The sequence below is a fragment of the Mesorhizobium sp. B4-1-4 genome, assembly GCF_006439395.2.
Lineage (GTDB): Bacteria > Pseudomonadota > Alphaproteobacteria > Rhizobiales > Rhizobiaceae > Mesorhizobium.
The window spans coordinates 2997154-3054824 of the sequence record NZ_CP083950.1 but is presented as its reverse complement, the minus strand read 5'-3'; the positions used below and the strand labels follow the sequence as shown (position 1 = coordinate 3054824).

The window sequence follows — 57671 nt, the reverse complement described above, 5'->3', positions numbered from 1 at the left end:
GAGGGCGTGGGGTTGGACGGATGTGAGCGGTCGGCGCAGGAAACTTGCGTCGAGACCGAGGTCGAACGTCACGGCGATGTCGATGCGCGACTGCAGCATGTCGCGGGCGAGCGTCTCGAAATCGGCGATACGATAGCGAATCTCCGCTCCTGGAAGCTTGCTGCGCACGGCATCGAGCAGGCGGCCGATGTGAAGCGGCGCCAGATCCTCGAATAGGCCCAAGGTCAGGCGGCCGACAGTCGCATGCCGGGTGCGGGCAGGATCGTCCAACTGGCGGGCTTGCGAGAGGATGTCCTCGACCTTGGCGAGATAATCCCGACCAAAATCGGTCAACTCGACCGGGGCCCCCCTGCGTCGGATAAAAAGCTTGCGCCCAAGACGCCGCTCGACCTGGGTGATGGCGACCGAAAGTGAGGGTTGCGAAACGTTGAGCTGCGCGGCCGCACCGGAGAGGCTGCCGAAACGGCCCACGGCCGAGACATATTCGAACTGGCGAAGGGTAAGATATAGCATGGGCCTAAGAGCATATTGCAATACTTATTATTTGCAACTATGAATGGGTGCGTGTTTGCTCGAACCATCAAATCGGGAGAAAGCAATGACACATCCACTCGTCGCACAGGAACAGATCGAGGCCTATCAGCGCGACGGCGTCGTGCTCGTGCGCGGGCTGTTCAAGGACCACGTCGAAGTGCTGCGTGCAGGCGTCGCCCGCAACATGGCGGAGCCCAGCCAATACGGCGCCGAAAACCTCAAGCCTGGCGAAGCAGGCCGCTTCTTCGACGATTACTGCAATTGGGACCGCATTCCCGAATTCGAGAAGGTGATCCGTCACTCGGCGGCCGGCGAGGTGGCCGCGGAACTGATGAGGTCGGATTCGGTCCAGCTTTTCCACGATCATGTCCTTGTCAAGGAGCCCGGCACATCAAAGCCAACGCCCTGGCACCAGGATGGGCCCTACTACTTCGTCGAGGGGATGCAGACGGTCAGCTTCTGGTCGCCGCTGGATCCGGTGCGCGAGGCCTCGCTGCGCTGCGTCGCTGGCTCGCATCGTTGGCCCAAACCGGTATTGCCGACGCGCTGGCTCTCGGAAGAGAATTTCTACGCCGATAGCGACACCTATATCCCAGTCCCCGATCCCGATGCCGAGGGCATGGACATCCGCGAATGGGAAATGGAGCCGGGCGATGCCGTCGCCTTCAACTATATGACCCTTCATGGCGCCCGCGGCAACGAAGCGGCAACACGCCGGAGGGCCTTCTCCCTGCGGCTCGTGGGCGACGACGCCCGCTATGTCCAGCGACCCGGGCGTACCTCGCCTCCCTATCCCGGCCATGGCATGTCGGCAGGCGAGAAGCTGCGCGAGGATTGGTTCCCGACGATCTTCCGCCGCGAAGCCGTGCGCGACGTCGGCTGATCAGCCATGGAAGATGGTCGACCGAGCGTCGTCAAACCCCACGGCGTCACAATCGCCTGCCTGACCCCTCAAGCAGCGTGAGCCCTCTGACCACCGCCCACCGAAATGACGTGAACCGCATCGCGAACATATTCGCCGCTGGAGTGCTTCACGGTCTCATGCCCGGCGAAGCTCTCACCAATGGCCATGAACGCGTTCGCCATCGCTCTCGAGCGGGCATTGGGGCGTAATCTGCGTTTCGATCGCGCGCTCCGCACCGCGGAGCGAAAGGCCGGTCACGAGGCGGCGTGCATCGCCGGTCGGAGCGCCCGGCGTTTCGTCACCCGGCCGTTGCACCATCGCCATGACTGGCGTTTTCTGAGTATTCGGCTGACCTTTTCGGCCTCGTCCGGGTGGCGGATCGTCTGGATGCGAAGCGGTTCGCCAAAGCTTTGCGCCTGCTTGTCGGCCGTTGGAGTCAGCCTCGTCGTCGTCTGAAATCAGACATCGTTCGCGACCGACGCTTGAGATCTGGTTGCGGCCAAGACCCGACGATCAAGGTACGTGGTAGTCGACGCCAATATCGATAAAACCCAGTATGTGATCGTCGGTGACGAAGTCGCCTATCAGGTCGACGCCGAAGGACCGCTTTGTAAGTACCTTGGTCTTGCCGATGAGTTCGCGCAGGATCTGGGGTGGGTTAATGTCGGATACCCAGCTTTATCACCACTACCGCGCTTGGCACCGTCGAGGTTACGGCTCTCACCTGTCGCAGCCAACCCAACGAGCCGCCGGCACCGGCTCTTGCACGATAAGGATTTCCCTAGGTGATAGCCGCGTGCAGGCGTAGCATGCCGTCGATTTGGGGGTATGCGATGACGGATGTCTCGATACGCCGGGCGGACTTCATGATGGTCCTAGCCTATGCTTCGGACCTTGCCACCGGGCATTCGCGTGACTTCGCGCTCAAATCCTGCGTGCTCGCAATGCGGATTGCCGAGCTTGCTGGCGTTTCAGAACAGGTTCGGCGCAACGCCTATCACCAGTCCATGCTGCGTTATGTCGGCTGCAACGCCGATACCGATCTGCTCTCGGCCACCTTCGGCGACGAAATCGCGCTTCGCCAGGACCTTGTCGGTCTCGACATGGGCAACCGTGCGGAACTGGGCAAGGTCTTCGTGCAGGCCTTCAAGCGGTTCTACTACGATCTCGAGCCTGACGCGCACGCAAAGGCGATCGAGGCTGCGATGGGGCAAGCGATCGCGGTGGCCCGCCCGGTGCTCACCGCACATTGCGAGGTCGCGCAGCGGATCGGCGAGCGGCTCGGACTGTCCGACGAGATCCGGCGCAATCTTGGGCAGATCTACGAACGCTGGGACGGCAAGGGCCTGCCGCGCGGGCTGAGCGGCGAGGATGTTCTGCCAGCCGTGCGCCTGATCACATTGGCACAGGACGCTATTGCGCTCAGCGACGCCGCCGGTATCGAAGCAATGGCCGAAACCATCGCCAGCCGCGCCGACGGTCCGTACGAAGCGGAGCTGGCCCGGCTCGTCTCGACCAATGCAGCGATGTTGATGCAGGGTATCGGCGCGACTGTCGACCGCGACACAATCCTGGCGCTGGAGCCCGATCCGCCGGTGACGCTGGACGAGGCGGCCTGCGACCAGGCGTTCCTCGCCATAGCCGACATGATCGATATGCGCATGCCATTTACGCACGGCCATTCGCGGATGGTGTCGGAACTGGCCGCGGGTGCGGGGACACAGGTCGGGCTGCCCGCCGCTGACGTCCGCGCGCTGCGCTGGTCGGACTGCATCCATGACCTCGGCGAACTCGTGGTGCCGGTCGCGACCTGGATGCGCAACGGTCCGCTGTCGGTGCGCGAGCGCGACGCTGCGCAGCTGCACGCCTACTACGGCGAGCGGGCGCTGACCTCCTTAGGCCGCGACAGCGATGCGATTGCCACGCTCGTGCTGCGCCATCACGAACGGCTCGACGGCTCTGGCTATCACCGCAAGGTTGGCGGCGCCGACCTGTCGCCGGCGGCGAGGATCCTGGCGGCTGCCGAGGCGTTCCAGACATCGCGGGAGGAACGTCCTCACCGCAGGGCGCTGTCCAGCGAGGCGGCGGCGACGCAATTGCGCGCTGCCGTCCGCGAGGGCTGTATCTGCTCCGATGCCGCCGAGGCCGTGTTGTCCTTCGCAGGGCAGCCGTCGCGCCGGGCGGCGCCGCGGCCGCTGGCCGGCATGACGCCGCGCGAGATCGAGGTGCTGCGCCTGATCGCCGCCGGACTTACCGCGAAGGAGGCGGCGCGGAAGCTGGAAATCTCGCCCAAGACCGCGGACCACCATATCCAGAGCGTCTATTCCAAGATCAGCGTGACCACCCGTGCCGCCGCCGCGCTCTATGCGGTCGAGCATGGCCTTATCCGACCGGGCGAAACGCAGGCATAGGGAATCCACCCCATGTGCGCCTGCTCCGGGGCGCGCATCGTGCTCCTGTCGACGGACCAATGGTGGCCCCGACCGACAGGAGGAAATCAGATGCTTCTCGCAACGACCAAGGTGGCGGACGTCGACCACTTCATCCGTATCTTTTCGACCAAGGGCGCCGACAAGCGCCGGCTGCACGGCTCGAACGGTGCAACCGTGTTCCGCGACCCCAGCGAGCCAGACCGCGTCTGGGCGATTTTCGATTGGGACGCCGAGGGCTGGAAGAACTTCGTATCGGATCCGGAGGTGCCGGCGATCCTGCAGGAGGCCGGCCATGTCGGCAAGCCGCAGGCGGCACTGCTGCTCGGCCACTACGAGGCCTGACGTCCCGCGCCGCGCGCCGCCTGCCGCCCGGCAGCGGTGCGCCCGACCAACCCCAACAATCGGAGAAATCAGATGGACCCGAAACCCATCAAGATCGGCCTTATCGCCGAACTCACCGGCCCGTTGTCCTTCATGGGCATCGCCAACGCGAACCTCACGACCATGCTCGTCGACGACATCAACGCCAAGGGCGGCCTCCTCGGCCGGCCGGTGGAGCTCGTCATCGAGGACGGCGAGACCACCGAAAACGTCGCCAAGGCAAGGGCCGCGAAACTGATCGACGTCGATAAGGTCGACGTGGTCGTCGGCGGCATCTACAGCTCGACCCGCCAGGCCATCAAGAGCGAGGCGGTCACGCGGGGCAAGACACTCTACATCTACACCGAGCAGTACGAAGGACAGGAAAACGATCCCTTGATCTTCTGCACCGGTCCCGTGCCCGCGCAGCAGGTCGAACCGCTGATCCCATGGCTCATGAAGAGCACCGGGGCAAAGCGGTTCTATTTGCCGTCGGCCGACTACATCTGGCCGCATTTGTTGAACAAAGCCGCGAGCCGGGTGGTGCGCGCCAACGGCGGCGAGATCGTCGGCGAGGAGTACTTCCCTCTCGATGCCACCGATTTCCGGCGGACCGTGCAGCAGATCATGGCGAGTCGCGCCGACGTGGTGTTCAACACCATCGTTCCGCCGGGCCTGACGCCGTTCTTCGACGAACTGCACAAGGCCGGTTTCGGCAAGCGCGGCGGCAAGATCGTCTGCACATACTTCGACGAGAACTTCTTCAATCTCGTGCCTTCCGAGCAGATCGAGGGCCTCTACAGCTGCCTCGACTACTATCAGGAACTCGATGATCCGTTTGGCCGTGCACTCTTGCTTCGCTACGAGGACCGGTTCCCGGGCAGCGCGATGTTGACCGCAGGCAGCGGCTGCACCGGCCACTACCGGGCGATCAGGATGTGGGAAGCGGCGGTTGAGGAAGCCGGCACGGTTGAGCGCGATGCGGTCATCCGGGCACTCGATCATGCCCGCATCAGCGAGGGCCCGGGCGGCCCGGCCGAAATGATTCCCGGCCAGCACCATGTTCGCATGAACATGTACATCGCGCAGGCGTATGGCGGTCGCTTCCGGGTTGTGAAGAATCTGGGCCCGATCGATCCGAACGAGCGCGTGCTCACCGGCGAACTCCACCTCGACAACGTGGGGTGACTTGGCCACGTCAATCCCGTTCTTCCAAGTGGCGAGGGCGGCCAGTTGCGTGCCTTCGCCACCCAACGGGACTCACAGTGACCGTCCCAATCACACCCATAAAGCAGTTCATTGGTCGCAATGGTCAGTTTTACTAGCCACAATTCGGAACAGGTGTTGATGATGCCTAATCATCTCGGAAGAGTTTTCAAATATTGGAACTGAACTGTCGACGGTTGTCGCCGATATGGGCAATGGCGATCGCCGGAGGGAAATTGAGTCGAGTGCCAGGAGCTGAAGCGCCCCGATGCGAACGCGTAGCAGAACGAGAGGCGCAGCGTCGTTGTAGAGGAATTTCGAACGTGTTGCGTTCCTGAGAACTCCACGATGTGCGCACGGGTGGGGCGTTCCGGCTCTCGTTTCGTAACGCCCGTGGCTTTCGTGACAAATCGGCCGCTGCGGAATTAACGTTAGGGGCTCTCTATCGTCCAGGCGCCTCTCCGACCGTGTCGCAATCGACAACCGGTCCTGAGTGGACCTGATAAGCCGCGGGGTGCACGCTGGCAGACAGACCAGCAATCTCATTTACGAGCTTGTTTCGGATCGCGTTTGCAAAGTCGGCTGTCTTCGCTACGGTGACAACGAAAGTCCCGGAACCGCCGATGACGCAGCTCTCATAGTACAACTCGACATAGCGCGGACCAAAGCTGTCGAGTGTGTCGTCTGCCTGCAGCGAGATCACCAGCCCATTGATGGTCACGCCATCGGCTATGAGTGTGTCGTGCACCGGTTGAAGCGGAAGGCCGGCATTGTTGGGTCCATCGCCGGAGACGTCGATGACTTGGCGATCGCCTGCAGGCCCACCCGCCAGCAGCTTGCCCGCCAACAGGAGCGCCCCTGAGATTGAGGTGCCGCGCCCCCTGATGATTGGTTGGGCTCGCAGCGCCTCTGCGAAGGCGGCCGCATCTTCGGGCTGCTCCAGAATAGCCCATGGTATCCACACGCTCTGGTGGTCTGGGCCTGCCCACTCGACATAGGTTATACCGATTCTGCCGCGCCGGCCGGATTTGATGGACTGCCAAACTTTGGCATCCTGGAGCGCTTCGACATATCCTTCCCGCTGCAGCCGTTGTTCCGCCTCGCTCATTGAAGATGATACATCGACGCTAAGAACCAGTTCGAGATCCACCGAGGAAACCGGCTCAGCTGTGGCTGACATCGACATTGTCACCCCTACCGCGACAGCGAACAATCGGCCTCGTGCCTGTCCTTTTTGCGCAGCGTAGCGTGGAACGAAAGACACCATCTCACTGCGTCCATCCGATGGGAGATCGGAAAGATGCTGCCGGCGACTTTGTCTGCCATCACCCGTATGGGTGAATATCGGGACTACGCTGCTCCTAGCGAATGTGGGCCGGAATCCAGCACCAACGCGTCGAGATTCCTGCCTGCCGGGAGGTGGGAGATGCCTGAGCGGGCCGCGCAAGTCTGGTACGACGCCGTGGCACCGGCACGCGCGGCGCCGAGGATGTCCGCCTCTACGCCCGGTCAGAGTTACCGACCAGATGGCCAAGTGAGCCTTATCGTCGCCTTTCACCACGTCCCGCAATCGGCGATGAGTGACTTGCTGTACTGAATTTCAACCATCTGTGATATCGTCGCGGGTGAGTGGTAACTCATCCAAATGAAGGTGGGTTTCGAATGGCTCCCGACGCAACCGCACTTGCCCTAGAGGCCTGCTACGACGCCGCTTTCGAATTTGAGCGGTGGCCGGGAGGGCTGCAAAAACTTGCGGATGCGCTGGGCGCGACGAGCTGCGCTCTCCGCACCTGCGAAAAAGCGCACCCTTTTGCGGCCGATCAGCGTGGTAAAGCCGGCTGCGTGCCGGACTCCACGGAACATGCTGAATTTTCGGCTCTTTGGCATGAGCGGATCGGAGACGCTCCCAGTCCCCATCTTGAGAGGCCGCAGCTGCTCGCGAAACCCCCGATCAGTTTCACTATAGAGGACGAAATCACAACTCCGGAGGAACGAAGGGGGCTGTCTTATTATGAAGAGATCGCCCGTCCCGGACACCGAGAATGGTGGGCCTTGGTCGGCTTGGTGGTCAAGAACCGCAGATGGGGGGTGTCGCTGTACCGCGATGCTCAGAGAGGACCGTTCTACCCGAGCGAAGCTGATCATTTCCTGAGAGTGGCGCCGGACCTGAGCCGGATCATAAGCGCAGCAGAGAAGCTCGGCGAGCTATCTGTCGGTCCAAGCCTAGCAACTCTTGATCGGCTCAATTTTGGCGCGGTGCTGCTGGACTGTCGTGGATGCGTGAGGCGGTTTAACGAACGCGCAGCAGCCCTGTTCGGCTCCGACCTGGTTGTCCGACACGGCCGCATCCGCGCGACTGATCAGCCGAGTGACGCCCGTCTTCAAGGCTTCATCAGAGCCGCCGTTTCGGGTCTATCGGCTCGGTCCGAACCCGTTGTCATTGCGCGCCAGGGGTCCCCCCGGATGATAGCGGAGGTGATGCCCATGACTGCATTAGGGCATGATCTGTTCAATGGCGGCGACATCCTACTGTATTTCACAAATCTTATGACCGAACCGGTTCTAAATGAGCAATTGCTGAGCGTGACTTTCAAGCTGACAAGAGCGGAAGCGCGTCTGGCCTCGCAATTGGCATCGGGGGAAGGCATTCGCACGGCGAGCGCAAAATTGGGCATCAGCCGCGAGACTGCCCGAACGCAGCTGCGGGCTGTTTTTGCGAAAACGGGGACGTGCCGCCAGGCCGAACTGGCGGCACTGTTGTCCCGCTTGCGTATACCTTCCCGGCATTAGACGGCCGCTCGTTGCCGTTCAATCGGTCACAAGGTTAGCAACAGGAGATCGTTGGCCCGCAAGTGGCATGATCGGCAGTCCGGGACTGATCACGTATCGGGCAACGGCAGTTCTACCTGAGTCCACCAAAAGCGGTCTGACTGCTTACGGCCCCGTTCCCGTCAGAAACGGCCCATCCTCAACGCGCCTCCAGGTCGGCCCTTGAGATAAGCTTCGCCGTTTCCTGTAAGCAGACGTCGCCGGCCACCACGCTGAAGGTCGTGGTTGCGCCACGAGGGGCTAACATCCAACCGACCCTGCGCGACTTGCAGCCCCCGGAAGACGAACCCACCCGGCACCTACCGACCGGGCTACGAGGCTTTTCGCCATTTTTCCCCTGCAATCCAGCCTACCAGTTGATCGGCAGGCATCGGCCGGGCGAAAGCGAACCCCTGCAGAATGTCGCAGCCCAATTCTCGCAGAATCCGGGCTTGCTCGATCGTCTCGACGCCCTCGGCGACGACTTTGATCCCAAGCGACCGTCCTATGTCGATAATGGACGCAACCACACGTCGCTGTTCGGGCCTGTGTACGATGGGTTCGATGAGCTGACGATCGATCTTGAGGTGACGCGGCTTGAGCTTCAGCAGGCTGACGATGGATGTATGGCCGGTGCCAAAATCGTCTATGTCGATGCCTATACCCATCTCCCTGATTGCATCGATATTCCATGCGACCCCATCGTCAAACTCGTCGAGGAAAATTGACTCGAGCAACTCGAAAGAAATTGCGCCCGGCCTAATGTTGAGTTCCCGAAGGCTTGGAATTAGGCGATCATCGCTCAGGCGTCGGAACGACACATTGACCGATACGGTGGGCACTGCAATGCCTTGGGATTGCCATTGGTCGAGGTCGAGCATTGCTTGCTGCAGGATGCTGCGATCAATCGCAGCCAAGACATTGAGATCCTCGGCGATCCTCAGGAAGCGGATCGGACTGAGGATGCCCTCCCTGGGGTGATGCCAACGCACAAGCGCTTCCACCCCGATGATGTCGAGGGATGTTGCGTTGAGGAGCGGCTGATAATATGGGTGGAATTCACCCCGCTCGATACCGCTGAGAATTTCATCAGCCATATGCTTGGTCGATTCAATTTCACTTTGCAGTGCCTTTGAAAAGAATTCATGGCGGTTGCGGCCGCGACCCTTAGCCCGATAGAGCGCGATGTCGGCGTTTATCAGCACGCGAAGCGCGTCGATGTCCGCGCCCATCTCAAGGGCAATTCCTATGCTTGCGCCTAAGCGGCAGAAATGCCCCTCGTATGGCACCGGCTGTCGGATATCGGTGATGATCTGATCGGCTAGACCGGCGAGGCGATGGGCGTCTGCATCATTGAAACAGGCTATGACGAATTCGTCGCCACCGACACGCGCGACGAAATGCTGCCCTCCGACCTTGGCATTTAGAAGCCGGGCAACGTGAACCAGCACGGCATCGCCGGCCGCGTGTCCCAGCGTATCGTTAATCTGCTTGAAGCGATCCAGATCGATGTGGAGCAATGCCAAACCATCGTCTGGCAGTCGCGATCGGTTGCGGTACTGGTTCAAGATTTGGTCTAGATAGCGCCGGTTGGGGAGTCCGGTCAGCGCATCATGGAGGGCCTGGGTTTCGATCCGGGCCTTGGCGGCTTCCAGTTCGACGTTGCGAGCCTCGGCAAGAGCCTTTGCCGTTTTGAGCTTTTGTTCCAAGGCGACTTCGTCGGTGATGTCCCAATTTGCGCCGATGATTTTTGGCGTTGAGCCCTCGTCCTGAAAGTAAGTTGCGCGCGACACAAGGGTACGGATTTCACCGTCGGCCCTTACGATGCGGAATTTCGCGTTGAAGGTACCCTTCTCCTCGATGGCGCGTGACATCGCCTCAAGGATCTTCGCAGCATCTTCGGGATGTAGGGCATTCTCCCAGTCGGCGGCGCGAAAGGATTTCCGCTCTCGCGGAATGCCAAAAATGTCTCGCGTCCTGTCGTCCCAAAACAGCTCACCAGTTGCCAGGTCGCCCTCGAATACCCCTATTTGCGAGGCGCCCAGCGCCACTTGCAGGCGACGCTCGCTTTCCGATAGGGCTGCCTCAGCGCGTTTTCGGCGGTCGATATTCACCGCCTGCACAGAGAGGTAACGAACCTTTTCCTCGTCGCCATGCATCAGGGTCACGGAAGTCAGCGCCCAAATGGTTTCGCCGTCCTTGCGGATGTACCGTCGCTCTGCCTGATAACCCTGGATCTTTCCGGCAATCAAATCTTCGGTCTGCGTGCGCGCTGTCGCCAGGTCGTCGGAATGAACGATTGTCGTGAAGTGGATTCCGACACATTCGTCGGGCCCGTACCCAAGCACGTGGCTTCCGGCTCGATTGGCGTAAACAATCTTCCCATCAGTATTGAAAAGGAAGGTCGGGATCGTTGCGTTTTCTACGAAATTGCGCACCGCCTCGCCCCCGCCGAAACGGAAGGGCGTCAAACCTGAGCCATTCGAGTTAGTCTCTGTTGTTTCATTCACGGCAAAATCATATCTTATAACTCTTAAGAATGACTCACTTCTGACAGTCAATATTTGCCGTTATACCGTTTGGCGGTGATAGTTTGGGTAAGACTCGCTTAAAAAGGTACTAAGCCTGCCTGCAGCAGCCCTGCCGACCTTTGGCATCCAGCGCGCGCTCGCATTGCTGCCACGCCCCGAAACACAAACCCCATAGCTCACCGCTTGCGGCCCGCCGGGTCCTGAACCTTACCACCTGATCAACCGCGAGGAGGAGTGGGAGATGCTGCCGCTGTGTCTGTCGGAAGGAGTTGGCGCCAATCCTTGGTCGCCGCTCGCGCGTGAGCACCTATTCGGCGCTTCTCAGCGAGGTGACGCGGACATGGTTCGGGCGATCGTCGACCCCGTACCTTAATGGCTGCTTAGGGCCTATGGGGTGCCAGAAGCCGACATTCTCTTGCCGGCCCCAAACCAGCCGCGCTCATGCGCTCACCGAACCCCTTGCAGGAAAGGGAAACCCCGCTTGCATTGAAACTAGTCTTCCTCCTGATCCGTGGGTTCGCCAGAGCATACGAGATGATACGAAGGATATGGGTTGGCTAACCATCCGTTAACACTGATTATCTTTTATAATCCCGCACCCTTCGCGTTCAGTTCGAATGCCTAGCGGGTCGACGAGAGGCAGTGCACCGCGCAGCTCCGCCGTTGGAGACGTCCGTTGTCTTATCGTGGCCGGCTGAAGGGCAGGACAGTTGCGACCATTGTCCACCGGGACGCTCGACCGCCCACAAGGCCAACGAAACTTCCTAGTTGGTCTTCAAGCGTCCAACCCGGTTTTCGGCAATCCAGCGCGCCGCGAGCACCAGCGCACCCATGCTGAAATCCTTGCCGTGCTTGGCGACCATTTCTTCCGACAGTTTTGCCAGCTGTTCGAAAAACGCGTCCTTGCTCTTCTCCTCGGCGCTCAGTTCAGCCTGCATCGCATCCTCCTGTCTTGCGCGGATCCGCGTCCGCTATTTGAACATCTGTGCCGGAAAGGTGACGATCGCAGCGGTACCGTCGACCGCGCCAACCGCCAAATGCCGACCGTCACCCGACCAGGCGAGCGCGCTGATCGCACTGCCCAATGGCCTGACGAGAAGCTCGTCGCGTCCGCCGATCTGGGCGACAGCGATGCGGCCATTGGCGTAGCCGGCTGCAATCAGCTTCTTCTCAGGGTGCGCCGCCACCGCTTCCACCAGAACCAGCCCGGCGCGGCCTGTTTCAAGAGCCCCGGAGGTTTCGCCGTCAATGGGCGGAGCGGTCATTGACCAGCCGGCGATCCGGAACGCGCCCGACGCGAACAGCGCATTGCCCGGCCGGCTCCAGCACATCGTGCGGACCGGCGATGGAAACCCCGCGACAATGCCGGAGCGGCCATCGGCCAGGTTGACAAGGGCAAAGCCACCCGTTTCGAGCCCGCAGGCCAGCCATGTGCCGTCGCCGCTCCAGCGGATGGATACCGGTCGGGCTGGGAGAGACGATTCGCGGATCAGGACGGCGTCTCCCTCGACCGCCCAGATCGACAATCCGTCATCGAGACCGCAGGCGAGGCGCCGTCCGCCAGGCGAGAAGGCAAGTGCACCTGCGGACGATGTCGTCGCGTTCTTTAGCGGCACGGCATTGTCTTGGCCGCGCGACAGGAACATATCGTGCCCATTGCTGGTAGCCGTCATATCAGTCCTGGCGCTATGGTCGAGGGCGACAATCGGTCCGTCCACCCTGATCGGCAGGGCGGCGACGTCGCCGCCGGCGCTGAGATGTTGCACTTCGCCACTGGCCGCGCCGGCCAGGAAACCGGAATGCCCATAGGCAATGATCGGCACATCGCCATCGCCAAACGCGGCCGACGCGATCAACGGCACCGGCGGCTTTTCGCGCGGCCGGATTGTCGTCTGCCCGAGGTCGCCGCTCACTCGCATCCGCGATTCCGGCGGCTCCTGATCGGTAACCGCGGCGATGGCTACGGTTCCGTCCACGGAACTGAAGGCGACTGCTGAGCCATCGGCGCTGAAGCAAAGATCGGCGATAGCCGACGGACGTCGCCAGCTGCGCGCTAGAAGATCGAACAAGGTCAGGTTCTGCATCGTCCGCTGATTCACAGTGTCACTCCCATCACTCCTTGTTCGCCATCGCGGCAAGCCGGCGATCGACATCGTCGACATCGCCTTCGGCGGCCACGATGCGCTCCTCGCAAGCCGCACATGCCTGCATGATCGCCGCCGCGCTCTGCTCAGCCTCATGCAAATCCCGCACCAGTTGCTCGCTGGCGCCGCTTCTGCCGATCTCCAACTCGAGGCGCAGCACCTCCATTTCGATGCCGGCGCGTTTCTGGTTGAGCCGCAGTGCTTCCGCTGTGAGGATTGAAACGCCGGCGACAAGATCGAGCCGGCGAGGGAGCAGCGCGTCACGCGCAGCGGTTTCGGATCCGCTCATTTCTCCCTCCCAGCCATCGGCCCGAGCGGCTTTTCGAAGGCCGACAGCAATCTGGGCAGCGTGCCGGCCTGCGACTGGAACTGCTTTTCGGCCGTCTCGATGTGGCTCTTGAGCTGGTCCCAGATGTCGACGCGGATCATCGATGTCGTGTCGCCGGTCAAGCGCTCGATCTCCTCGACACGGAACTGGCGCGTCAGTGAAACGCCGGAAAACACGAAGTCGCGCAACAGGATCGCGTGGCTCTCGATGAACAGATGGATCATCGGATGCGTTTCCGTGGTCACGCCGCCGGCTGCGAGCTCGCCCCTGATGAAGTCCTGGAAATGGCTCTGCAGGCGGTGCTGGCTCTCGCCCATGAAGCGCATGACGAAGACGAGGTCGCGCGGCATCAGCCTGACAAGATCGCCGGTGACGCCGTCGGCCTGACTGGACATCGGCCCCGATGGCCCCTGGCTGTCTTTACCGTTCGCCATGATCTTTCTCCAGCGCCAGGACATCACCGGCCGCCGTCTCCAAGTAGTATAGAAAAATGACAAGTTAAATAGCTTGAGGTGAACTTTGATATTTGCTGCGATTGCTAACTGCATATCTCGCATATGCGAAATAACGCTAAATATTACATGCGTAAGTTACATCTGTAAAATAAGGTTACAGTTTTGCACCTTGCCCATGTGCGCAAAGAGCGGAAATTTTGTTGTGAGTGCCAGCTATGGGCACTGTCGCCAAACTGGCACGATGTTTGCTTTGTCTCTTGCACAAGAAGCCCATCGCGCTTTGACGCCGGGCCAAAAGAACGAAGGACCGGAGGAAGCAGGACATCGGCTTCGATACGCCATCGCAGATGCGATCGGCGTCTCGCAGCTCACGCCAGACGCCTCGAACACCTTTGCCCGATCCACTTGAACGGCCCGACCTTGTCGAGCGCGTTGCCGCGCAACCCTTGTCATGCCGTTCGCACTCTCACTGGCGGTGCTTTTGTGCCGCTTCATGCCGGGGTCAAGGGACCCGCGGCTCAAACCTGGTGGAGGCTTATGAGATGACGTCTCTGACGCTCAACAAGATTACCTCGCAGCGCGGAATCTCCGTGGGCGAGGCGACCAAGAAGATTGCCGACCTCGGCTGGAATCCTTCCTACGTGCAGGAGGCGATGACGTTTCCGACCGACTACAAGATCAACAAGACGCCGCGCGACCCGATGAAACAGGTTTTGCGGTCCTATTTCCCGATGCAGGAAGAAAAGGACAATCGCGTCTATGGCGCGCTCGACGCGGCTTTGCGCGGCGACATGTTCCGCAACGTCGAACCGCGCTGGGTCGAGTGGATGAAGCTCTTCCTGGCCATCATTCCCTTCCCCGAAATCTCCGCCGCCCGCTCGATGGCGATGGTTGCCCGCATCGCGCCCGGTGAGGAACTCAGAACCGGCTTCACCATGCAGATGATCGACGAATTCCGTCACTCGACGATCCAGATGAATTTGAAGAAATGGTACATGGAGAATTACATCGACCCGGCCGGCTTCGACATCACCGAGGAAGCCTTCGGAAAGTGCTACGCCACCACCATCGGCCGGCAGTTCGCCGAAGGCTTCATCACCGGCGACACGATGACCGCCGCCTGCATGTACCTGACCGTGGTGGCCGAGACCGCCTTCACCAACACACTGTTCGTCGCCATGCCTTCGGAGGCCGCCCGCAACGGCGACTATGCGCTGCCGACCGTCTTCCTGTCGGTGCAGTCGGACGAGAGCCGGCACATCGGCAATGGCCATTCGCTGCTGATGGCGGCGCTCAAGGAGCCGGAGAACCATCTGCTGCTTGAACGCGACCTGCGCTACGCCTTCTGGCAGAACCACGCGATCGTCGATGCGGCAATCGGCACTTTCATCGAATACGGCACCACCAACCGCGACAAGAACAAGGAGTCCTACGCGGAAATGTGGCACCGCTGGATCTATGAGGACTACTATCGCACCTACATGCTGCCGCTCGAGAAATACGGCATCAAGGTCCATCACGACGACGTCCAGGCGGCTTGGGAGCGCATCACCAAGAAGAACTACGTCCACAAGGTCGGGCAGTTCTTCGCGGTCGGCTGGCCGGTCAATTTCTGGCGCATCGAGGCCCAGACCGACAAGGACTTCGAGTGGTTCGAGCACAAGTATCCGGGCTGGTACGCCGAATTCGGCGATTTCTGGAAATGGTACGCCAAGCTCAGCCACAAGGGCGAGAAGGTGCTGCTGTTCAACAGCGATGTCGGCTACGTCTATCCGCACCGCTGCTGGTCTTGCCTCGTCCCCTGCCTGATCCGCGAGGACATGGTGGTCGGCGAGATCAACGGCGAACTCTACACATTCGCTCACGAGCTCGACCGCTGGACCACGATGGTCGCCTTCAACGACGAGTATGAGGGCCGTCCGACGCCCGCGATGGGCCGTTTCAGCGGCAAGCGCGAGTGGGAGACGCTCTATGACGGCTGGGACCTGGCTGATGCCATCAAGGACCTGAACTTCGTCCGCTCCGACGGCAAGACGCTGGTTCCGCAACCGCATCTGCGCTTCGACGACAAGGAGATGTGGACGCTTGACGATGTACGCGGCAACACGCTCGGATCGCCGCTCAACGCGCTGCGTGCCATGTCGCCCGCGGACCGTGAGAAGCATCTGGCCGAATACCGGGCCGGCTTCACCATCAATCCTTGCAACTGATCAGGTCAGGGGGCGGGTTCGTCCCGCCCCTTGCTTTCACTGGAGGTCCGTATGTCGGAAACCCACACGGTCAGGCTCAGCCCAGTCGGTGTCGAGTTCGATGTCGAGAATGGCGAAACGGTGCTCAACGCCGCGTTTCGTCAGGGCATCGCGCTGCCGCACGGCTGCAAGGAGGGGCAGTGCTCGGCCTGCAAAAGCGTGCTGCTCGAAGGCGAAGTCGACATGCTGAAATACTCGACCTTCGCGCTGAACGACATGGAGAAGGAAAACGGGCACGTCCTGTTGTGCCGTTGCATCGCCTACTCCGACCTGGAAGTCGAGCTTCTCAACTACGACGAGGAGATTCTGGCGAAGGCGATCGCCGTTAAAACATACAAGGGCCGGATTGCTCGCATCGAGCAGCTGACCCACGACATTCGCGGCATCGAGATCGAACTCGGCTCGCCGATGAAGTTTTGGGCGGGGCAATATGTCGACATCACGGTTACCACGCAAAAAGGGGAGACGATTACGCGCTCGTTCTCCATGGCAAATACGCCGGACCAAACCCAAAAACTCTCCTTCATCATCAAAAAATACCCCGAAGGAAAGTTCTCGGGAGAACTCGATTCCGGAGGCATCAGGGCCGGAGCCGAAGTCACCGTCGTCGGACCCTACGGAACCTGCTTCCGCCGCGACGAACGGCAAGGACCGCTAATCCTGGTCGGCGCCGGTTCGGGCATGTCGCCGATCTGGTCGATCCTCAACGACCACCTGAAGAGCGGCGAGAAACGTCCGGTCTATTTCTTCTACGGCGCCCGCACCCGCAACGACCTGTTCTATCTCGACAGGATCGCCGAGTTGGTCGGCAATCATTCCGACGTCACCTTCATTCCCGTGCTGTCGCACGCCAATGACGACGCCGAATGGCAAGGCGAGCGTGGCTTCGTGCACCAGAGTGTCGATGCCAAGCTCAAGCAATTGGCGGTCGACGGGCAGGGCGATGTCCATGCCTGTGGCCCGCCGCCGATGATCGATGCGCTGCAGCCGGTGCTGTTCATGAACGGCTTCGAGACCGAGCGGATCTTCTTCGACAAATTCACCACATCGGCAGGTGCAACGCCGGCCCATTGAGGGCGGTCGTGCCAAGCCAACCACAACTGCAACAAGGGAGAGAGACTATGCCTGCAACCTCGAGTTCAGTCGGTTCCGGTGCCGCTGGTGCCGCGATCTTCGCCGACTCCGATAGCCGGAAATACCGGTACTTCGAGCCGAAAGGCCAGCGTGCCACACACTACGAAGACATGACGGTCGACGTTCAGCCCGATCCGGAACGCTACCTGATCCAGGATTGGATCATCTCCTTCGCCGACGGCAAGGGCGCCTATGTCAAGCAGAACACCGCCGCCCAGAGCTCCAACTGGCATGCCTTCCGCGCCCCCGACCAGGAGTGGGAGCGCACGCACTATCAGCGCCAGTCGAAGATCGAGACGATGGTGCAAAGCGTCATCAACAATGCCCGCAAGTCGGGTGCGCCGAAGACCTTCGACAAGGCCTGGGTCAAGATCCTGCAGACGCAGCTCGGCGCCTGGAAGCATGCCGAATTCGGGCTCGGCACCTCGCTGATGCAGGCGCAGCGTTACGGCTACACCCAGATGATCAACAACGCGACGCTGACCAACTCGTCATACAAGCTGCGGCTTGCCCAGGACATCACGCTCTATCTTGCCGAGATCGGCATGGACCTGCCGGGCTGGGACGACGAACTCGGCAAGAAGGCCTGGCTCGAGGACAAGAACTGGCAGGGCACGCGCGAAGCGGTCGAGACCATCATGGGCGCGACCGATTATCTCGAGCAGTATTTCGCCATCAACATCGTCTTCGAGCCGCTGGTCGGCGAGATGTTCCGCTCTGGTTTCCTGATGCAGATCGCCGCCGCCAACCACGACTTCATCACGCCTGCGGTGATCTCGGCGGCCGAGGCGGACTACGAGCGCAACCTCGCCAACACGATCGACCTGATCCACATGCTCGCCAACGACGAGAAATACGGCGCGGCGAACAAGAAGCTCTTCCAAGGCTGGGTCAAGAAGCACGGCGCACTCGCCGACAAGGCAGCCACCGGCCTGCAGCCGATCTGGTCGATGCCGCATTCCAAGCCCGTCGCTTTCGTCGATGTCCGTGCCAAATCCGAGGAACGGATTGGCCAGATCCTCGGCGAACTCGGCCTCAAGCGCTGAAACAGGAGAAAATCGTCATGTCACTATCTGCACGCGACGCAACGCATTCCAACATCTTCAAGGCGATGAAGGATATCACCTTCGAGCAGACGATTTCGCATCAGTGCGGCGTCACCATGAACGACTCGGTCGAAGCGAGGGCGATCGCCGAATTCATGGGCCAGAAGCCGGGGGTGACCATCACCTACCAGCCGGCACTGATCCGCATCGACGGCGACGGCAAGCTGATCTTCAAGATGGACGCGATCGGCGAATATCTCGGCCGCGACATGTCGGCCGAGACCTTCGAGGTCAACACCTCCACCCATTACGGCCGCATGGTTCGTGTCGACGACAACACCGTGATCCTGTTCGGCAACATGGACGAGATGTTCGAATATATCGAATAGCCGCCGAAAAAATCTGGCGCGCCGCTGGTGCGGTGCGCCGAACCGTTCAACGCGATTTGCTGCGGAGGCAACAATGTACAGAACACCGGAAGGCAAGGACATTTTCGTGGTCGACGGCCACACCCATTTCTGGGACGGCAGCCCGGAGAACCAGAAGAACATCCACGGCAAGCAGTTCATCGAGTGCTTCTATGCCTACCACACGGGCTTGAGCCCCAAGGAACAGCTGTGGGAGAAGAGCAAGTTCGAGAAATACAGCGCCGACGATCTCTATCGCGACCTGTTCATCGACGGTCCCGACGATATGGCGATCGTCCAGTCGACCTATCTCAAGGATTTCTACAAGAACGGCTTCAACACGATCGAGCGCAATGCCGAGGTGGCCAAGCGCTACCCCGAGCGTTTCATCGTCAACGGCGCCTTCGACCCGCGCGATGGCGAGAAGGCGCTGGAGTACATCCACTTCCTTAAGGAGACCTATAACGTCAAGGGCGTGAAGATGTACACGGCCGAGTGGAACGGCGCCTCCAAAGGCTGGAAGCTCACCGATCCCGATGCCTACAAATGCTTCGAACTCTGCGACAAGCTCGGCATCCGCAACATTCACGTCCACAAGGGACCGACGATCATTCCACTTTCGAAGGACGCCTTCGACGTGCATGACGTTGACCACGCGGCGACGGATTTCCAGGGCCTCAACTGGATCGTCGAGCATTGTGGCCTGCCGCGTCTCGACGATTTCTGCTGGATCGCCACGCAGGAAACCAACGTCTATGGCGGCTTGGCGGTGGCACTGCCCTTCATCCACGCACGCCCGCGCTATTTCGGCGAGGTCATCGCCGAGCTTCTGTTCTGGCTCGGGCCGGAGAAGATCCTGTTCGGCTCCGACTATGCGATCTGGACGCCGCGCTGGCTGGTCGAGAAATTCTGGGCCTACCAGATCCCGCAGGATATCGCCGCCGAACGGGGTGTGCAACTGACCGACGAGATCAAGGAGAAGATCCTCGGCCTCAACGCCGCGCGTCTCTACGACATCGACGTCGAAGCCAAGAAGAAGGCGCTCGCCAGTTCGCCCTTCAGCATCGCGGCGGAGTAAGGGCCATGGCAACCGCCAGCATTTCCGGCGACTGCCAGAAGGAACTCTGGCGGCGCCTGGGTGAGGTCAACGACCCGGAACTCGACGAACCCATCACCGAGATGGGTTTCGTCGAGCGAGCGGAGGTGAAGGGCGATGGCAGCGTGGAGATAGATTTTCGGCTGCCGACCTACTGGTGCTCGCCCAACTTCGCGTTCCTGATGCTGGACGGTGTGCGCAAGGCACTCGACCAGCTTTCCTGGTCACCGGGCTATCGCGTCAAGCTGCACGATCACATGTTCGCCGAAGAGGTCAATCGCGGCATGGAGGCCGGCAAGGCGTTCGGCGACATCTTCGCCGTGCTTGCCGAGGATCAGGATCTCGGCGCCTTGCGCGAAACCTTCGCGATGAAGGCCTTCAAGCGGCGACAGGAGGCACTTCTGCGCGGCCTCAAGGCGCACGGTCTTACCGATCGCGAAATCCTCGGCATGGGCCTGCCGGCATATGACGTCGCGCGTTTCGAGCCGGGCGAGGCAGCCAAACAGAAGCCGAGATACCGGGCGGCCCTGCTTGAGCGTTTTCCCGGCCGCAGGGCTGACGAACCCGCCTTCGTGACCTGGGAAGGGCAACCCATACCGCCTGCCGCCCTCACAGCCTACCTCGCCGAGTTGCGCGGTGTGCGCATCAACATGGAGTTCAACGGCGCGCTGTGCCGGGGACTCAAGCAGACCAGATACAAGGAACTGGATGTGGTCGACGGCGAACCGACGTTGGTCGATTTCATCATGGATCGCGTGCCGGTGCGAGTTGCACCAACCGCCTGAAGCAGAGCCGACAGCAACGGCCTCCCTTGCACGAGGCCCCTAACCAACAACCCGCCCGTAAGGCGGAAGGAGGAACCATGCCCAAGATAATGCTTCATAATTCCGAAGCTCGCCGCGCTCTCGCCCGCGGCGTCTTCCGGCTCGCCGCCGCCGTCGAGCCGACGCTCGGCCCTAAAGGCATGAATGCCATGATCGACCGGCCGATCGGCACGCCGATGGTGACCCGCGACGGTGTCAGCATCGCCTCCGAGATCGAGTTGCACGACCGTTTCGAAAACATGGGCGCGCAAGTCGTCCGCGAAGTATCGATGCAGACCAACGAGGTCGCCGGCGATGGCACCACGACAGCCATCGTGCTCGCCAATGCGCTGATCCAGGGCGGCGTCGAAGCGAACGAGCGCGGGGTGAAATCCGTCGATCTGTGCAAGGGCATCGACCTTGCCGTGGCGGCGGTGGTGGCCGCGCTCAAGACTTCCGCCAAACCCGCCAAGGGCAACGGCATCCTGGCGTCGGTCGCCAACATTGCGGCGACCAACGCCAAACTTGGCGCCCTGGTGGCGGAGGCGCATCAGCGGGTGGGTGCCGAAGGCGTCATCACCACCGATTTCAGCGTCACCACCGAGACCACGCTCGACGTCGTCGAGGGCATGTCCTTCGAACGCGGCTATCTCTCGCATCATATGGTGACCGACCAGGAGAAGATGGAGGCGGTTCTCGAACGGCCCTACATCCTGATGACTGACCTCAAGATCAAGGAGCCGGGACAGCTCGATGCGGTTCGCCGCATTGCCGACGAGAATGGCCGGCCGTTGCTGATCGTATCCGAGGAGATGTCGCCGGAAGTGGTGGTGACGCTGCTCGGCAAGCAAGGGCCGGGAAAATACCTCGTCGTCCATCCGCCGGAATATGGCCATTGGCGCAAGGCGATGATGGAGGATCTGGCCATCATCAGCGGCGGCAAGGTAATCGCGCGCGATCTCGGCGGCCGACTGGAAGACATCACCGCCGAGGATCTCGGCACGGCCGACCGGGTGAAAACCAGTTCGTCCTATACCTCGATCATTCGCGGCGGAGGCGATCATGCCGCGATCGCGTCGCGCCGCGCCCAGGTGCAGCGGCAGTACGAAGCCTCGCCGCCGAATATCGACCAGGACAAGCTGCGCGAACGCCTGGCCAAGCTCTCCGGCGGCACAGCAATCCTCTATGCCGGTGGGGTCACGCCGGTCGAGCAGAAGCGAACCATTCAGCTCATCGAGGATTCGCTGAATGCGGTGCGCGCCGCGTCCGAAGAGGGCGTGGTCGCCGGCGGCGGCTCGGCACTCGCCCAGATCGCGCCGCTGCTCGACAAGGTGGCGGCCGGGGTGGACGGCGATACCGCCGAAGGCGTGCGCCTGGTGCGCTCCGTTCTGTCGCGGCCGCTGTGGCGCATTGCCGCCAATGCCGGCGCCGATCCCGAAGCCGTCGTCGCCGAGGTGACGCGGATCAATGGCGGCTACGGCTACAACGCATCCGCCGGCAGCTACCAGAACATGTTCGAGGCAGGGATTATCGATCCCGTCCGCGTCACCTACACCGCGCTCGCAAATGCGGCTTCGGTGGCGACGCTGATCCTGACCACCGAAACGCTGATCGGCGATCTTGCCGAGGATGAGGATCCGACCGCAGGCCCTGCGCGGGGCGGCGGTTCCGAAAAGCTCGGCCGCGCTTGAACCATTCCAGACAAACTCGACGCTGAGAGGACAAGACGATGAAAGCTGCCAGGCTGTACGAATATGACCCGAAGATGAATGTTCAGCTCAAGATCGAGGAGGTCAAGGCGCCGACGATCACCGCGCCGGACGAGGTGATCGTGCGGGTGGGTGCCGCCGGCCTCTGCCGCACCGATCTGCACATCATCGAAGGCGTGTGGAAGCCGACCATGGATCCCGAGGGCACGCTCTTGCCCTACATCATGGGTCACGAAAATGCGGGATGGGTCGAGGAGGTCGGCAGCGGTGTAAAATCGGTCAAGCGCGGCGATGCGGTTATCTGCCATCCCTTCCGCTCATGCGGCATCTGCCTCAATTGCCGCCATGGCGAAGACATGTACTGCGACAACGGCCAATTTCCCGGCCTTGGCATGAATGGCGGCTTCGCCGAGTATTTCATCACCAGCGAACGTTCGCTGATCAAGCTGAACGCCAATGTCACGCCGATCGAAGTGGCACCGCTGGCCGATGCCGGCATCACCGCCTACCGCGCCGCCAAGCGCGCCGCCAAACTGCTGCGACCAGGAAGCTACTGCGTGCTGCTCGGCGTCGGCGGGCTCGGCCACATCGCGCTGCAATCGCTGCACGCGATTTCGGGTTGCCGGATCATCGCCGTCGATCGCGAGCCAGCGGCGCAGGTGCTGGCCAAGGATCTCGGCGCCGACTTCGTGCTCGATGGCGGGCCGAACGTCGTCGGGGAGGTCCAGCAGATCACCGGTGGCGGCGCCCATGTGGTGATCGACTTCGTCGGCGAACTCGGCGTCGAGAACATCTGCTGGAAGATGGTGCGCAAGGGCGGGCAACTGTTCGTCGTCGGCTATGGCGGCAACATAAACGTGCCCACCGCGCATCTGGTCATCGAGGAGATCAACATCGGCGGCAGCCTGGTCGGCAATTTTACCGAGCTGGTCGAACTGATGGAACTCAACGCCGACGGCAAGGTGAAGATGCACTACACCGAATACAATCTTGCCAGCATCAACACCGCGCTCGACGATTTCAAGAACCGGCGGTTCACCGGCCGCGGCGTCATCGTTCCCTGACGCTCGGCCGGAATGCAGGCGTAGGCCGGTCGCCAGTCCGATCCATCGGCCGCAATTCCCCAACCCCATGGCGCGAATGCCGTGGGGGTCTTTTTTGCTGCGTGTCAGAGGAACCCGCGCCGGATGCCGTACTGGCCGAGCTTGCGATAGAGCGTCGGCCGGGAAACCCCAAGCCTCAGCGCAACCTTGCTGAGATTGCCGCCCTCCGCGGCAAGCGCGTTCTTGATCACCTGGCGTTCCGCATCCTCAAACGAGCACACCGGCGCTTCGAGCATGGCCGTGGGATGGTCCCCGTGCCTGGCCATGCTGTTGCGATCGCCCGCGCCGATTTCCCCCGGAAGGTCTTGCAGGTCGATCGCACTGTCGCGCGCCAGAATATGCAGGCGCTCGACCAGGTTCTTCAGTTCGCGCACATTGCCCGGCCAGCGATAGGCCAGTAGCGCGTCGAGCGCGTCGTTTGAAAACTCCAGCGGATCATTGCCTGCCAGCTTTGCGATCTGCCTGTTGAAGTGCTCGATCAAAAGCAGGACGTCCTCGCCACGCTCGCGCAACGCCGGGACTTGGATGGAGACCGCGCCGATGCGGTAGTAGAGGTCGCTGCGGAAGCGCCCGGCAGCCACTTCCTGCTTGAGGTCGCGGTTGGTCGAGGCGACCAGCCGCACATCCACCGGCCGGCCCTTCGAATCGCCGATGCGATGCACCACGCGCTCTTCCAGGACACGCAGCAGGAACGGCTGGATTTCGAGCGGTAGCTCGCCGATCTCGTCGAGGCTGAGCACGCCGCCATTGGCGAGTTCGAAGATGCCCGGCTTGCCGTCGCGCGAAGCGCCGGTAAACGCGCCCGCCACGTGACCGAACAATTCGCTGCCGAACAGTTCCTTGGTGATCGCCCCGCAATTCATGGCGATGAACGGATCGTTTTCCGAGCGCCGGCTGCCGGCATGGACAAGCCGCGCGAACAGCTCCTTTCCGACACCCGTTTCGCCTTCTATCAGCAGCGAGGTGACGCCGTTCGATCTTGCGACGCGGGAGGCGACATCGATGGCGGCAAGCAGCTTGTCGCTGTCGCCGACAATCATCGCAGCCGCCGTCTGCAGCTGCTTGTTCGCCTGCCGGTCGATCACGGTCACGCTGGAGACGACCGGCACCGAAGGGAAAACCAGCGCCGCGCCCCGAAGGTCACCGTCGAGCTTCAGCGGCGTGACATGGCAGGATCGCAGATGCGCCGGCAGCGCATTGGCGAGATCGGTCTCCGAGCCGGAGGCCGGCAGGTTCATCAGCCAGCGGCCGCGGCCCGGTTCCATCGGGCCGTCCATCATCTCCGTCGTGTCGCCGTTGGGCACGTTGTTGCAGAAGATCGCGCGGCCGCGATGATCGACGATCACCAGCCCATCCTTGCGGCGATAGCTGGGGGCCGACGAGATGAAGGCCTCCAGCAAGCGCGTGCGCTGTTCCTGCTGCTGTTCGGCCAGCGCCTTTTCGATCTGCCTGGCGGTGGCGGCGACGAGTGCTGTGTTGTGCGGCCGAAAAATCGGCGAATAACCGGACAGGTCGACCACGCCGATGATCTTGCCGTCCAGCGGATCGCGGATTGGCGCACCGGCGCAGGTCCAGGATTTGATGCCGGCGCAGAAATGTTCGGCCGCATGGACGAAGATCGGTTCGCCGGTCCACAGCGCGGTACCGATGCCATTGGTGCCGACGGCGTCCTCGTTCCATTTGCCGCCGATGCCCAGATGAATGTCCATGCCGTCATGCAAGGTCTTCTTGTCGCCAATGGCGTCGATCAGCACGCCGTCGCTGTCGGCGAGCACCAGCATCGCTCCCGTCCCCTCCAGCAACTGGCCAAGGGACGCGAACGATCGCCGTGCTGCCGAAAGCAGCTCGGCGTTGGCGCGGGTCAGGTATTCTATCTCGTCACGGTCACTGCTCAGCGGCGCTTCGATGCCTTGCGCATTGATGCCGCCGGTGACGCTGCGATACCAGGAATCGTGGATCAGCGAGCGAACGTGGACCGGATCGCGTGCGCTTGTCGGCTCGTCGGAAAGAAAACTCTCCCACGCACGCATGGTGGCGCGCTCATCATAGTCGATCTTGTCCAGAACCAGTTGCCCGGTGGCGATCGACGCACGCGCCGGAAGAGCACCGGGTTTCATAGGATTGGGGCCGCTCGCGTGTTTCATTCAGTCATCACAGTACCTTTGAGGTATGCCATTTCTGTATGCTGTCGCGGATCGGACGTGCACAGTCACGCCGGATATCAGTCGATGCCTAGTCTCGCCCCGATGTCGGCAGCAAGCTGCTCTTCGCTGTAAGCCGCCGTCAGCCGCGATCCATCCAGCCCGGCAAGCGCCTCGGCGATAGTGTCGTCGACCGGTGAGAAAAAGCCGTTCTTCTTCGTAGCCAGCACGAAGGTCTGGTCTCCGTTGCGGTTGCGGACATCGCCGATATGATGAAGCTGGCGGCCGGTATTCTGATCCTTTGAGATCACCCGGCCATTCATCGTCACCTGGATGGACGGCTTGGCGTCAGTCGCGGTTGTCGTGCTGCCGCCGACATGGATGATCAGGCCTTCCGCCTTGGGTTGCTGGCGCGGCTGCCTGGACGCCGAATAACCACCACCGCTGATCTGGTCGGCGAGGCGAACGATGGTCGAGCGGTTCTGCTCGATCAGCCGCTTGACCTGAACATCCTCGCGTCGCGGGCCGTCCCGCTTTGAGATGATCTCGACCATGAATCCTCCCAGATTCGTCGGCAGTGCCGTGGACACGGCGAATTCTTCTTCCTTACAGCGAACCCTACACTGACGCAGCCAGCTTCGCCATTCACACATTAGATAGCAACGAAATTCGGCTTGTTGGTAGCAGGCGGCTGCTACAATCCCGCCCCCAAGCCGCGCAGATCAAACTGGATCACAACGCGATGCTGCGTTCGACTATCGAATATTCATGCTGTTTTTCAGCGAGCGCACATTGGCTAGAGAAGACCAAACTGCCGCCTGTTTGCCATACAATCATCAGGAAGCGGTTGAGGAACCCTCGCAGGCGGCTGAGCTCGCGATCACGAAGGGCGAGATCGAGGCGGCCGGCCGCAAGGCCTATGTCTACACGATGGACGTCAGCAAGAAGAAGGACATCGAAGCGACCGCGCAGGCGCTGCTCAAGGCCGCGGGCAGCATCGACGTGCTGGTCAACAATGCCGGCATTCTCAAGCCCAGCCTGCTGCAGGATCTCGACGAGGCAGACTGGGACGCGCATTTCGACGTCAACGCCAAGGGCGTGATGATGATGTGCCAGGCGGTGTTGCCGCACATGCGCGCAAAAAAGTCGGGAAGGGTGGTCAACATCGCCTCGATCGCCGGCCGACAGGGCGTGCCCACGCAGGGCCATTATGCCGCGACGAAGGCGGTCGTGATCACGCTGACCAGGGTGCTGGCGCAGGAGGTCGGCATGGACGGCGTCACCGTCAACGCAATCTGTCCCGGCATCATCCTGACCGAGATGGGCAAGAACAATCTGGGCAGCGAAGCGGCGATCCGCCATTGGGAAGATGTCGCGGCACTCAAGCGCCTTGGCGCGCCGGAGGATGTCGTTGGCCCGGTGCTTTTCTTCGCCTCGGACCTATCGGCTTTCGTCACGGGGCAGGCGCTCAACGTCGACGGCGGCATCTACTATCACTGACGATCAGCTTCAGCGGCACGGCAGCTGCGCCTTCTTTGCCGAGCGTGGGACCATCGAAGTCCCCACCCGTTCAAGCGCCTCGCTGAAGTCAGCAGGGTATAATGGCGCGGGTAATGCAGAAAATGCTCGCGGCGAGACCGCGGGGCAGCTGGCGCCCAGACTCGTCAAAGTCGCTTTGGAGCAGGTGAGGGCTCTGAAGCAGCTAATTAGAAGCGTAGCTCAGCGGTTCAGATCATCGGCGTTGGCAGCGAAATTTCATCGCTGCCAGGTACTGGAGTAATGGTACTATTTGGAGAGCGGGTGAGATTTAGAGAGCGGGTGAGATGCGTTTTGAAGACAAGGTCGTAATCGTCACTGGAGGCAATTCGGGAATTGGACGTGGAATAGCGCGGTACTTCGCCAAGGAAGGCGCCAGACTTGCTCTTGTCGGTCGCGACATTGCCAAGGGCTCGGAAGTGGAGGCGGAAATTGTTGCCGCAGGGGGAAGAGCCACTTTTTTCCAGTGTGATCTTGCAAGCGAAACGGCGGTCGAGGCGCTGGTGAGGACGGTTGCTCAATGGGGCAGTCTGGACGTCGTCGTCAACAATGCGGGGGTCGGCTCTCGCCGGTCAGGCATCGAAGCCAATGAATCGCCGGGCCAGCGCTGGTCGAAGTTGCGCGGCCCCAATCTCGATTCGACCTATTTCGTCTCCTCCTATGCGCTTCCGGTGATGCGCGACTGCGGCGGTGGGTCGATCGTAAACATCTCGTCGACGGCCACACTGCACGGAAACTGGGGATTGTACGGCGTTGCGAAGGCGGGGGTGGAGGCGCTCACACGCTCGCTGGCGGTCGAAGGCGCGCCATTCGGAATCCGGGCAAATTGTGTCAGCCCCGGCTGGATCGCCACGGAGCTCGATGAAAAAGAACCTGCATCGAGCACGAACTCCTCGGGCGAATGGGAAGTCCCGCCGGGTGTCTTCAACCGCATGGGTACACCCAACGAGATTGCCGCAGCGGTGGCCTTCCTCGCAAGCGAGGAAGCATCCTTCATCACCGGTCAGACGCTTGTGGTCGATGGCGGGTTGTCGATCCTTGATTACACGTCCTTGTCGCTGCTCAAGACGCGCGGCCCCGCGCTGTTTTCGGGAACGTTGGCCGATAGGTCCACCCAGCAGGAACCAAAGTGACACAATCAAGGCGCTCATCGCCGGTGCGGGTGCGAAGGATGGCTGAGTTAGAACCCTAGCACGGCAGTTCAGATCATTCGGCGTTGGCAGCGAAGTTTTCACTGGGAGCCAGGTGCGATCACTTGGACTCCTGGCAGGTCTATTTCGAAGAGGCAAACTAAGCCTGACTGCTCAAATGAAAGCGAAACGGTGCCAGCGGATTCGGACTCGAAAATCCGCTCCAGCATCCTGGTGCCGAATCCCTTGCGCTCCGCCGGTTTTACAGGCGGACCTCCCTGCTCGCGCCATTCGATCCTGAGACGTCGAGCTCCGGCCGTATCGATCGCGACCCAACCAATTTTGATTGTTCCGTCGGCCACCGAGAGGGCGCCATACTTGATGGCATTGGTGGTGAGTTCATGAAAAGCCAACGCCAGCGACAGGGCGAGGTTGGGCGGTAGCCATACGGATGAGCCCGTAAGCTGAAACCGACCTGTAACCGCGTGCGGCGACACCGAGGCCGTAATCACGTCCTTAAGGTCGGCACCCGTCCAGTTCTCGTGGGTCAGAATCTCGTGCGCTTTCGAGAGGGAGACGAGTCGGCTCGCGAGAGTGCGCCCGGCCTCGGGAAGGCTCGTAGCGTTTCGCAGGGTTTGACTGGCGATCGCCTGGACCACAGCAAGAGTGTTTTTGACGCGGTGATTGAGCTCGTTCACAAGCAGCTTGCGCTGTTCCTCGCCGCGCTTGCGATCGGTTATGTCCAGGCTGATTTGCACCGCGCCTATGATGTTGCCACTGGAACCGGGAATAGGGCGCGCACTCGAGAGCAGGAAGCGTTGTACGCCAGAGGGTAGGATATAGGCGAACTCCTCGTTGTCGGTCTGCTCGCCACGCATGGCCCGGCTAAGCGGCCGATCCGCTCGACTAACCTTGTGGCCGTCTTTGAGGGCGATGGTGTCGATGACCATGTCAGGAGCGCCGAAGGATCTTCGAGTATCGGTCGGCAGCCCCATCAGCTCTGCAGCAAAGCGGTTGCGAATGACCTGAAGTGCCTGCGGGTCATAGGTGAACCACACCGCGGCAGGGACCGTTTCGAGTACGGCTTCCAATTCGTGTGTTCTTTCAGCGATGGCGCGCTCTGCCCCAATTAGAGCGTCCGCGATGGTCGCGAATTCCGAGACTGAAGTCGGCATTGGCGTGACCGGCTGCCCCTTGCCCATCGCCTCAGCGCGAACCTCAAGATTACGAGCAGCTCCGGCAAAGCGCTTGCCTACGACGTAGGCGAGGGCAAAGGACAATAGCATCGCCAAAAAGCCAATCGCGCAGATAGCGGCGAGAGAACGCCAGAGCGGAGCCTGAACTGCGGACAGGGGTACATTGGCGGTATAAAACCAATCGGAGAGGCCTGAGCGGTAGTAGCCTGCAAGCAGTGTCGTTCCCTGGTAGTTGCGCGATGTGAACGTCCCGGAACTTCCCACGATTTTCTCAAGATACTCCGGCAGCCCCGGCTTGCCGGTCATTTCGTCGTGCAGTTGAGAGCGTGCCACATAGGTGCCGCTGCGATCCCCGATACCTATCGTCCAGCCTGCGGGTGCTGCAGGCATCATGACATCGCGAATCTCGCTGGTCGGAACGGTAAGGGCGAGAAGCCAGCTTTCGCCGTGCGGGCCTTGCACTGGAATAGCGACGGCAATTCGATACTCTTTCGATGTAGGGCTGGCGTAGACTCCGCTGACCAATGGCAAATGCGACTTGAGCTTGTCGAGATCGGCAGGCGACAATGGGACAGCGGGAGGGAGTCCGCTCTCATACTCGGCTTGCGTGTTGAACAACTGACCACGGTCGAGGTCCCGGAGGAGTATGATCCGATCCGTGCCTTATTAGACTGCGTGCCTCTCTGTGCAGAGCCTTCAGATCGCCGTTGGCCAATGCCGTTGATTTGGATAACCCCTTTATCACTGTCTGAAGGTTGACCAGTTCACCTTCGACAACAAGAGCGACCTGACGTGCTGTCTGCAGCGCGTCCTCCTTGAAGCGATCTTGTTCACGGACGGCGTACTGGACAAGGAGATAGGCCGCAAAAAGCCAGACCGGAAAAACAGCGGCGGCGATCAAACCGAGTAGGTGCAATCGAGCGGAAACGCGACGCATCTAGCCCCCTGCGGAATTTTCCTCGCACAATAGAGGCGGCGATAGGAGCTGCAAGCGGATACTTGCATACGGTCACCCAGCGGCCCAGATGTGTGACTATTGCGCCGGTGCGTCGTGGGCCTAGGGAATTCCGCGCTAAGCGCTTGAATCAGGCGCCTATCGGCGGTGGCGGCGAGACCGCGTCCTTTCGGGCCCCCGACGTCTCGCCCCCGATGCAGGGTGTTGGCGTTGGGGTTGTCGCAAAAGACCTGCCGATCAACTGTCACCTTGCTCCACAAGCGGACGTCGGCGCCGCTACGCGTTTTTACCAAGGGTGCATCAGATCTGAAACAACCCCTTGGTTGCTTGAAGGCCCGACGCGTTTGGAGCGACCATCGCCATTGCCTGCCTTGAGAGTCCAAGATGGTCTTTCAACACCGCGTTGACGATCGAGCGTATATTGGTGGTGACCGCTAAATCGGTCCCCTCGTCGAGCTGATCTGGCGCCAATCCGGGCCAGCGACCCGCGATCCGCCCCCCGGCTATCGCACCACCCATCAAGAACGCTACGCTGGCACTGCCATGGTCCGTGCCGCCTTGTTCGTTGAAGTGGATAGAGCGCCCGAATTCCGCAACGCCGAGCACAACGGTTTGACGCCAGATCGCGGCTGCTGCTTCCGAGAACGCGACGACACCACGCACCAATGTCTCAAGGGTCGCCGAAAGACGCTCTCCCTGAGCAACGTGGGTATCGATGCCGTCCAACCGCAGCAGGGCCACGCGCGGACCGTCCGGCCTGGACAGCGCCTGCGCAGCGGAGGTCGCCGCTGCGGCAAAGCTGGCAGCACTCAGCGCCTGTCGCCGCGCAAGCAACGTCTGCACCGCGTCTCCGGCTGAACCGGACGCCGCACCGAGCCACAGGCGGGCGATGTCAAGTCCCGGATTGGCCAACACAAGATCGAAAAGCACATCATTCGAGAGGTCGGCCGGCGCTGCGCGCCAAAGTGGTTGCCTTCCCTGCGACAGCACCGAAGCGGCTCTTCCTGGCCAGCCAAAATCGCCGCCGTCGACATCGCCGTCGAACAGGACCCTCTGCGCGGCGTCATGCGATTTCCCGATACCCGGGATGCCCGTCGCGGGCAGGATCAGCAATTCGCCGGCCGAATAGAACCGAGCAAGAGGTTCCAGCGCCGGATGAAGCGCAAACAGCGGATCAAGCTTCACCCCGAACGCGTCGTCGGACGTGTCAAGTTCTCTCGCCGTGCCTCGCACCCGCCGGAAATCCGGATCACCATAGGGCGGCAGCGCGGCCAGCGCATCAAGTCCGCCCCGAAGATGAACGACCAGCAGCCGTGGGTGGCTGTCGCCAGCAAGAACCGCCGAGGCAAACCCTGCGCTCGTGCCAAACAGCGAGGCAAGACCCAAACCCTGGAGGGCCGTGCGGCGCGTCAATTGCATTTCGGATAATCCGGATCGGTGACGTCCGACTTTCCGGGCGTCGAATATCCGACCTGATCGGCATTTGGGATCACATACTTTTTGATCGGGACCTCCAGCAAATTCGCAGGGTTCCGAGCCAGCAGTCCTGCCAGAACTGGAGCGGCAAGGGATGTCCCCGAACAGATATTCTGTCTTAGCTCGTGTTTTTTTGTGCTCCGCCAAAGCACCGGGACGTCAACGCCGGGCTCGGACATGGCCGCGCCAAAAGAGCCGCCATTCCAAAGCAGATCACACCAATCGTTTGAAACGGTGCTGCACGCACCAATGACGATGGTACCGGTCGGGATATAAGTGCTTTTGGATGCCGAGACACTTTGGATGAAGCCTTGCGTCGGGTTTGGAGAAAAATATTCCGACGCATTCGCCGGGAAAAAGGACTGTACCCACGACGCCTCGTCGTCTTCCGGCGCATTGCCCGCCGCGATCACAATGCGGACCTGCTTGTTTGCGATCGCAAACAGCAGCTTGTCCATCAGACCAAGCTGTTCTAATTGGCCATCCTTCCTCGCGGTCTCCAAGAACTGCGCGCCCCAGCTGATGTTCAGGATTTGGCCGGCGGACGCATTGTCACTGACATATTGCAGGGCGACAAGCGGCGATCCGACGATCTTCGACTTGTTATCCTTAAATGCCTTGACAATCTTGAGCGGCACCCCGGGGCTGATCCCAACGATGCCAAGGTATTTTCCACTTGTTGTACCTGACACACGCTTTCCGCCAACGATGCCTGCGACCATCGTGCCGTGACCTTGAGTGTCTGCCACACCCATGGTCGTGCTGCATGGAGTGACCGTGCAGTTGATCCGTTCCGAAATGTTAAGAAGCCCTTTTGTGACGATGTCTTCGTCGACGCCGCTATCGATGATCCAGACCGCGGACCCGTTGGTCACAGGACTGGGCGACCCGACGACTCTGCAAACGCTCGGCGGCACGAGCTTGTCCCCCGTCACATCCGCTAGCGGACTGCGTCCTTCGCAACCGCCATCCGCGAACAGACTTACCTCAAATGAGTCCGGTTCCTGATACCCTTCCGACAGGAGCTTGTTCGCTTCCTCGTCAGTAAAGCTTCCCGTGACCAGGCTAAATCCCAGGTCCGGCATGTCGACAGCCTGCAGGGCGTCCCCCGACGGATTGATCTTTTTCAGACTGGCGATAACCGATCCAAATCTGTTCTTGTCCGCAAGTGGCGCAATGAATGTGTGTTGCGTTACTTGTGGCCCGTCCGGGTCTTCGTCCGCGTGCGCGATCGTGGCCGCGAAAAGGGTGGTGGCAAGAAAAGTCACAAGCCAGGTGAGCCTCATGGATCCCTACCGTCTGCTGGTCGACTGACGGGCAGCATGCTCCCAATAGCTCTGTCTGTCCACGGCAAAGCATTGGAGGCAAACCGTTGAGCCTCTTCTTGCAGCCGAAGAAAAAGCAGCCTAGGTTGTTCTCGCACGCCTCAAGCGCGGGGAGTAATGCTTGTGCCCAAGGTGAAACTCAAGCAGGGCCGACAGGCTCAGGAGATTGGCGCGGCGCTCGTGGGGGCCTGGCTGAAGGCTTTGCCGCCCGCGTTCACGGCGACTATATCAGCAGTAGGTTCGACCAGTCCTTTGAGTATAACCGTGAACGTGGCGAACGCATTCATGCTCAATGAAGTCATAGCTCTGCGCACTGAAGACAAGACTGGCGGCGTTCGAAGTGTGAGGGTAGGACCGATCACCACGGGAACTTCGGGTAAAACCTTTCGTGTAGTTGATCTTGATGGTGTCGATATCAATTACGAAGGAAAAAGTTTGGTGAATGGCGTGGTGTCGAAAGTAAAAGACTTGAAAGACGCCACTTTTCGCAACGAACTTAAGATTGTGCTGGAGCAGATCGTCGACGCGAAAGTGAACCTGGCGTGCGATGCCCCAACGGAGCTGACTGTGGTCCTGCCAGCCCTGCCGGAAGGCGTTGTCACGCGCGAGGACCTGATAGATTACCTCGGGACGTACCACAACAACGCACAGGGTCGGCACTATCATGAGGAGCTTGCGTCCGCGGTCCTTTTCGGCTGCCGATAGCAGACTTCAATATCAGTTCGGCAGCCCTGCGGCGAGCAGCGCCTTGAACAGCGTGGCCCGATCCTCCTCCAGGCGATAGGGCTCCTTGGCCACGAATCGACTGCAAGAAAAGCTGGGCGTACCCGCCAACACGCGAGCCGCATACAACTTCGCGTCGCTGTCCCGGCCAAGCGCCGAGCTCGAAGCGGCCATGTAGGCGCTAACCCATGTCGGCATTGTCGACGAACGGCTCAAAGCGACCAATGCCGGCTCGGGCCGGCCCGCAATGAAGTGGACGATGCCGCGAAACGGCCAATACCAGGATGGTTCATAGAGGGGATCGAGCACCTGCGCCCGCTCGAACCATTGCATGGCGCGATCCGGTTCGCCGCCAAATGTATAGAGGGTGCCGAGATAAGAAACCTGCTCGGGATCGTTCGGATTGAGGGAGAGGGCCCGTGCATAGAGTTGCGCGGCGACGTCGAAGTCTCGCAGGTGCAGCAGCACCCAGCCGAGAATGTTGAGGCAAACCGGATCGTTGGCGGAGAGCGCCACCGCCTTCTTGGCAATTGCATGCGCCTCGTCGAGCAGGGCATCGGAAGATCCCATGTCGCGAAACCATTCCAGCTGCTTGTAGTGAGCCAGCTTGGCGTAAGCGCGCCCATAGGTCGGATCGAGGTCGATGGCGCGCTGATACCATTGCCTGGCTTCCGCTTCAGACGCGAGGTCGCCTAGCGGCAAGGCATTGCCGCGCAGCACGCACTCATAGGCCGCCAGGTTGGCCGGCGGCTTGCGCCGCGCCTTCTCCGCACCCGCTGCCTTGAGGCGCCCGATAACCGTGCCCACGATCTTGCGGACCAGTTCGTCCTGCACATCGAATATGTCCTGATCGTCGCTGTCATAATACTCGGCCCAAACGTCACCGCCGGACGTCGCGTCAACCAGTTCGCACGAAAGGCGGATACGCTTCCCCATCCTCCGGATTCGCCCCGAAAGCTCGAAATCGAGCCCGATATCCGAGACCAGCTTCGGCAGTTCCACATCCTTGAGCCGCAACGAGGTATGATATGACGCGACGGAGAGCTGCGTGAACCGCGTCAGCTCGGTGATGACGTCTTCTGTGAATCCTTCGCTGAAATAGGGTTCCACGCCGCCGGTGCTGACAAATGGGCGGACCAGGATCGATGGCGTGTTCGAGCCAGAAGTCTCGGCGCCGATCCTCGGAGAGGGGCCTTCGGGTCGGTGAATAAGCGAGTAGACTGCCACGGGTCGGGGAATGTTCTTGAGCTGAAACTCGCCGCAATATTCGAAGGGCAATTGCAGCCCTCCGCGGACCTCCTCATGCACTTTTGCCGAAAGGCAAATGCCTCCGGGTGCTGCGATCTGTTCAAGGCGTGCAGCCACGTTCACACCGTCGCCGAACACGTCTCCGTCGCCGTCGACGATAATATCGCCGAAATTTATGCCCATTCGAAGCAACAGACCGGGCGACGATCGCTCGGGGTTTGCGAGATGGGCTTGAATAGCCACGCCACACCGGACCGCTTCGATGGCGCTGGGGAACTCCGCTACGACACCGTCGCCGGTGTTCTTTACAACGCGGCCGTCATGCCGATGAAGGTAGCCTGGGACCTCGTCGTGCATCAGCGCCCGGACGCGGGTAAACGTGCCTTCCTCGTCTTCCGCCATCTGTTGCGAATAGCCGACCACGTCGGCGACCACGATCGCGGTCAGGCGCCGCTTCAGGGTGCCGTTGTTTGCGGTCAATTCATGCTTTGGGGTCAATCCATACCTCGGGTCGGACGTCCGAACGTACTTTAGCACATTTGCAGGATGCTATCGCGCATGGCAGCGTGTAAACTGCCACATGAGAGCTTCGGACGTGCGACAGAGTGAATCCGTTCAGAAGCGCTCGCAATGCGAAGATCCGCACATTCGAGGGCTGCGTGGGGTCGAGTCTTCTTTATGGCCCGGTGGTAATCTCGGACCCGTTGCTCGGCTGTCCTCTCACTGTGGCGGCCGGCCGCGTTCGCGCCGCCCGAGATGGGGATGAGAGCACTTACTTCGTGTCTGGTTGGGGCACGACAGCCGAGCAGGCGCTGCAGGGCTGCCTTTATGAGGCGGACGAGACCTACTTCGCCCAGATCATTCCCGAGAGGCGAATTCTCCGGTCTTGCGCCAATGCGATTTATGGGCGGGTCGTCGAGCCGCCCGGCATCCTTCTTTTCAGCGAAGAGCAATATGACCGGAGAGAGGGCGGGAACCGACAACCCGCACTCCGCAACATGGTTCCGACCCGCTGGGATAGATCCGCGCCTGAAGACTGGATCCTGAGTGACGACAAGCTCGGTACGGAGCAAGCTTGGGTGCCCGCGAGACTGTGTTTCCTCGGATATGATCCCTGCGAGGGATCATCTCTGCCGGCTGCCGACTCGAACGGACTTGCGCTGGGCATCAGCGTTGAGGGTGCTGCGATGAGCGCACTTCTCGAGCTGATAGAGCGAGATGCGACCTCCATCTGGTGGTACAATCGGCTTGTTCTGCCTCGAATCGATCCGAAGTCGATGGCAAGCGACACCGTATCTTCGTACGAGGATTGGCTTCGGCATCGAGGCCGCGAATTGCGGCTTCTACGACTTACGTTGGATTTGGCGGTGCCAACAGTTGCGGCAATCTCCAGCGACAGTTCCGGCCGGTTTCCGGCGATGGGGTTTGCGGCAGGCGCATCGTGGTCAGAGGCTGCCATAAGGGCGGTCGGCGAGCTTGCTCAATGCGAAGCGAACCTCGCTCTGCTCTCACAACAGGCGCGGCAACAGGGAACGATTCGCTTTACGCCCGGCGCGCGGCAACTTTATCGCTGGCATCAAGAAACAGATCTTGGGCTATGTCCATTTCTGCAGGGTGGGAATAGCGGGCCGGCTTGCACGGATGAATCGACACTTGACTACGCCTCATGCGTCAAACTCTGCCAAGAGCGAAACCTGGAGATATTCGCCGTCATCTTGATGCAGGATGAGCAGCGGTCCCTTGTCCGCATTTTCGCTCCAGGCTTACGTTCGACCAAACCAAGGTTTGGCCCGGGCAGGCTCTATTCTGTTCCAGGCACTCTTGGCCTCAGGCCTGCGAGCTCAAATCTCATATGCCGAGACCCTTTCCCATTTTAGCGTCGAACCCAAGGCTGCTGCGGAGTTCCAAATTGGGACCGAACACCGGGGTCATGCTCTGCCGCTTCAGCCCATTCGACGCTGTTGCGTCGAGAGGAGATGGTGCGCTGGCCGTTGTTGAAGGCCGCCTCCAAAGCCGATGTGGCGCGGATCCATGGCGTGATGGCGAAGGTTGTAGTGCGCTGGGTTGAGCGGTTCCTGTCGGAAGGACCTGCCGGCATGGCTGATCGTTCGTCGCGGAACCGCTGATATAGCGCGACATTATTCCTGCTTGGCTTTGTCAGAATTCCGAAACCTGGAGGCGGCGTGGCCGCGCAGGCTGGCTAGCTCCCTGGAGCAGTCCATCCGAGTTCCCGGCCTGTGCAATAGGGAATATGGCATAGCGCGCAACTTCGGAGAGTTCAGAGACGGATCCATTGCGACCGTTGCGACGCATAGAGCCGGGCCCATGCCTCCTCGTGTTCACAAGCCTTTTCAAGCCGGGTACGGCAGGTTACCAATCATTATAAGACAATTGCAAAAGGCCGCCGCATGACCGAGGCCCTTGGGTCCTTGCAAGATTGGTTCCACCAAACGGTTCCCCCGGTGCTCTCATGGTGGCTCGGTTCGATCATGACCGGCGTAGCCCTGTCGCCGGCGTTTGCCCTGGTTCTACTGCTGATGTCGATTCTTTGTGCGGTGCTTGGAAGAAGTATCGCCATCATGATCGTTTCCCTCTGCTTCAGCGCGAATGCCGTTGCACTGTGCGGTCTCGTCCCTACGCAGCCTTTGAGAGGCGGGTTGATCGTCCTGGTAATGTTGGGCTTCGGATTGTTGGCGTCGGCCTTATATCGTGAGCGGGGCAAGGTCGACAAAATGTATCAACGACTGGAAGCCGCTCGAAAAGAGACTGAGGAAATAAGGGGGCTTCTGGATAATGAAATCAAATGGCGCAAGGCATCGGAATGACGCCGCCGAGGTTGGTAGCGGACCGCACCGTTGACGGCCATTGAATTGCACCTTGGGGCTGAACCATGTCGTGGCCAGGCACCATGACGCGCCTCGCGGGCTGGCGGGTGTCGGCCTGTCGGAATTTCCAGGCTCATCCCCCGAGAGCAGAGGAAGGAAGCAAACAGGCAGCTGCCAACGCCTGGCGGGTGGGGGGAAAGGCGTTGGCAGCTATCAGGGCGCGCATGCTCACCCCGATCACCCCGTCGCCCCCCGCAATCAACGACGACGGAACGCTATTCGATCATTCTTCGTTCATGGCCCGCTTCATCTGATCGGTGAATGGCTTGACCAGGTAGGAAAGTGCAGACCTTTCCTTCGTGTGCAGGAAGACCTCGACCGGCATGCCTGGCACCAGTTGCTTGCCTTCGAGGCCACTGTCATCGACGATCGCGATTGTTGAAAGGTAATAGGCCTGGCCGGTCTGCGCGTCGACACTAGCAGCCGCTCCAACAACGTTGACGCGCCCGCCAATCTCGGGTGTGGTGCGCTGGTTGAATGACGAGAAGCGCAGCCTCACATCCTGGCCCGTTGATACCTGGTCTATATCGGTCGGTGCGACCCGAGCCTCGATGACAAGTTCGTCACCGCCAGGCACGATTGACATGACGGTTTCGCCGGGCGCAATCACCCCGCCCACCGTGTGAACCTTGAGATCGTTGACGATTCCCGAAATCGGCGCCCGCAGCTCCATGCGCGTGAGACGATCCTTTGCGGCGACGATACGATCGTCCAGCTCGGCGACTTTGGCCTCGACGTCGCGCAATTCACGCTGGGCATCGGTCCTGACCTGCTGGTCCAGTTCAATCATCTTGAGATTGACCTCGCTGATCTGGCCCCTGGCCCGCGCTATGTCGGACTCGACCTCGGCGATATGGCCGTCGATCTTGATCAGGTCCCGTTCCAGCGTGCGTGTCTTGTCGCCTTCGATGAGCCCCTTGCGCAACAAGGGCGCCAGGCGGCCCAGATCTTCAGCCACAAGGGCACGTTCGCTTTTGCTGGACGTCTTCTGCGCTTCCAGGCCTCTGATCTGTTCCTCGTACTGTTCGATCTGCGATGCCAGTTGCGCCTTCTGAGCCACACGCGTGGCCCGGTTATTGGCAAACAGCCGCTGCTCGCCATCCACGATGGCGTGCGGATCGACATCGGCTGCAAAATCGAACGTGATCTGGTCCAGATCGTCGCGCTCGGCGCGCAAGCGGGCGGAGCGTCCCTGGAATTCCAGAAACTGGCCACTCAACACACCCAGCTCCGCCCTGGTCTGGGTTTCGTCGAGACGGATCAAAACGTCACCGACTTTCACCGCATCGCCGTTGGCGACTTCGATCGCGCCGATGATGCCGCCGTCGCGGTGTTGAATCATCTTCAACTGCTTTTTCGAGGTGACTTTACCCTGTGCGATGATCGCACCCGACAGGTTTGCATTGGCCGCCCAACCTCCGCAGCCCAGAACCAAACCCAATGCCAGGAGGCCGGAAACCGCCACCCTGGAGTGAATGGTGTAATGTGGCCGACGCGTCTTCTTCTCAAGATTCTTGTCCACGCTTTACTCCTATCGTCTGCGCGGTCGCCTATGCCTGACCAGGCATTGCGGCGTCGTGCTTTGCTTCAAGAATGAAGTCCTGGGCCGTCAGTTCGTGATGGCCGTCCAGGGCCAATGAGAATTCATCGTCCGGGTCGCTGTCGAGATTCCCGGAGACGAGCGTGACTTCGTGATCAATGTCGAGCGTTTGAAATTTGAAGACCACCGCCCCTAGATCGGCTGGTGCCGCCGAGGCCGCGCCGGCAAAGAACAGTTTGTGGCCTGCAAAGTCATTGAGATCTTCGGAAATGCGCGACAGATCGATGCGGTCTCCGGCATGGAAATCCATTATCAGGTCGCGCGGCCCGCCCTGGTTTTCCAGGGATTGAAGCGACTGGAACACGAACAGGTCACTGCCGCCGCCGCCCACCATGACATTGACGGCATCGTTCGCCACCAGCGTGTTTCGCCCATGGCCGCCCACGATGCTCTCGATTTCAAAGATATGGGCCTCTTCGATGCCATCGAGGAAGACGAGCCCGTCCGGCAGGTCCACAAGGGTGTCGTGGGCATTGGCGGAAAGATCGAGCGTATCCTGGCCCGCGCCGCCATCCACGATATCGATCCGGACGTCGTTGCAAAGAACAATGACGTCATCGCCCGCGCCGCCGTCAATGTGGTCGAGACCTGCGCCATCGCTCAGATGATCATTGCCGTCGCCGCCGCTCATGGTGTCGTCACCGGCGCCACCAATGAGCGTGTCATCGTCTTGCCCGCCGTCGAGCACATCGTTGCCGTCGCCGCCGTCCAGCGTATCGGCGCCCGCATCACCATGGAGCGAGTCGGCGCCGTCGCCGCCCAGCAAAGAGTCCGCGCCGTCGTCCCCGGCGATTGCATCGTCACCGCTGCCGCCAATCAGGAGGTCGGCCCCAGCGCCGCCGTCGAGAGCATCGTTACCATCGCCGCCGTCCAGCGTATCGGCGCCGTCTTCGCCTTCCAGCACGTCACTGCCCGTGCCGCCGTCGGCGACGTCGTTGCCATCGCCACCATGGATCTGGTCCTGGCCCTCGCCGCCGAGAAGCAGATCGTTGCCCGCATCGCCATACAGAATGTCGTTGCCCTCGCCGCCGAACAGGGAATCGTCGCCATGACCGCCAAAAAGGACGTCATTGCCGCGGCCGCCCCAGATGACATCGTTGCCGTCGCCCCCGATGAGCCGGTCGTTGCCGTCGCCGCCGTGGATCGTATCGTTGCTTTCGCGCCCATAGACGACGTCATTGCCGCCGCGGGCATCGATCAGATCATCGTAAGGGGTTCCTATCAGCACATCGTCACCCTCGGTGCCGGCCGTGGATTCACCGGCGGGCTCCGTGACTTCGAGGTGAGCGCTCTGCTGGATGGTCTCGACGCCGTCGCTGATTTGATAATGAAACGTGACGGCTCCAATCTGGTCGTGCTCGGGCGTATAGAGCCATCGTTCCAGTCCGATGCGGCGAAGTTCACCACTATCGGCCTCCAGCGAGCGCACGATCAAATTGTCCCCATCCGGGTCGCTGGCGCCGTTCAGCAGTTCGCCCATGGTGATGATGACCGACAGGTTCATCATGCCGTCGGAAAGAAAGACCGGACCGGTCAGGACCGGCCGCCGATTTGACTTAGTCGGTCCTGGCGAACCCTGGCCGGGGTCGGTTTGGCCGGGCTGATTTCCTTGTCCCCCGCTGCCGCCCGGCTGGCCGCCCGGGCCCGACCCGCCGCCGGTTTCGCTCCCGCCATGGCCCGGCAAAACGCCACCGGGAGGTGAGGATCCCCCACCACCATTGTCGTTGCTGGCAACGGGTGGCGGCGGGGCACCATGGCCGCCCGGACCGTGGATGCTGTTGCCGACGCCAGCGCGAACGTTCGGGTGCAGCCCTTGCACGCCCCAGGGCCGATGCGGCTGCCAGACGTCGAAATTGAGGTCGCTAACATTGACGCCTATGGGTTCGGCGAGACTTCGCAGATAGTCCGCGACATCGCCGATCTTCTGTATCTGCGTCACGACCGGATCGCCCTCGGCGTCGGATGGGTGATCGTCGCCCTTGGTGGTCTGGTCGGCATGTCCGCCCGGGTTTTTGTCGGGGACGTTCTGGTCGCTCTCGAATATCTTTTTCAGGAGTGCCGCGAATGCACCGATCAAGAATGGAAAGGCAGAGACCGAATTGACGCGCGAGCGTGCATCACGCAACTTAAAACGGTTCTTCGGAGCGTCGAGCTCCTCGTGGTTGGGCAGTCCAAGTGCGAGCCGATCGTCCATTTTTCGCTCGTCAATCCTTTTGCGCGGCCGCAACGGCCGCCGCGGCGCGCACCTTGCCGCCAGAGCTAGGCGTTGGAGCGGCGCGCGTCTTGCCAGCTGAGGCAGGCACCGTGGCGACGCGCGCCGGTTCGCGGATCAGCTCATCCTTCGGGCCTATCGCAACCAGCTTGCCGTTCTGTATCAGCCCGACGAGATCGACCGCTGCCAGGGCACTCGGGCGATGGGCAATCACAATGGCGATGCCACCACGCTGACGAACGCCCTTGAGCGCCTCCGTCAAGGCGGCCTCGCCTTCGGCGTCGAGGTTGGAATTCGGCTCGTCCAGCACGACAAGGAAAGGGTCGCCGTAAAGAGCGCGAGCAAGGCCGATGCGCTGGCGCTGGCCGGCCGACAGGGAGGTGCCGTTTGGCCCAAGTTCGGTCTGGTATCCCTGGCTGAGCCTGACGATCATTTGATGGACACCGGCGGCGCGCGCGGCGGCAACGATCCCGCGCGCGTCGGCTTGCGGATCGAAGCGCGAGATGTTCTCGGCGATCGTCCCCTCCAGCAGAGACACATCCTGAGGCAGATATCCGATATGGGCACCAAGTTTATCGCTGTGCCACTGATCGAGATCAGCATCGTCGAGCCTGATCGAGCCGCGCAGCAACGGCCAGACACCGACAATGCTTTTCGCCAGCGATGTCTTGCCGCCGCCGCTTGGGCCGATCAGGCCCAGCGCATCGCCGGCCTTGAGTTCGAAAAAAACGTCGCTCAGAAGAACCGCGCCGGTGTGGGGCGCAACGACGGTTGCTTTTTCCACTTTCAGCGTTTGGCAAGGCGCCGGAAGATCGATAATCCGGGCCTCATCATCCATAGCCGCAAGGGTTTCCTTGAGCCGGCCAAAGCTTCGGCGTGCAGCGACGAAACCCTTCCAGTTGCCGATCGCCATGTCGATGGGAGCGAGGGCGCGCGCCGAAGCGACCGAACACGCAATGATGGAACCCGATGAGAGTTCTCCTTTCATCGTGAGATAGGCGCCAAGGCCCAGAAGCGCCGATTGCAGCATCATGCGCAGCACTTTTGCCAGGCCGCTGAAGGACCCCGTCACATCGCTGGTCTTGGTTTGCAAATGGAGATGTTTGTCATTGGCGGCTGAAAAGCGCGACACGGCACGCGAGCCGAAGCCCATTGCCTTGAGAATATCTGCATTGCGCGCATGTGCGTCGGCGATGTTCGAACGCGTGATGGCGGCGCGGTGCGTATCCTTGACGACATTTCTCGTCATCACTTCTGTAACGACGGTCAGGGCGATGAGGACTACGGCGCCCGCGAGTGTCAGCAGTCCGAGCATGGGGTGGAGGAGATAGACGAAGCCCAGGAAGAGCGGCATCCAGGGCAGGTCGAACAGGGCGATAGGGGCCTGGCTGGATATGAAGCCGCGCACGGTATCCACGTCCCGGCCCCGCTCGAGCGCTTCCGACGTGGAATAGCCGTAGCGCGGCATCTCGATAACCACCTGATGGGCCAGCGGGGCCAGCCTGGCGTCGAGGCGCGCACCATAGCGGACGAGAATCTGGGACCGCAAGACGTCGAACAGGCCCTGGAAAAGGTAGAGTCCGATGGCCAGCACCGAGAAGGCTATCAGCGTGGGCACGCTGCCGCTGGGCAAGGCCCGATCGTAGATCTGCAGCATGTAGAAAGAGCCGGTCAACGCCAGAAGGTTGATGACACCGGAAAGGCAGAGCAGAAAGACTGCAAGCCCGCGACAATTGCCGATGTATTGCGACACATCGGGAGCAGAACGGGTGCGTTTCTTTTGGGTACTCATGAAAGCCCACCTCAACCATATTGAACTGTCTGCAGACTTGAACGGCCGCCAGGGATTGCCCCCGGCGGCCAGAACGTTCAGGCGAACTTGAACGAGGTTCCGTCCAGGTCGTGGTGGCCGGCAACATCGATGCTGAAGTCGGCCGCGCCGTCACCGTTGATCTCGCCCTTGACCAGCGTATGTTCACCGTCCGCGGCGGTCTGGTAGCTGACCATGACCTGGCCCGCCGAAGTGAACCCGGCTCCGGCAAAGAGGACGAAGGACTGGTGGCCCGCCGCACTCGTGTCGGCGTCGATCATTGACAGATCGATCTTGTCGCCCGGCTGCAAGCCAACGATCGTATCGCCATTGGCGTCGGCTGCCGACCCGAACACGAAGGTGTCGCTGCCAAGCCCGCCATCCATTGTGTTGGCGGCGGCGTTGGCAATGATTGTGTCATTGCCGGAACCGGCGATCACGTTCTCGAAGCCGAACACCGTATCCTGACCGCTTTGCGCGCTCGAGACACTGCCGTGGTGCAGCAGCCCGTTGCCAAGATCGATCGTCAAGCTGGCGCCGATGGCCGCGTAGTCGAGCGTATCCTGCCCATCCTCGCCCCAGTAGACGTCGTCGCCATCGCCAACATTGGCGATGATGTGGTCGTCGCCGGTGCCGGCATAGACAGTGTCGTTGCCAGCTCCGCCTTCCACGACGTCGTTGCCCTCGTCGGCAAATATTCGGTCGTTGCCGCCGTCGCCGAAGATCATGTCATGCCCGGCGCCGCCGAAGATATTGTCGTTGCCGGCGCCACCGAAGACGACGTCGTCGCCGGCGCCAGCCTTGATGAGGTCGTCTCCGGCACCGCCAAGCAGCGTGTCCGCGCCGTCATTGCCCAAGATGATGTCGTCACCCTGGCCACCGCTCAGCACGTCCGCATCGGGCCCGCCGATCATGACGTCGTCACCATCGGTGCCGAGATGGGCATCGCCGCCGGGCACCGGCGCATCCCCGCCGTCGCCTTCTCCCGCGGCGGCCGCCGTCAGATCCAGCGAAGCCGTTTGGTGGATGGAAGCCTGGCCGTCGCTGATGTCGTAACTGAAGCTCACCTGGCTGGTGTCGTCGGTATCGGGTGTGAAGGTCCAGCCATCGGGCCCCTGGGTGACAGTTCCTGAAGACGGCGTGAGGTTGGTCACGGTCAGGGAGCCGCCATCGGCATCCGAGGCTCCGGCCAGAAGCGTCGCCGCGGTGATCAGCATCGCCGTGTTCGCGCCCAGCGGGGGCAGCACGATGGCTCCGTTCACGACCGGCGCACGGTTCTGGTGCTCGTTGTCGTCTTCGTCGTCGTCGTCACCTTGTGAGGTGTCGCCTCCGTTGCCAGGCGCATTTTCGTTGCCGGGCACGCCATTGTCGACGACGTCCTGGGGACGCAGGTTGCCAATGACATGGTTCGTCCCGCCGGCACCATGGAAGATGATACGGTGATCGGAGGTCAGGCCGGAGATATCGACCGTGTCGTCGCTTTCGCCGCCGTTGACCGTGATGGTGGAGTAGTTGAGGTCCGTGGCCGCGAAGTTGCCATGGATGACGACCGTGTCGCCGCCCGTGGGGCCACCATCGGGTCCACCATTGTTGTTGTTGGCAGTCACGTTAAGCGTGTTGACCGTGATCTCGTCGATATTGTCGAGTTCCGCCGCGACCGTGGTCACGCCGCTGACCGTCCGGGTGATGACGATCTCGGTGTCTGTGGCAAAGCTCGTGCCGAGCAGACTTGCCAGGCCAGCATTCTGGCCATCAGTCATCGCGTAAATGTCGAAGGTCTCTGCCGAAGCATTGCCATTGACAACGAAGGTGTCGCCGCTGCCGCTGCCGCCGTCGATGGTATCTCTGCCGCCCAAGGCGTTCCAGGTGAATATGTTGTTGCCACCGTTGCCGACAAGGACGTTGTTAGCGCTGTTACCGACAATATTCAGGCTTGAGCTGCCGGTCAGGGTCGCATTCTCGACATTGGCAAAGACCGAATCGTTGAGATTAAGGCTCGAATTGGACGACGTGATCGTGTCGGTGCCACCGCCGACGTCCTCGTGTACGACGTCCCTGGTGCCGCTGATGTCGTCGATGACATAGGTGTCATCGCCGGCGCCACCCGTCATCGAGTCCGCACCCGTACCTCCGTCGATATAGTCATTGCCGCTGCCGGTCACGATCGTATCATCGCCGTTATTGGCGAAGACGATGTCGTTGCCGCCATTGCCGTTGATGGTATGGACGCCTGTGCCACTGGTGCTGTCGACGATGATTTCAGAACCCGCCGTGCCGGTAAGATTTCCACCGTTCTGGTTGGAAACAGTCACTGTCGGGCGGCCAACATCATTCGAACCGACACCGCTGCCATAGTATCGGAAGGTACCGCCATAGCCGCCGATTTGACCGCTTGTTGAATCCTGGATCGTGACGGACTGGTTGCTATTCGAGTGTGTCGGCGACCCGTTGGCGAGCTCCGAGCCTCCGTTCACGCCGCTGATGCTGAGAACCGAGTCCGGATCGCTGTCATTGGCCAGCAAGGCCCAGTCCGGTACAGTGAACGACGTCGTGCCATTGTTGGTCAGGATAGTATCGTTGTGAAGCGTCGCCGGATCGTCGACAGGCGTCACATGCACCGTCGTCGTCGCCACGGGGCTGTTCTTGAGACCATCGCTGACCGTCACCTGGATGTGCCGATTGGCGCCGGTCGGATTGTCGTTGGTCGGGTTCGAGAAGGTGATCGCCTCAAGCGCCGTCCGGTACGCGGCCAGAGTAGCAGCCCCGGTGAGAGTGACGAGGCCGGTGCCGTTTCCGGTTGCGACAATGCCAGACGGCAAGACGCCAACGTTGAGCCGATCCCCGACGACACCGTCGGTCAGGACGATCTTCGCCGAAACCATGTTCGTGTCGTCCGGGTCGGTGATCAGCGGCGTCGACGCTATTGCGGCCGGCGTGAGCTGTTCCGTGTAATTGGTCGAATAATCATTGCCGGGAAAAGTGTCGACCGTCTTGGTGGCGGTGACACTGATGTTATCGATCGTGACAATATCGCTGCTACTGTTCATCGAACTGGCCACGAAGTAGAGCCGCGAGCTCGATCCGAACGTTCCTGTTAAATCGAAACTGACCTGCCCGACCGCATTGGTGTTTTGGTCGATTGTATAGATCGGCACATCGCTGCCGCTGGGCGGGCTCCCGTTATTCGTCAGGTAAACTTTCACGGTCTCATTACTGCCAAGGCCAGACTCCGAAACCTGGAAGCTGACGTGAGCGGTCCCGTATCCATTCAGGTTGACGCCACGAGAGATCGACGCGCCGTTATATGGATTGTTGAAGCCCGAACCTGGCCCGCCGTTAATCTGGAGGGCTCCGCCCGAACCGTCGAGCCCGGGAGAAATATAAAGAATTTGGCCCGAACCAGAGTTGGTGTTGTTGCCATCGCCGGACTCCAACCACGATCCGCTCCAACCCGAGCCTCTCCCATAGGGATTGTTGCTTGGGCTGCCCGAAAACGTGTCCGTGGCGGAAAAATTAGTGGTGGCGATGTTTGAATGCAGGTCCAGCGTCGGGGCGATGTCGAAATAAGCCTGGATGTTGAAGTTGTGGTCGTTGGCGAAGTCGAGATACTCGACCCCAACCAACAGATCAGTGCCATCGGATGCTAGGACCGTGCCGTCGGCCAACGTGCGATCGCCGACATCATCGTGGATCTTGACCGCGAACACATTGCCCCAGTTCGCATGGGGATTTGCCACTATCGCGCCGTTGGCGTCGAGCGCCGTCAACGTGTAGTCGCCAACATTGCCGGTGTAGATTGCGACGTCATGGTCTCCTGCCGCACCAACGTCCGCGCCGAGGACCAGGTCCTTGCGGTCATGGGTCTTGAGCATTTCGGTGAAATGCTTGGCGAAGCCGGCCGCCTCGCCGTGGCCGAGCAAGCCTCCTATCAACGTGGTGTCACCGTTCAGCAACCCGTGCAGTGCGTTGCCGTTCGCATCGAACTGCGGCAGCTCGGGATGATCTTCCAGATAGCCGGAATAGTGCCCGATCAGCGCGTCGAGACGGACGGAGTCGCCGACGATGACGTCGTCGCCACCGTTGCCGAGGCTGCCGGTCTCATCGCCAGCGCGGGTACCGAAAGTGTCGTTGCCGCCACCGCCTATCAGCCAGTTATCGCCTGACTGCACGCCTTCGGCGTCGACGGCACCGGTGTCGGCGCCGATGATGGTGTCGTTGAATTTCGAGCCAACAACGCCCTCGAGGTCGGTCCAGAGCTGGTTGAAGGGCTCGAAGGCCGTTCCGCCAGGCGCGCCGGTCAGGTTGACGTTGCGCAGGTCGGCTGCGGTGTCGAGCACGATGCTGGTGTCGCTGAAGGCCGCCATATCGAAGCCGGTGTCGCCCAGCGCTTCATCGCTGTCGCCGGTCTGGGCCGCCTGGCCGATGCCGCCGAAGAAGATGTCGTCGCCATGCTCGCCCTTGAGCTGGTCGGAACCCGAGCCGCCCGACAACATGTCGTCGCCTTCACCGCCGCGCAGTTCGTCCGGGCCGTCGCCGCCGAACATGATGTCGTTGCCCGAATCGCCGAAGGCCAGGTCGGTGTCGCCGCCGGCGTCGATATAATCGTCACCCTCGCCGCCATAAAGTTCGTCGATACCGGCTTCGCCGTACACCCTGTCATTGCCGTGGCCGCCGATGGCGACATCCAGCCCGCCGGCGCTGGTGCCGGCATAAATGATATCGTCGCCGGCGCCGCCGTCGAGGAAGTCCTCGATGTCGCCCCCGTAGATGACATCCTGGCCATCGCCGCCATAGATGTGGTCGGCGCCCGCCTTGCCGTCGAGCACGTCGTTGCCCTTGTCGCCATAGATGGTGTCGTCGCCATTACCGGCATCGAGCCAGTCGTTGTAGTCGGTGCCGGCGAAGGTTTCGTGCGAATTGTAGCCCGAAGAGGGCGTCCCGTCGGGGTTCTCCCCGACGTCGGGCCGGAAGTCGGCGATATAGGTATTGCTGAGGCCAAGATCGGCATTGATCTTCGTGAGCAGCGTACCGTTTCCGGCAGTGCTGTTGCCCGAGCCGGAATAAATGCCGTAGCCCGTTGCAGTGCTGGTGCCGGTGACCGCATGGGTGACAGGATCAATCTTGAAACCGTTCGTCATCCCAGCATTGGCCGCGAGTGCCGCAGTATACATCGGCGCGAGCTCGAACGTATGATCGGACCAGCCCATCACGTCGCCGTTGAGATGCAACGCCCCCGTCGTGCGTTCGATGATGTCCTTGAACTGCTCCGTCGTGATGGCGTGACCCAGGTCCGGATCGATATTGAGGGCGAGACCAAGCCGGTAGAGGTAATAGAAGCGGTCGCCATCCATCAGCCGTTCCATCTGGTCTTCGAAGATGGCGTTGAAGGTGGTGCCGAGCTGGCCTGTGAACACATGCAGTTCCGCCAGGCCGCCCATCCAGAAATCGATATGGTTGTAGCCGTCGTCACCGCCATTCAGGAAAGCCACGGCCTGCTGCAACGTATAATTCATGGCATCGGGGGTGCCTTCGATAATGGAGCCATCCTCGAGGCCAACAATTGCCCGGGCTTTGGCGAGATCGCCGTCGAAGGAATAGGCCGCGATGAAATTCACCAGGGATTCGGGATGCTGCATCTGAGAGCCGAACTCAGCCCAGCTGGTGTATGGATTGAGGGCATCGACGATCAGATTGGTGTGGTGGGGCGTCGCCGGATCGGCGAGCCGCTCGGCAACGAGCGCGTCATGCAATTGGCGGCGCACTTCGTTGAGGGTTGGCATGCCGACATCGCGGCCGCGAGCGATGTTGATGGCGGCGAGATCGAGCGGCTGGCCGAGCAGCGTCTGCTGCATGGCCGGGGTGACGAACTCGTCCACTTCGTTGGTAAGTTGCTGCGACATGCCGCGCAGGATGTCCTCGGCGCCGGTTTGGGCGTAGGCGGTCGGGTTGAGGAACGCAGCCTCCAGCGCCCATTTGGTCACAGTGCCGTTGGGGTCGATGGCATCAATTGTTTCACGCAGCTGGGAGTGTCCAAAGCGGAATGCGGCCTGCGAGTATTCGAGCGAGATGTCCGACTTGATGTCGTTGTCGTAGGTCACGAACTCCGGCAGGTCGGGGGTCACCAAGCGCGCGTACTGGTCGATCGCGACGTGCTGGTACTCCATTTCGTTGATAAGCTTGGCCGCCTCGAACATCTTGTCCTGGTTCCAGGAAATTGAACCATCGGCGAGCGTGTAGTTGTGGTTCGCGTCTTCGTAGTGACCGTTGATCAGGCCGATGCCATTGGCAACCACGTCACCGCTGTGTTGCGTGACCGCGACCTCATAGCCGTGGCGCGCATCGACATCGGGCGACGCCAGCACCATCTTCTCGAGGTTGATCAGTTGCACATTGTGGTTGGCGTGGAAGACATGGTGGATGGCGGTGAGGCCGAAGTTTTCGTTGGCACGTCCGTCACCGGCGACGTAGTGGTCGCCGACCGACGCCATCATTATCTCGCTGACTGCGCCGTAGATGTCATCGGTCGCAGTTATGCTGAAGTTCGAGAAGTCGACCCAAAGCGCCATGGCATAGGCGCCGGTATACGCGACATTGGCCTGGAGCGGCCCCATCGCCGCGTTGAGGGTGAGGGTGAGGTCGTTGCCGACGAGTCCGAAGGAACCCAGACCGTTGTTCGAAACCCATTGGCTGAGGGTCGCGATGGCCGCATCCACCTTCGCCGCGGCGTTGGTATCCCAGTTCGTCCCGGCGTTCCCGTCATTGGGATGGAGCCGGCCGATGTCGAAGCGCGGATTCATGTCGAGCAGCAGCGCTTCGCCCGTGTAGTTGAAGCCGCCTGGAACGCTCCCGTTGGTGTCGATGACGTGACCCTGAGCATCCCGCGCACGCAGGTTGTTAATGTCGTCCCACGTCAGGTCGTCGCGCATGGTGACGCGCAGGTGCTCGCGCAGTTCGTTGAGCGTGGGCAATGTTCGGGTGGTCTGGCCGACGCCAAGGCCGGTCAAGGAGGAGTCGTCGAAATATTGGCTGTTGTAGGCCTGGGTCTGGTGCCCGTCCAGCAACTCCGCGCCCGCGATGTAGTGGCCCGGATTGTTGGGATCCTTCACCCATTCGCGCAGGATGTAGGTGGTCTGCGAATCCGAGCCATAGCTCTGGCTTTGGTCGATGTAAGGTGAGGTATGGTTTGTGTAGGACGTCGTGGCCGGCTTTACCATTGCCGCGTGAACATCGTCGCCGGTCCCATAGACGCCGTCAGCGCCGGGGGCGCTCAGGTCGTCTGGTGTGCCCCAGACGTTGTCCGCTCCGGCTATCGAGATCGGGCGACCGTGATAATCGTCCACGGTGTATCCGTCCGGCGTGGCGCGCGAGATCGTGATGGTTGTGTTGCCAGGGTCGCTTGGCCCATTTGCCATCGGAGCTCGGTACAGAGGATCGGAAGGCGACAGCGGAATGATGATCTTGGAGCCTTGGCCGCCTTTGCCGATGAAATCGAGACCATGGTCAAAAAATTGGCCGAACAAGGTGAAGATACCGCTGGTCGACGGGTCACCCGGCAGCGTGTTCAGGTTTCGCACCATATATTCGGTGATCGTTTCAGTCGTGCCGCCGACGCCGTGGACATTCTCGGACGTCACCACATCGGTGTAGACACCCGTTCTGATCATGGCGCTGGCGCCATCGGGCACGACAGGGTCAAACGTGCCGCCGAGGCCAAGGCCGGCGTAGTCGAAGACCGCAAAGCTGCCATCCTGCGGAGAGCCCAATGACATGCTGATATGACCGTTCGCGTCGATGGCGACCACCGCGTCGGGAACACCGCCAATATGAGGATCGCGCAGGGCAACCTGCATGGCCTGCATGGCACTGGCTACGGTCGCCGGCGGGTTGACATTGATACCGACCAGATTGCCGTTGGAAGGATCCGCTCCGATATAGAAGCTGAAGGCAACCAGGCCAGCGCCGGTGCTTACGATCATCAGCTCGCCAGGAAGCATGGAGACTATCGCTGGATCCGTGCCAGCGAGAACGATGCCGGTGGCAGTCGCGGCACCGGGCGCACCATACGAGGAACTGATCGTCTGGGTGATCATGCGCGGCGTGTAGTCCACCACCGTGGTGTTGAGGTCGCCATAGGCGCCTGGTGATGCAAGTTGAGTGGTGTCGGGAAGGGTATGTGTATCCAGATAGCCGGTGTGAAATCCATTGGTCAGCGCCGGATTGAGCATCACCTGGGCCACGTAATTGTTGTAATCGGCCGCGGTCAGGCGCGGGAACGGATTGTCCGAAGAACCCCACTTCCAGCGGGTGACCTCGACCAAGTTGTTGAAAAGCCCGATCGGGATACGAAAGCCACTTGCTTCGCGCGCGCCATCGTAAATAGAAAGCTGTGTAGTCGGATCGATAATGCCCAGAGGGTCGAACGTTCCAAAAAGGCCTAGCGTCCGGGTGGTTCCGCCAGCATCCGTATAGCCATAGATGGCCTGACCGCCGGCGTCGTAGCCAGTGATGAAGATCGCGTCGCGCATCTGGTCGAGAAGAAAGTTGATATCACTGAGCGTGATGTCGAACGGCTTGATGGAAGGCATCGCTTTTCTCCATTCGTGTGCCGTACGCAACGGCGACAGGACTACGGTCAGCGCTCTCGGGCGCATTGGCGGGAGTTGGGAAGTGCCTTCTCGGGGGGAGGGCAATGAGGCTGTGAAGCAGCGCCAATGCCGGTCTTCTCCGACTGGTTTAATCCCCACGTTAACCCTTGATTAAGCATGACACCGCCAGTCCGAATGCCTACGGTCGGACGTCGCATGATGTTTTCGGCACAAAGGCTAGGGAATTTCGACGGATGGTCTGGCGCCAGCCTGGACCAAGGTTGGGGCTGAAACCAGACTTTGGTCAGGGCCGGGCCAAGGTGTCGAATTTGTCAGGTAAGCTTTCGCGTCTGCAGCGATTGGGCTGGGCGCTACACGCTTGCTCGCTGGCGGCCCATGGCAGCGACGCCTTGCGCGCCACCGTCTCCGCGGTGGAAGCCGACGCCGAAATCCCTGCGGTCCAGCCCGCCGAAACCTGATTGCAGCGATTTCGAGGCCTCGAACGCTGCCTCAACGCCTCAAACACTTCGAAAGCATCGCCACCGATATGACGGACACGCCTTGTCCTTCTTCAACTCCGTCCGCTCGTCTGCGCCATGTCTGGATTGAATATCGATCGAAGCCCGTCGCAGCCCCGCGGGCGGCTCAAACGCATGGGACAGGCGCAATGATTGTATTGTCGATCTCTCAGGCCCGATCGATTTAACCGCGATCACAAAATCTCCATGCGCGTCTCCGCGGGATTTTATATGTATCGATAAAACAATGTGCCTGATTTTCTTTTGTGACTACAAAACGTGTAAAAGATTTACCCTACGCAAATTGTTATACACAAAGAGATTTAGAAAGATTTGCTGAATACCTCGCATCTTCGTCGATCCTTAGCTGCGTTGACATCCACTTAAGTCAAGTCTAACATATGGTCAGGGTGTTGATGGGATTGTGCAGGGTTGACGGCTCACTGGCGTGAGACACGCCTTGGGTTGTGCGCTGGGGGTAGCGGCGTGGGCGATCTGGAGAGAGTTTCAATTGCCATTGTCGACGATCATCCGATCGTTCGACGCGGTCTAGCCGCTGTCATTTCAGGCGAGGCAGGTTTCAGTCTCGTTGCCGAAGGCAGTACCGCGCGTGAAGCGCTGGAAATCGCCGAACGGTGGCGACCCCAGATCATGCTTCTCGATCTGGGAATCCCAGGAGGCGGCATGGAGGCGCTAAAGCGCATCGTCGTCCAAGCGCCTTCCGTCCGATGCATGATCCTGACAGTCTGTGATTTGGCGGCCACGGCGATTTCTGCCTTGAACGCAGGCGCCAAAGGCTATGTGCTCAAGGGCGTGAGCGCCGGGGATCTCAAGAAGGCGATGTGGACGGTGGCGAACGACGAGTCGTTCGTCTCGCCTGAATTTGCGACGAAACTGCTGCAGGCCGCACAGATGAACGTCCGGCAGACGTCCTCCATCGATCAGCTTACCCACCGTGAAGCTCAAATCATGAAAGCCGTTGAAGAGGGTCTTACCAATCGAGAGATTGGCGAGAAGCTGGATATCAGCGAAAAGACGGTCAAATATTACATGTCTGGCATTCTGCAGAAGTACGGCGTCACAAACCGTGTTTCGGCGGTAATTGCGGCGCAAAAGTCGCGCGGGGTAAATCCGCCTCTGGGCAATTGACGCGTTAAGGACCGCCTTCTACGCAGTGCAGGTCTTGCGGGATGATAGCAAACGAGTGAGAGCCCCTGCGGCGGAACCGAGATCAATGCGCCACGCGCGTCTCTCCTGGATCGAGTTGGGTGGCTGCCTCCTGCTGGCCTCGCTCGGCTATCTGCTTTGGTTCCAGTTCAGCACTGGGCGGGAAATGGACATCAAGGCCGCGATGCTGGCGTTCCAGGCAGAGAACCAGGCCAAGAATCGAGCAGTCGCGGTCAACATCGAGGCCAGTTTTCGCCAGATGTACCAAGGCATTCGCACGATCGCCCGCCTGCCGACGGTGCGAGCGCTGAGCTCCGAATCCCATTCCTTGCAAGAGGATGCGAGGGTAAGCGCCCAGGAGATATACAACAATCTGGCGGAAAACCTCTCGGTTTCCGAACTGTACATAGTGCCGGCCAATTTCGATCCGGACCGCGTCGACGCCGATCGGGCGACGCCAGAGGTACCGTTGATGACGTTCGATGAATTTATAGTTGGCAAGAATGCAGATCAGAACTCGGCGCGCTTAGCCTCTTCCGTAAAAAGCAGAGTAGAAGAGGTAGAAATATTTGAGTATCGAGCGATGAAAATCCAGCTCGACTATCTAAACAGAAAATATGGCAACGACAACGTAATCTCGAATCTGAACTATCCTGCAATTGCAAGCAGGGAAGTCATTACGTGCGACAACACGCACTACTCGCCGACGGCACCTGATGACGACAACCGCAAGGGCCTTGTCTATTCGGTTCCATTCTTCGGGTTTGACGGAAAACTGCGAGGCATCGTTACCGCGGTCGTGCTGTCCGACGTCCTTACCGAAATTCTGCCGAACGACGGCTATGCGTTAAGCAATGACAGGCTCGGTTTCTACAGGGGGTCCCGTGACGGCCAACTTTGGAGGCAAGTCTCGCCGCGAACCGAAGCCGGTCTCGACAACGTCGCTTATGGCAGCTCGACGCCGCTCGATTTTCCGGATGTCGGGGGAGGATGGAGCCTTTGGTCCGTGGTGCCGACGGCGGTGTTCCTGAAATCACCCGCCGTCCAGTCGATCAACGAGCGTTTCCGCACCGAGGTCATCATCCTGATTTTGGGGAGCGTGGCCCTGGCCGCCGCGCTCCGATGGCTCGCCTATAGAGGCTCGACGGTTGAAAGGCACAATCGGGAGCTCGCCTTGCGCATCGAGGAGCGCACGGCCGAGCTGGCCAATGCCAAGAAGGTAGCGGAGGAGGCCAGTTCCGCCAAAAGCCGGTTCCTTGCCCGGGTCAGCCACGAGATCAGGACGCCTATGCATGCGATAGTCGGTGCGGCGGAGTTGCTACGAGCCAGTCAGCCCGACAGGCGTGCGCAGGCCAAACTTGAGATCATCGACCATGCCAGCCAGACATTGCTCGACATCGTCAACCAGGTGCTTGATCTGTCGGCGATCGAACACGGCAAGCTGAACGTCAACTCGGTCGAGTTCGAGCCTTCGACGCTTTTGTTGGAAACATGCGACATGATGCGGGCCGTTGCCGACCGCAAGGGACTGACGATCGCCGTCGAATGCGCTTCGAACACGCCCGCCCGCTACCGCTCGGATCCGGCGCGCATTCGCCAAATCCTGGTGAACCTGATCGCGAACGCCTTGAAGCATACTCCGGCCGGCGGAGTGACCGTCCGGGTCAGTAGCGAGGTATCCGGCATTCTCGCCTTTGACGTCGTGGACACGGGTTCGGGCATCGCAGAGGACGATCGCGAGCATATCTTCCAGGAATTCTATCGCGGTGCCAATTCGGACGGGTCGGGACTGGGGCTGGCAATCAGCCGCCAGCTTGTCGAACGGCTCGGCGGAACCATCCAGGTCAGCGAAGCTCACCCACATGGCGCTCACTTCCGCTTCACCATCGCCATCGAACCGGCAGCCGCAATTCCCATCGCACGCGAAGAACCTAGCCTGCCGGAGCCGAAGCGGAAGCTTTCGACCGCGGCAGGGCCGGCGATACGCATCCTGTTGGCGGAAGACAATGAGCGTGTCCGCGGACTGCTCGAGGAAACCCTTCGCCAGTTTGGCTGCCTTGTACAAGTGGCCAGCGATGGAGAGGGGGCGGTCGCCGCAGTTCGCCACACCAGTTTTGACGCAATTCTGATGGACTGCTCGATGCCGAAGCTCGACGGAATTCGTGCCACTTCCAGGATCCGTGAGATCGAGGCGGCCTCAGCCCCCGACTGTCGTCGGGCCCGTATCATTGCCTTGACAGCCAGCGCATATGCCAGCGATCGCGAAGCATGCCTGCGGGCAGGAATGGACGATTTTCTAAGCAAGCCATTCAAACGGGAAGAGCTCTTTCGTGTCTTGGGAATTGCCGGCGAAGCAACGGGCAACGCCAGTGCAGTTTTGGCACCGGTTGCGGAGTAGAGTAGCGCTGTCCGATTTCGTATGGCTGCGCCAAGCGCCGGGAGCATAGAAAAGCAGGGCCACTGGTCAGTATCTTCCTGGACTCAGGCCTGTCACGCCAGCTGGCGCGAGATCTGCCGGAGATCGTTCAGCGCGTCGACGCTCGCCGACTTCACATCCTGAATTATCTGTCTGGGCACCGGTTGGGCGCTGCCTTCGGTGTCTCGCAACATGTCTTCGAGTTCATCGAGGCGCAGTATTGCATAGGTGAGCATTTGTGCGGGGCCATCATGGATGCGCTGGCCGATTCCTTCGTGGTGCAGGCCATGGGCGCGCCGGAAGACGACAACGATTGCGCCGAGCATGATGGCCCAAACGAGAGCGACTGCTGAGGCCACATGTGTTCTGCCGGGAACTGCATCCGGACCGGTCGTCGCCCCAACTGCCACGGAGATGTATTGATCGATCCACCAGCCGAGGGCGATCATCGAAAGGGAAACGACGACAACGAGAAAGACACAATGCCGAATCGCCCGAGGCGAATGCCTGAGCCAAGCCCGTGCACAGTTGAATCCACGTGCTGCGGCACAAACTGCCTGCCAGGCGCGAGCCGTAAGTCCAATCGCCTTTCCCCTACCATTTCCAGCCATATTGTTCCTCATGGCGAGCGCAAAACAGGTGAATAGACGTTAGAAAAAAAACTTTCAAAAATTTCATGAATCTCGGTTGCGTTAAAATTTACGCTGCGCCCGAACACTACATTTCGCAATGAGCCTCGCATCCGGTTCGCGATCTTGTGTGACAGAATAGGTCCGTTGCCGGTGGGCGGCAACGGTCTGGAAGGCTTGCCAGCTTCGCCAAGCAGATTTTGATCCGGGCGCCGTTGACCGTCAAAAAGGATTGGTGCAGTTCCTGGTCGGCTACAGAGAAATTCTGGAGGAACAGTTCCGAAGGACGTCGTGCCCGCTATTGACTGGACACTGCTTGGGGATCGCTGAAATCGCTACAGCGAACCTTAGATGTCAGTGCAGTAATGCAGCCTGCCGATCATTGGCCGTGCCCTAGCAGCCCCAATACTCCGGTGTGGGCGCGCTGGTGCCTTCTCTTTCGATTCACTTGCGTCGGTGTGGGAGGCTCAAAACGTCCCTACATAAAACCTGCCCGTCGGCTTGTCGTCCTTCATCCATCCGGGCTTTGAGGGCCGGTTGTGTGTGGCCTGTCTGTTCACGTCCGGTCACGAAGCAATCCCGGACATCTGAGTTCACCGTTGGTGATGCACATCGCAGTGACAGTAAGCGCCTTTACGCTTGCCTTGAAGACATTCTATTTTGAAGGATACTAGCCGCTCGTGGGCACAGAATGTCGGTACTGCCTTTCTTGAGAATTTACGCGCCGCTCAACGCGGTGCTGGCCGCGCCTGGGCTTCTGGCGGTGGCTGCGCTCACGATACCGGACATGCCCGGACGAAGCAGACTCGCTCTGGCCGTCCTGCTTGCTGTCATTTGGGGCGCCTATCTCCTGCAAATGGGCGCGACGCT

General features: G+C 60.7%; 40 protein-coding genes and 3 pseudogenes (2 of these 43 only partly in view). 23 read left to right on the top strand and 20 right to left on the bottom strand.

The window, feature by feature from the left end:
- A protein-coding gene (locus FJW03_RS14715) for a LysR family transcriptional regulator (protein ID WP_140761661.1) crosses the window boundary here: on the bottom strand, positions 1-513 show its 5' portion. The gene continues 387 nt to the left of window position 1, outside the view; only the first 513 of its 900 coding nucleotides appear in the window; it begins with the start codon at positions 511-513; the stop codon falls past the left edge of the window.
- Between the two features lie 85 nt (positions 514-598).
- Between FJW03_RS14715 and FJW03_RS14710 the strand changes: the two genes are divergently transcribed.
- Positions 599-1417 carry a phytanoyl-CoA dioxygenase family protein gene (locus tag FJW03_RS14710; RefSeq protein ID WP_140761658.1) on the top strand — a complete coding sequence of 273 codons (819 nt, stop codon included), beginning with the start codon at positions 599-601 and terminating at the stop codon, positions 1415-1417.
- A gap of 92 nt (positions 1418-1509) precedes the next feature.
- Here the strand turns inward: FJW03_RS14710 and FJW03_RS14705 are convergent.
- Positions 1510-1840: pseudogene (locus FJW03_RS14705) on the bottom strand (transposase); the annotation flags it as partial.
- Between the two features lie 431 nt (positions 1841-2271).
- Here FJW03_RS14705 and FJW03_RS14700 point away from each other — a divergent pair.
- The 3 genes from FJW03_RS14700 (at position 2272) to FJW03_RS14690 (ending at position 5418) form a co-directional block, all read left to right on the top strand.
- The gene (locus tag FJW03_RS14700) at positions 2272-3849 is read left to right on the top strand and encodes an HD domain-containing phosphohydrolase (RefSeq protein ID WP_140761655.1); all 1578 of its coding nucleotides are present in this window, start codon (positions 2272-2274) and stop codon (positions 3847-3849) included.
- A gap of 90 nt (positions 3850-3939) precedes the next feature.
- Positions 3940-4212, top strand: coding sequence for a hypothetical protein (locus FJW03_RS14695; protein WP_027024197.1), 273 nt, complete (start codon positions 3940-3942; stop codon positions 4210-4212).
- Between the two features lie 72 nt (positions 4213-4284).
- The gene (locus FJW03_RS14690) at positions 4285-5418 is read left to right on the top strand and encodes a substrate-binding protein (RefSeq protein WP_140761652.1); all 1134 of its coding nucleotides are present in this window, start codon (positions 4285-4287) and stop codon (positions 5416-5418) included.
- A gap of 460 nt (positions 5419-5878) precedes the next feature.
- Here the strand turns inward: FJW03_RS14690 and FJW03_RS14685 are convergent, their stop codons facing one another.
- The gene (locus tag FJW03_RS14685; RefSeq protein ID WP_181173181.1) at positions 5879-6622 is read right to left on the bottom strand and encodes a DUF1194 domain-containing protein; all 744 of its coding nucleotides are present in this window, start codon (positions 6620-6622) and stop codon (positions 5879-5881) included.
- A gap of 476 nt (positions 6623-7098) precedes the next feature.
- Here FJW03_RS14685 and FJW03_RS14680 point away from each other — a divergent pair, with 476 nt between their 5' ends.
- On the top strand, positions 7099-8226 hold the full coding sequence (locus tag FJW03_RS14680; protein ID WP_140761646.1) for a helix-turn-helix transcriptional regulator: 1128 nt from the start codon (positions 7099-7101) through the stop codon (positions 8224-8226).
- Between the two features lie 350 nt (positions 8227-8576).
- Here the strand turns inward: FJW03_RS14680 and FJW03_RS14675 are convergent, their stop codons facing one another.
- The 5 genes from FJW03_RS14675 to FJW03_RS14650 all read right to left on the bottom strand — a co-directional run bounded on the left by FJW03_RS14675 (position 8577) and on the right by FJW03_RS14650 (position 13681).
- Positions 8577-10754: an EAL domain-containing protein gene (locus FJW03_RS14675; protein WP_140761643.1), complete on the bottom strand. Its 2178-nt coding sequence runs from the start codon at positions 10752-10754 to the stop codon at positions 8577-8579.
- A 785-nt stretch (positions 10755-11539) separates the two neighbouring features.
- Entirely contained in the window at positions 11540-11713 is a 174-nt protein-coding gene (locus FJW03_RS14665; protein ID WP_181165666.1) for a hypothetical protein, read from the bottom strand.
- 33 nt (positions 11714-11746) lie between these two features.
- Complete coding sequence (locus tag FJW03_RS14660; protein ID WP_140761640.1) at positions 11747-12874, bottom strand: WD40 repeat domain-containing protein; 1128 nt, start codon at positions 12872-12874, stop codon at positions 11747-11749.
- A 13-nt stretch (positions 12875-12887) separates the two neighbouring features.
- A complete protein-coding gene (locus tag FJW03_RS14655) occupies positions 12888-13208 on the bottom strand; it encodes a hypothetical protein (protein ID WP_140761636.1) in 321 nt (106 codons plus the stop codon).
- The gene (locus FJW03_RS14650) at positions 13205-13681 is read right to left on the bottom strand and encodes a hypothetical protein (RefSeq protein ID WP_140761633.1); all 477 of its coding nucleotides are present in this window, start codon (positions 13679-13681) and stop codon (positions 13205-13207) included. Before FJW03_RS14650 ends, FJW03_RS14655 begins: the two co-directional genes overlap by 4 nt.
- Before the next feature lie 563 nt (positions 13682-14244).
- On the opposite strand from FJW03_RS14650, the gene FJW03_RS14645 reads away from it, so the two are divergent.
- The 8 genes from FJW03_RS14645 to FJW03_RS14610 all read left to right on the top strand — a co-directional run bounded on the left by FJW03_RS14645 (position 14245) and on the right by FJW03_RS14610 (position 23210).
- Complete coding sequence (locus tag FJW03_RS14645; RefSeq protein WP_056565045.1) at positions 14245-15912, top strand: aromatic/alkene/methane monooxygenase hydroxylase/oxygenase subunit alpha; 1668 nt, start codon at positions 14245-14247, stop codon at positions 15910-15912.
- A gap of 51 nt (positions 15913-15963) precedes the next feature.
- Entirely contained in the window at positions 15964-17025 is a 1062-nt protein-coding gene (locus tag FJW03_RS14640; protein ID WP_140610909.1) for an NADH:ubiquinone reductase (Na(+)-transporting) subunit F, read from the top strand.
- A 47-nt stretch (positions 17026-17072) separates the two neighbouring features.
- Entirely contained in the window at positions 17073-18131 is a 1059-nt protein-coding gene (locus FJW03_RS14635) for an aromatic/alkene monooxygenase hydroxylase subunit beta (RefSeq protein WP_140761630.1), read from the top strand.
- A 17-nt stretch (positions 18132-18148) separates the two neighbouring features.
- Positions 18149-18520: an MmoB/DmpM family protein gene (locus FJW03_RS14630; RefSeq protein WP_140761627.1), complete on the top strand. Its 372-nt coding sequence runs from the start codon at positions 18149-18151 to the stop codon at positions 18518-18520.
- Positions 18521-18593: 73 nt separating this feature from the next.
- Complete coding sequence (locus FJW03_RS14625; protein WP_140693304.1) at positions 18594-19616, top strand: amidohydrolase family protein; 1023 nt, start codon at positions 18594-18596, stop codon at positions 19614-19616.
- 5 nt (positions 19617-19621) lie between these two features.
- Complete coding sequence (locus FJW03_RS14620) at positions 19622-20419, top strand: iron-sulfur cluster assembly protein (protein ID WP_140761625.1); 798 nt, start codon at positions 19622-19624, stop codon at positions 20417-20419.
- A gap of 77 nt (positions 20420-20496) precedes the next feature.
- Entirely contained in the window at positions 20497-22128 is a 1632-nt protein-coding gene (locus FJW03_RS14615) for a molecular chaperone GroEL (RefSeq protein WP_140761622.1), read from the top strand.
- 38 nt (positions 22129-22166) lie between these two features.
- A complete protein-coding gene (locus FJW03_RS14610; RefSeq protein WP_140761620.1) occupies positions 22167-23210 on the top strand; it encodes an NAD(P)-dependent alcohol dehydrogenase in 1044 nt (347 codons plus the stop codon).
- Between the two features lie 104 nt (positions 23211-23314).
- Here FJW03_RS14610 and FJW03_RS14605 read toward each other — a convergent pair whose 3' ends face one another.
- Complete coding sequence (locus FJW03_RS14605; RefSeq protein WP_140761617.1) at positions 23315-25393, bottom strand: sigma-54-dependent Fis family transcriptional regulator; 2079 nt, start codon at positions 25391-25393, stop codon at positions 23315-23317.
- Between the two features lie 77 nt (positions 25394-25470).
- On the bottom strand, positions 25471-25944 hold the full coding sequence (locus FJW03_RS14600) for a hypothetical protein (protein WP_140611905.1): 474 nt from the start codon (positions 25942-25944) through the stop codon (positions 25471-25473).
- A 214-nt stretch (positions 25945-26158) separates the two neighbouring features.
- Between FJW03_RS14600 and FJW03_RS14595 the strand changes: the two genes are divergently transcribed.
- Together FJW03_RS14595 and FJW03_RS14590 are read left to right on the top strand one after the other, a co-directional pair.
- Entirely contained in the window at positions 26159-26890 is a 732-nt protein-coding gene (locus FJW03_RS14595) for an SDR family NAD(P)-dependent oxidoreductase (RefSeq protein ID WP_226890671.1), read from the top strand.
- Positions 26891-27213: 323 nt separating this feature from the next.
- Entirely contained in the window at positions 27214-28059 is an 846-nt protein-coding gene (locus tag FJW03_RS14590) for an SDR family NAD(P)-dependent oxidoreductase (protein WP_140761614.1), read from the top strand.
- 98 nt (positions 28060-28157) lie between these two features.
- On the opposite strand, the gene FJW03_RS14585 is transcribed toward FJW03_RS14590, so the two are convergent.
- From FJW03_RS14585 to FJW03_RS14575, 3 genes are all read right to left on the bottom strand, one after another.
- Positions 28158-29870 (bottom strand): sensor histidine kinase, encoded by a 1713-nt coding sequence (locus FJW03_RS14585; protein ID WP_226890670.1) that lies wholly within the window; start codon positions 29868-29870, stop codon positions 28158-28160.
- Between the two features lie 637 nt (positions 29871-30507).
- A complete protein-coding gene (locus FJW03_RS14580; RefSeq protein WP_140761612.1) occupies positions 30508-31626 on the bottom strand; it encodes a DUF1501 domain-containing protein in 1119 nt (372 codons plus the stop codon).
- Positions 31617-32969: a S8/S53 family peptidase gene (locus FJW03_RS14575; RefSeq protein ID WP_140761609.1), complete on the bottom strand. Its 1353-nt coding sequence runs from the start codon at positions 32967-32969 to the stop codon at positions 31617-31619. Before FJW03_RS14575 ends, FJW03_RS14580 begins: the two co-directional genes overlap by 10 nt.
- Positions 32970-33131: 162 nt before the next feature.
- Between FJW03_RS14575 and FJW03_RS14570 the strand changes: the two genes are divergently transcribed.
- Positions 33132-33713 (top strand): hypothetical protein, encoded by a 582-nt coding sequence (locus FJW03_RS14570; protein ID WP_140761607.1) that lies wholly within the window; start codon positions 33132-33134, stop codon positions 33711-33713.
- 12 nt (positions 33714-33725) lie between these two features.
- Here FJW03_RS14570 and FJW03_RS14565 read toward each other — a convergent pair whose 3' ends face one another.
- Entirely contained in the window at positions 33726-35459 is a 1734-nt protein-coding gene (locus tag FJW03_RS14565) for an adenylate/guanylate cyclase domain-containing protein (protein ID WP_140761605.1), read from the bottom strand.
- A gap of 125 nt (positions 35460-35584) precedes the next feature.
- Between FJW03_RS14565 and FJW03_RS14560 the strand changes: the two genes are divergently transcribed.
- From FJW03_RS14560 to FJW03_RS14550, 3 genes and pseudogenes are all read left to right on the top strand, one after another.
- Positions 35585-36856, top strand: coding sequence for a YcaO-like family protein (locus FJW03_RS14560; RefSeq protein WP_140761602.1), 1272 nt, complete (start codon positions 35585-35587; stop codon positions 36854-36856).
- 99 nt (positions 36857-36955) lie between these two features.
- Positions 36956-37096, top strand: a pseudogene (locus FJW03_RS14555) (IS481 family transposase); the annotation flags it as partial.
- 291 nt (positions 37097-37387) lie between these two features.
- Complete coding sequence (locus FJW03_RS14550) at positions 37388-37804, top strand: hypothetical protein (protein WP_140611923.1); 417 nt, start codon at positions 37388-37390, stop codon at positions 37802-37804.
- Positions 37805-38087: 283 nt separating this feature from the next.
- On the opposite strand, the gene FJW03_RS14545 is transcribed toward FJW03_RS14550, so the two are convergent.
- The 5 genes and pseudogenes from FJW03_RS14545 to FJW03_RS30350 form a co-directional block, all read right to left on the bottom strand.
- Complete coding sequence (locus FJW03_RS14545; RefSeq protein WP_140761599.1) at positions 38088-39386, bottom strand: HlyD family type I secretion periplasmic adaptor subunit; 1299 nt, start codon at positions 39384-39386, stop codon at positions 38088-38090.
- Between the two features lie 28 nt (positions 39387-39414).
- The gene (locus FJW03_RS14540; protein ID WP_140761597.1) at positions 39415-41658 is read right to left on the bottom strand and encodes a cadherin-like domain-containing protein; all 2244 of its coding nucleotides are present in this window, start codon (positions 41656-41658) and stop codon (positions 39415-39417) included.
- 10 nt (positions 41659-41668) lie between these two features.
- Positions 41669-43468: a type I secretion system permease/ATPase gene (locus FJW03_RS14535; RefSeq protein ID WP_140761595.1), complete on the bottom strand. Its 1800-nt coding sequence runs from the start codon at positions 43466-43468 to the stop codon at positions 41669-41671.
- Positions 43469-43545: 77 nt separating this feature from the next.
- Complete coding sequence (locus tag FJW03_RS30355) at positions 43546-48999, bottom strand: cadherin-like domain-containing protein (protein WP_413466507.1); 5454 nt, start codon at positions 48997-48999, stop codon at positions 43546-43548.
- Positions 49000-49242: 243 nt separating this feature from the next.
- Positions 49243-49968, bottom strand: a pseudogene (locus FJW03_RS30350) (peroxidase family protein); the annotation flags it as partial.
- Positions 49969-52352: 2384 nt separating this feature from the next.
- On the opposite strand from FJW03_RS30350, the gene FJW03_RS14525 reads away from it, so the two are divergent.
- The 3 genes from FJW03_RS14525 to FJW03_RS14515 all read left to right on the top strand — a co-directional run bounded on the left by FJW03_RS14525 (position 52353) and on the right by FJW03_RS14515 (position 56154).
- Entirely contained in the window at positions 52353-52550 is a 198-nt protein-coding gene (locus FJW03_RS14525; protein WP_226890669.1) for a hypothetical protein, read from the top strand.
- 525 nt (positions 52551-53075) lie between these two features.
- Positions 53076-53738, top strand: coding sequence for a response regulator (locus tag FJW03_RS14520; RefSeq protein ID WP_181165704.1), 663 nt, complete (start codon positions 53076-53078; stop codon positions 53736-53738).
- A gap of 85 nt (positions 53739-53823) precedes the next feature.
- A complete protein-coding gene (locus tag FJW03_RS14515; protein ID WP_140761589.1) occupies positions 53824-56154 on the top strand; it encodes an ATP-binding protein in 2331 nt (776 codons plus the stop codon).
- Positions 56155-56246: 92 nt separating this feature from the next.
- Here the strand turns inward: FJW03_RS14515 and FJW03_RS14510 are convergent, their stop codons facing one another.
- Complete coding sequence (locus FJW03_RS14510) at positions 56247-56621, bottom strand: histidine kinase (protein ID WP_181173180.1); 375 nt, start codon at positions 56619-56621, stop codon at positions 56247-56249.
- An 871-nt stretch (positions 56622-57492) separates the two neighbouring features.
- Between FJW03_RS14510 and FJW03_RS14505 the strand changes: the two genes are divergently transcribed.
- On the top strand, positions 57493-57671 hold the start of the coding sequence (locus tag FJW03_RS14505) for a cyclic nucleotide-gated potassium channel (protein ID WP_140761584.1). 889 nt of this gene lie beyond the right edge of the window; only the first 179 of its 1068 coding nucleotides appear in the window; the start codon lies at positions 57493-57495; the stop codon falls past the right edge of the window.

Coding starts and splice junctions, on each gene's coding strand:
- FJW03_RS14710 (WP_140761658.1), top strand. CDS start 599: ATGACACATCCACTCGTCGCACAGGAACAGATCGAGGCCTATCAGCGC.
- FJW03_RS14700 (WP_140761655.1), top strand. CDS start 2,272: ATGACGGATGTCTCGATACGCCGGGCGGACTTCATGATGGTCCTAGCC.
- FJW03_RS14695 (WP_027024197.1), top strand. CDS start 3,940: ATGCTTCTCGCAACGACCAAGGTGGCGGACGTCGACCACTTCATCCGT.
- FJW03_RS14690 (WP_140761652.1), top strand. CDS start 4,285: ATGGACCCGAAACCCATCAAGATCGGCCTTATCGCCGAACTCACCGGC.
- FJW03_RS14685 (WP_181173181.1), bottom strand. CDS start 6,622: ATGTCGATGTCAGCCACAGCTGAGCCGGTTTCCTCGGTGGATCTCGAA.
- FJW03_RS14680 (WP_140761646.1), top strand. CDS start 7,099: ATGGCTCCCGACGCAACCGCACTTGCCCTAGAGGCCTGCTACGACGCC.
- FJW03_RS14665 (WP_181165666.1), bottom strand. CDS start 11,713: ATGCAGGCTGAACTGAGCGCCGAGGAGAAGAGCAAGGACGCGTTTTTC.
- FJW03_RS14655 (WP_140761636.1), bottom strand. CDS start 13,208: ATGAGCGGATCCGAAACCGCTGCGCGTGACGCGCTGCTCCCTCGCCGG.
- FJW03_RS14650 (WP_140761633.1), bottom strand. CDS start 13,681: ATGGCGAACGGTAAAGACAGCCAGGGGCCATCGGGGCCGATGTCCAGT.
- FJW03_RS14645 (WP_056565045.1), top strand. CDS start 14,245: ATGACGTCTCTGACGCTCAACAAGATTACCTCGCAGCGCGGAATCTCC.
- FJW03_RS14640 (WP_140610909.1), top strand. CDS start 15,964: ATGTCGGAAACCCACACGGTCAGGCTCAGCCCAGTCGGTGTCGAGTTC.
- FJW03_RS14635 (WP_140761630.1), top strand. CDS start 17,073: ATGCCTGCAACCTCGAGTTCAGTCGGTTCCGGTGCCGCTGGTGCCGCG.
- FJW03_RS14630 (WP_140761627.1), top strand. CDS start 18,149: ATGTCACTATCTGCACGCGACGCAACGCATTCCAACATCTTCAAGGCG.
- FJW03_RS14625 (WP_140693304.1), top strand. CDS start 18,594: ATGTACAGAACACCGGAAGGCAAGGACATTTTCGTGGTCGACGGCCAC.
- FJW03_RS14620 (WP_140761625.1), top strand. CDS start 19,622: ATGGCAACCGCCAGCATTTCCGGCGACTGCCAGAAGGAACTCTGGCGG.
- FJW03_RS14615 (WP_140761622.1), top strand. CDS start 20,497: ATGCCCAAGATAATGCTTCATAATTCCGAAGCTCGCCGCGCTCTCGCC.
- FJW03_RS14610 (WP_140761620.1), top strand. CDS start 22,167: ATGAAAGCTGCCAGGCTGTACGAATATGACCCGAAGATGAATGTTCAG.
- FJW03_RS14605 (WP_140761617.1), bottom strand. CDS start 25,393: ATGAAACACGCGAGCGGCCCCAATCCTATGAAACCCGGTGCTCTTCCG.
- FJW03_RS14600 (WP_140611905.1), bottom strand. CDS start 25,944: ATGGTCGAGATCATCTCAAAGCGGGACGGCCCGCGACGCGAGGATGTT.
- FJW03_RS14595 (WP_226890671.1), top strand. CDS start 26,159: ATGCTGTTTTTCAGCGAGCGCACATTGGCTAGAGAAGACCAAACTGCC.
- FJW03_RS14590 (WP_140761614.1), top strand. CDS start 27,214: ATGCGTTTTGAAGACAAGGTCGTAATCGTCACTGGAGGCAATTCGGGA.
- FJW03_RS14580 (WP_140761612.1), bottom strand. CDS start 31,626: ATGCAATTGACGCGCCGCACGGCCCTCCAGGGTTTGGGTCTTGCCTCG.
- FJW03_RS14575 (WP_140761609.1), bottom strand. CDS start 32,969: ATGAGGCTCACCTGGCTTGTGACTTTTCTTGCCACCACCCTTTTCGCG.
- FJW03_RS14550 (WP_140611923.1), top strand. CDS start 37,388: ATGACCGAGGCCCTTGGGTCCTTGCAAGATTGGTTCCACCAAACGGTT.
- FJW03_RS14540 (WP_140761597.1), bottom strand. CDS start 41,658: ATGGACGATCGGCTCGCACTTGGACTGCCCAACCACGAGGAGCTCGAC.
- FJW03_RS14535 (WP_140761595.1), bottom strand. CDS start 43,468: ATGAGTACCCAAAAGAAACGCACCCGTTCTGCTCCCGATGTGTCGCAA.
- FJW03_RS30355 (WP_413466507.1), bottom strand. CDS start 48,999: ATGAATTATACGTTGCAGCAGGCCGTGGCTTTCCTGAATGGCGGTGAC.
- FJW03_RS14515 (WP_140761589.1), top strand. CDS start 53,824: ATGCGCCACGCGCGTCTCTCCTGGATCGAGTTGGGTGGCTGCCTCCTG.
- FJW03_RS14510 (WP_181173180.1), bottom strand. CDS start 56,621: ATGATCGCCCTCGGCTGGTGGATCGATCAATACATCTCCGTGGCAGTT.